Source organism: Pseudomonas sp. YY-1 (assembly GCF_002843095.1).
Lineage (GTDB): Bacteria > Pseudomonadota > Gammaproteobacteria > Pseudomonadales > Pseudomonadaceae > Aquipseudomonas > Aquipseudomonas sediminis_A.
The window spans coordinates 56,170-113,549 of the sequence record NZ_PJLX01000018.1; the positions used below are offsets into that span (position 1 = coordinate 56,170).

45 protein-coding genes and 2 tRNA genes (1 of these 47 running past the window's edge) are annotated in these 57,380 nt (G+C 61.4%); 39 read left to right on the plus strand and 8 right to left on the minus strand.

The window, feature by feature from the left end; translation table 11 throughout:
* On the minus strand, window positions 1-24 hold the start of the coding sequence (locus tag CXP40_RS21080; RefSeq protein WP_106735324.1) for a tetratricopeptide repeat protein. 936 nt of this gene lie to the left of the window's left edge; 24 of the gene's 960 nt are visible here — the first part of the coding sequence; it begins with the start codon at window positions 22-24; the stop codon falls past the left edge of the window.
* A 249-nt stretch (window positions 25-273) separates the two neighbouring features.
* Here CXP40_RS21080 and CXP40_RS21085 point away from each other — a divergent pair, with 249 nt between their 5' ends.
* Genes CXP40_RS21085 through CXP40_RS21095 form a run of 3 tightly spaced genes read left to right on the plus strand, consistent with a single transcriptional unit; the run spans window position 274 to window position 2,637 of the window.
* Complete coding sequence (locus CXP40_RS21085) at window positions 274-711, plus strand: copper-binding protein (RefSeq protein WP_099523017.1); 438 nt, start codon at window positions 274-276, stop codon at window positions 709-711.
* 13 nt (window positions 712-724) lie between these two features.
* Entirely contained in the window at window positions 725-1,990 is a 1,266-nt protein-coding gene (locus tag CXP40_RS21090; protein WP_106735325.1) for a histidine kinase, read from the plus strand.
* The gene (locus CXP40_RS21095; RefSeq protein ID WP_106735326.1) at window positions 1,987-2,637 is read left to right on the plus strand and encodes a response regulator transcription factor; all 651 of its coding nucleotides are present in this window, start codon (window positions 1,987-1,989) and stop codon (window positions 2,635-2,637) included. The genes CXP40_RS21090 and CXP40_RS21095 overlap by 4 nt, the downstream gene beginning before the upstream one ends.
* Before the next feature lie 172 nt (window positions 2,638-2,809).
* Here CXP40_RS21095 and CXP40_RS21100 read toward each other — a convergent pair whose 3' ends face one another.
* The 4 genes from CXP40_RS21100 to exaA form a co-directional block, all read right to left on the minus strand.
* The gene (locus tag CXP40_RS21100; RefSeq protein ID WP_106735327.1) at window positions 2,810-4,111 is read right to left on the minus strand and encodes a sorbosone dehydrogenase family protein; all 1,302 of its coding nucleotides are present in this window, start codon (window positions 4,109-4,111) and stop codon (window positions 2,810-2,812) included.
* Window positions 4,108-4,536: a DUF2231 domain-containing protein gene (locus CXP40_RS21105; protein WP_106735328.1), complete on the minus strand. Its 429-nt coding sequence runs from the start codon at window positions 4,534-4,536 to the stop codon at window positions 4,108-4,110. The genes CXP40_RS21100 and CXP40_RS21105 overlap by 4 nt, the downstream gene beginning before the upstream one ends.
* Window positions 4,537-4,915: 379 nt before the next feature.
* Window positions 4,916-5,575, minus strand: coding sequence for a pentapeptide repeat-containing protein (locus tag CXP40_RS21110; protein ID WP_079783512.1), 660 nt, complete (start codon window positions 5,573-5,575; stop codon window positions 4,916-4,918).
* Between the two features lie 99 nt (window positions 5,576-5,674).
* Window positions 5,675-7,537, minus strand: a complete 1,863-nt coding sequence (gene exaA / locus CXP40_RS21115; RefSeq protein ID WP_106735329.1) for a quinoprotein ethanol dehydrogenase — start codon at window positions 7,535-7,537, stop codon at window positions 5,675-5,677.
* 329 nt (window positions 7,538-7,866) lie between these two features.
* On the opposite strand from exaA, the gene pedF reads away from it, so the two are divergent.
* The 4 genes from pedF (at window position 7,867) to CXP40_RS21135 (ending at window position 11,127) form a co-directional block, all read left to right on the plus strand.
* Window positions 7,867-8,286 (plus strand): cytochrome c-550 PedF, encoded by a 420-nt coding sequence (gene pedF / locus CXP40_RS21120; protein WP_021490544.1) that lies wholly within the window; start codon window positions 7,867-7,869, stop codon window positions 8,284-8,286.
* 148 nt (window positions 8,287-8,434) lie between these two features.
* The gene (locus CXP40_RS21125; RefSeq protein ID WP_106735354.1) at window positions 8,435-9,307 is read left to right on the plus strand and encodes an ABC transporter substrate-binding protein; all 873 of its coding nucleotides are present in this window, start codon (window positions 8,435-8,437) and stop codon (window positions 9,305-9,307) included.
* A 21-nt stretch (window positions 9,308-9,328) separates the two neighbouring features.
* Window positions 9,329-10,078 (plus strand): quinoprotein dehydrogenase-associated SoxYZ-like carrier, encoded by a 750-nt coding sequence (locus CXP40_RS21130; protein WP_106735330.1) that lies wholly within the window; start codon window positions 9,329-9,331, stop codon window positions 10,076-10,078.
* A 119-nt stretch (window positions 10,079-10,197) separates the two neighbouring features.
* Complete coding sequence (locus tag CXP40_RS21135; RefSeq protein WP_106735331.1) at window positions 10,198-11,127, plus strand: quinoprotein relay system zinc metallohydrolase 1; 930 nt, start codon at window positions 10,198-10,200, stop codon at window positions 11,125-11,127.
* A 168-nt stretch (window positions 11,128-11,295) separates the two neighbouring features.
* Here CXP40_RS21135 and CXP40_RS21140 read toward each other — a convergent pair whose 3' ends face one another.
* Together CXP40_RS21140 and CXP40_RS21145 are read right to left on the minus strand one after the other, a co-directional pair.
* Complete coding sequence (locus CXP40_RS21140; RefSeq protein ID WP_106735332.1) at window positions 11,296-11,682, minus strand: hypothetical protein; 387 nt, start codon at window positions 11,680-11,682, stop codon at window positions 11,296-11,298.
* 99 nt (window positions 11,683-11,781) lie between these two features.
* Window positions 11,782-13,014, minus strand: coding sequence for an ABC transporter substrate-binding protein (locus CXP40_RS21145; protein WP_106735333.1), 1,233 nt, complete (start codon window positions 13,012-13,014; stop codon window positions 11,782-11,784).
* Between the two features lie 248 nt (window positions 13,015-13,262).
* On the opposite strand from CXP40_RS21145, the gene CXP40_RS21150 reads away from it, so the two are divergent.
* The 12 genes from CXP40_RS21150 (at window position 13,263) to CXP40_RS21205 (ending at window position 26,860) form a co-directional block, all read left to right on the plus strand.
* Window positions 13,263-15,038 (plus strand): methanol/ethanol family PQQ-dependent dehydrogenase, encoded by a 1,776-nt coding sequence (locus tag CXP40_RS21150; protein WP_099523007.1) that lies wholly within the window; start codon window positions 13,263-13,265, stop codon window positions 15,036-15,038.
* A gap of 322 nt (window positions 15,039-15,360) precedes the next feature.
* A complete protein-coding gene (locus CXP40_RS21155) occupies window positions 15,361-16,881 on the plus strand; it encodes an aldehyde dehydrogenase family protein (RefSeq protein WP_106735334.1) in 1,521 nt (506 codons plus the stop codon).
* Between the two features lie 327 nt (window positions 16,882-17,208).
* On the plus strand, window positions 17,209-17,280 hold the full coding sequence (gene pqqA, locus CXP40_RS21160) for a pyrroloquinoline quinone precursor peptide PqqA (protein ID WP_003243383.1): 72 nt from the start codon (window positions 17,209-17,211) through the stop codon (window positions 17,278-17,280).
* Between the two features lie 47 nt (window positions 17,281-17,327).
* The gene (pqqB, locus tag CXP40_RS21165; protein WP_106735335.1) at window positions 17,328-18,242 is read left to right on the plus strand and encodes a pyrroloquinoline quinone biosynthesis protein PqqB; all 915 of its coding nucleotides are present in this window, start codon (window positions 17,328-17,330) and stop codon (window positions 18,240-18,242) included.
* An 87-nt stretch (window positions 18,243-18,329) separates the two neighbouring features.
* Complete coding sequence (gene pqqC, locus CXP40_RS21170; protein WP_106735336.1) at window positions 18,330-19,082, plus strand: pyrroloquinoline-quinone synthase PqqC; 753 nt, start codon at window positions 18,330-18,332, stop codon at window positions 19,080-19,082.
* Between the two features lie 100 nt (window positions 19,083-19,182).
* Window positions 19,183-19,464, plus strand: coding sequence for a pyrroloquinoline quinone biosynthesis peptide chaperone PqqD (gene pqqD, locus CXP40_RS21175; RefSeq protein WP_017363275.1), 282 nt, complete (start codon window positions 19,183-19,185; stop codon window positions 19,462-19,464).
* Window positions 19,436-20,590 carry a pyrroloquinoline quinone biosynthesis protein PqqE gene (pqqE, locus tag CXP40_RS21180; RefSeq protein WP_106735337.1) on the plus strand — a complete coding sequence of 385 codons (1,155 nt, stop codon included), beginning with the start codon at window positions 19,436-19,438 and terminating at the stop codon, window positions 20,588-20,590. The genes pqqD and pqqE overlap by 29 nt, the downstream gene beginning before the upstream one ends.
* Window positions 20,578-22,485, plus strand: a complete 1,908-nt coding sequence (locus CXP40_RS21185; RefSeq protein ID WP_106735338.1) for a S9 family peptidase — start codon at window positions 20,578-20,580, stop codon at window positions 22,483-22,485. The genes pqqE and CXP40_RS21185 overlap by 13 nt, the downstream gene beginning before the upstream one ends.
* A gap of 77 nt (window positions 22,486-22,562) precedes the next feature.
* Window positions 22,563-23,726 (plus strand): alcohol dehydrogenase-like regulatory protein ErcA, encoded by a 1,164-nt coding sequence (gene ercA, locus CXP40_RS21190; protein WP_099523001.1) that lies wholly within the window; start codon window positions 22,563-22,565, stop codon window positions 23,724-23,726.
* On the plus strand, window positions 23,710-25,434 hold the full coding sequence (locus CXP40_RS21195) for a NahK/ErcS family hybrid sensor histidine kinase/response regulator (RefSeq protein WP_106735339.1): 1,725 nt from the start codon (window positions 23,710-23,712) through the stop codon (window positions 25,432-25,434). The genes ercA and CXP40_RS21195 overlap by 17 nt, the downstream gene beginning before the upstream one ends.
* Window positions 25,435-25,514: 80 nt before the next feature.
* Window positions 25,515-25,922, plus strand: a complete 408-nt coding sequence (locus tag CXP40_RS21200; RefSeq protein ID WP_021490532.1) for a PA2779 family protein — start codon at window positions 25,515-25,517, stop codon at window positions 25,920-25,922.
* The gene (locus tag CXP40_RS21205; RefSeq protein ID WP_186351536.1) at window positions 25,907-26,860 is read left to right on the plus strand and encodes a PA2778 family cysteine peptidase; all 954 of its coding nucleotides are present in this window, start codon (window positions 25,907-25,909) and stop codon (window positions 26,858-26,860) included. Before CXP40_RS21200 ends, CXP40_RS21205 begins: the two co-directional genes overlap by 16 nt.
* A 49-nt stretch (window positions 26,861-26,909) precedes the next feature.
* Here the strand turns inward: CXP40_RS21205 and CXP40_RS21210 are convergent, their stop codons facing one another.
* Window positions 26,910-28,193 (minus strand): FAD-binding oxidoreductase, encoded by a 1,284-nt coding sequence (locus CXP40_RS21210; protein ID WP_106735340.1) that lies wholly within the window; start codon window positions 28,191-28,193, stop codon window positions 26,910-26,912.
* 183 nt (window positions 28,194-28,376) lie between these two features.
* Between CXP40_RS21210 and CXP40_RS21215 the strand changes: the two genes are divergently transcribed.
* The 20 genes from CXP40_RS21215 (at window position 28,377) to recD (ending at window position 57,256) form a co-directional block, all read left to right on the plus strand.
* Window positions 28,377-28,453: transfer RNA gene (locus tag CXP40_RS21215), tRNA-Val, on the plus strand.
* 264 nt (window positions 28,454-28,717) lie between these two features.
* Window positions 28,718-30,640: a threonine--tRNA ligase gene (thrS, locus tag CXP40_RS21220; RefSeq protein ID WP_106735341.1), complete on the plus strand. Its 1,923-nt coding sequence runs from the start codon at window positions 28,718-28,720 to the stop codon at window positions 30,638-30,640.
* Window positions 30,640-31,191 carry a translation initiation factor IF-3 gene (gene infC, locus CXP40_RS21225; protein ID WP_177345355.1) on the plus strand — a complete coding sequence of 184 codons (552 nt, stop codon included), beginning with the start codon at window positions 30,640-30,642 and terminating at the stop codon, window positions 31,189-31,191. The genes thrS and infC overlap by 1 nt, the downstream gene beginning before the upstream one ends.
* 60 nt (window positions 31,192-31,251) lie before the next feature.
* Complete coding sequence (gene rpmI, locus CXP40_RS21230; RefSeq protein WP_003461222.1) at window positions 31,252-31,446, plus strand: 50S ribosomal protein L35; 195 nt, start codon at window positions 31,252-31,254, stop codon at window positions 31,444-31,446.
* 30 nt (window positions 31,447-31,476) lie between these two features.
* Window positions 31,477-31,833, plus strand: coding sequence for a 50S ribosomal protein L20 (gene rplT, locus CXP40_RS21235; RefSeq protein ID WP_003461224.1), 357 nt, complete (start codon window positions 31,477-31,479; stop codon window positions 31,831-31,833).
* A gap of 96 nt (window positions 31,834-31,929) precedes the next feature.
* On the plus strand, window positions 31,930-32,946 hold the full coding sequence (pheS, locus tag CXP40_RS21240; RefSeq protein WP_017676600.1) for a phenylalanine--tRNA ligase subunit alpha: 1,017 nt from the start codon (window positions 31,930-31,932) through the stop codon (window positions 32,944-32,946).
* A gap of 44 nt (window positions 32,947-32,990) precedes the next feature.
* Window positions 32,991-35,369: a phenylalanine--tRNA ligase subunit beta gene (pheT, locus tag CXP40_RS21245; protein ID WP_106735342.1), complete on the plus strand. Its 2,379-nt coding sequence runs from the start codon at window positions 32,991-32,993 to the stop codon at window positions 35,367-35,369.
* A gap of 3 nt (window positions 35,370-35,372) precedes the next feature.
* Window positions 35,373-35,675, plus strand: a complete 303-nt coding sequence (gene ihfA, locus CXP40_RS21250; protein WP_003243414.1) for an integration host factor subunit alpha — start codon at window positions 35,373-35,375, stop codon at window positions 35,673-35,675.
* A complete protein-coding gene (locus tag CXP40_RS21255) occupies window positions 35,656-36,012 on the plus strand; it encodes a MerR family transcriptional regulator (RefSeq protein ID WP_013716019.1) in 357 nt (118 codons plus the stop codon). Before ihfA ends, CXP40_RS21255 begins: the two co-directional genes overlap by 20 nt.
* A gap of 75 nt (window positions 36,013-36,087) precedes the next feature.
* Window positions 36,088-36,164 (plus strand) — tRNA-Pro (locus CXP40_RS21260).
* A 391-nt stretch (window positions 36,165-36,555) separates the two neighbouring features.
* A complete protein-coding gene (locus CXP40_RS21265) occupies window positions 36,556-39,039 on the plus strand; it encodes a class I SAM-dependent DNA methyltransferase (protein WP_106735343.1) in 2,484 nt (827 codons plus the stop codon).
* Entirely contained in the window at window positions 39,030-40,286 is a 1,257-nt protein-coding gene (locus CXP40_RS21270; protein ID WP_106735344.1) for a restriction endonuclease subunit S, read from the plus strand. Before CXP40_RS21265 ends, CXP40_RS21270 begins: the two co-directional genes overlap by 10 nt.
* Complete coding sequence (locus CXP40_RS21275) at window positions 40,283-41,683, plus strand: DUF262 domain-containing protein (protein WP_106735345.1); 1,401 nt, start codon at window positions 40,283-40,285, stop codon at window positions 41,681-41,683. Before CXP40_RS21270 ends, CXP40_RS21275 begins: the two co-directional genes overlap by 4 nt.
* On the plus strand, window positions 41,676-43,649 hold the full coding sequence (locus tag CXP40_RS21280) for a DUF262 domain-containing protein (protein ID WP_106735346.1): 1,974 nt from the start codon (window positions 41,676-41,678) through the stop codon (window positions 43,647-43,649). The genes CXP40_RS21275 and CXP40_RS21280 overlap by 8 nt, the downstream gene beginning before the upstream one ends.
* A gap of 19 nt (window positions 43,650-43,668) precedes the next feature.
* A complete protein-coding gene (locus tag CXP40_RS21285; RefSeq protein ID WP_106735347.1) occupies window positions 43,669-46,821 on the plus strand; it encodes a type I restriction endonuclease subunit R in 3,153 nt (1,050 codons plus the stop codon).
* On the plus strand, window positions 46,821-47,543 hold the full coding sequence (locus CXP40_RS21290; protein ID WP_106735348.1) for a M48 family metallopeptidase: 723 nt from the start codon (window positions 46,821-46,823) through the stop codon (window positions 47,541-47,543). The genes CXP40_RS21285 and CXP40_RS21290 overlap by 1 nt, the downstream gene beginning before the upstream one ends.
* Before the next feature lie 161 nt (window positions 47,544-47,704).
* Window positions 47,705-48,028: a helix-hairpin-helix domain-containing protein gene (locus CXP40_RS21295; protein ID WP_106735349.1), complete on the plus strand. Its 324-nt coding sequence runs from the start codon at window positions 47,705-47,707 to the stop codon at window positions 48,026-48,028.
* 161 nt (window positions 48,029-48,189) lie between these two features.
* The gene (gene recC / locus CXP40_RS21300) at window positions 48,190-51,603 is read left to right on the plus strand and encodes an exodeoxyribonuclease V subunit gamma (RefSeq protein WP_106735350.1); all 3,414 of its coding nucleotides are present in this window, start codon (window positions 48,190-48,192) and stop codon (window positions 51,601-51,603) included.
* Window positions 51,600-55,229 carry an exodeoxyribonuclease V subunit beta gene (gene recB, locus CXP40_RS21305; protein ID WP_106735351.1) on the plus strand — a complete coding sequence of 1,210 codons (3,630 nt, stop codon included), beginning with the start codon at window positions 51,600-51,602 and terminating at the stop codon, window positions 55,227-55,229. The genes recC and recB overlap by 4 nt, the downstream gene beginning before the upstream one ends.
* The gene (gene recD, locus CXP40_RS21310; RefSeq protein WP_106735352.1) at window positions 55,226-57,256 is read left to right on the plus strand and encodes an exodeoxyribonuclease V subunit alpha; all 2,031 of its coding nucleotides are present in this window, start codon (window positions 55,226-55,228) and stop codon (window positions 57,254-57,256) included. The genes recB and recD overlap by 4 nt, the downstream gene beginning before the upstream one ends.
* Window positions 57,257-57,380: the final 124 nt, after the last annotated feature.

Here is a 57,380-nt window from a genome sequence, read left to right on the forward strand (position 1 = left end):
CAACAGGCCGGCAAGTTGACGCATGGTGATACTCCAGTGGTTAGACGCGGGCAATGGAGGCTAACAAGCCCAGTGCGTGGGGTATCTAACTCGATGGTGGCGAATGGATGCACCAATGGTGGCGGGTAGGGCGGTCGTGCTGGGCAGTCAGCCCGCAGCTGCCGGGAAATATGCCCAAAGTACCAGCGCGTCAGTACCAAGGTAGTAATCCGGCGCAAGGCGTTACTTCCTAGCATGGCAGTCAACGTCCAATAACAAGAACAGGTGAACGCCATGCGTATTTTCAAGGCTCTGCTACTGCCGCTGTTGCTGATCATCAGCCTGCTCGGTGTCGATCAATTGCACGCCGCCGGTGATATGACCCGCCGCCCGGTGGCATTGCCTGACCTGGTGCTGGGTAACGACGACAGCGACTACTTCATGTCGCAGACTGAGTACCAACTGGAAACCGGCCAGGCCTACCAGCTCAAGATCATCGCCAGCGGACAGAAGGAATACGCCTTCCAGGCGCCGGAGTTCGCCACTTCCATCTACCTGCGCAAGGTCGAGGCGGGTGGTGTGGAGATCAAGGCGGTCACCCTCACTGAACTGGAGTTCGAAGAGGCTGGCGAGGCGGAGATCTTCTTCCTGCCGGTCAAACCGGGCAAATACCGCTTCTACGCCAAAGGCCTGGAAGGCAAGGGCATGCTCGGTTACTTCGTCGTCAAGTAGCGCGGCCAAGTAGATGACTGCCCTGGGCCGTATCAATTTCGGCGTCAGCCTGCTGTTCGGGCTGGTGACCCTGGCCGGGCTGGCGCTGCTGTTGCGCCAGGCCAGCCACGATGTGCAGCGCGAGCTACAGGCCGCCGAAGCGGTAGTGGAATACCTCGGTGAAGTGGCGCGCAGCAACCCCGGCAGCCTGCGCCCAGAACTGACCGAGAACCTGCGGCATATCCGCGTGAGCTGGCTGCGACCGGGCGAAGAGCCCGAGCAGCAGACCGAAAGCCTCATCGAGCACTGGATCGCCGAGCGCCTGCTGGGCTCGGCTTCACTGGTGGCCGATGCCTGGCCGCTGGAAGATGGCCGCGAGTTGCGTATCGCTCTCGACCCCTATGACGAGATCGAGGAAATCTACGACTCGCTGCTGCAACTGCTGCTGCTTAGCGCCTTCGCCCTGATCCTCAGCCTGCTCACCATCCGCTTCGCCGTAAACCGGGCCAGGCGCGTGCTGGACGAGCTGCTCGCCGGCCTGCGCGAAGTCGGCGCCGGTCACTTCGATACGCGTTTGCACGACCACGGCCTGGCCGAGGCCAAGCACCTGGCGGCGCACTTCAACGAGATGACCATCACCCTGCAACAGGTGCAGGCGGACAACGCCGAGCTGACCCAGGCGCTGCTGGAGTTGCAGGAGCGCGAGCGCACGCGCCTCGGCCAGACCTTGCATGATGACCTTGGCCAATACCTCAGCGGCATTCGCGCCCAGGCTTGCCTGCTCAAGGTGATTGCCGACCGGCCGCAGCAGGTGCAGGACACCGCGCGTCTGCTCGACGACAACTGCGAGCGCCTGCAGCAGGGCTTTCGCAGCCTGATCCGCGACCTCTATCCGGTGGTGCTGGAGCGCCTGGAACTCGGCCCGGCACTGCAACAACTGGCTGCTGACTGGCAGCAGGCGCAAGGCATTCGCTGCCGCCTGCAACTGAGCGAACAACTGCCAAGCCTGCCGCTGGCGAGCAAGGCCCATCTCTATCGCCTGGTGCAGGAGGCGCTGACCAATGTCGCCCGCCATGCCGATGCCAGCGAAGTGCGCATTCGCCTGCAACGCCGCGGCCAGGGCCTGCGCTTGTTGGTACGCGATAACGGCCAGGGCACTGCGCTACCGCTGCGCCCCGGCATCGGCCTGCGCTCGATGCGTGAGCGCAGCCGCAGCCTCGGTGGAGAATTGCGCTTGCACAGTCGACCGCAAGCCGGCTGGGCGTTATGTCTGAATATTCCTCTGGAGGCTACGCGATGAAGGTTCTACTGGTGGACGATCACGCCGTGGTACGCCAGGGCTACGCCAGCCTGCTGCGTGCGCTGTTGCCAGACGTGCAACTGCGCGAAGCCTGCGATGGCGAGCAGGCCCTGCAGCGGGTACAGGAAGAGATTCCCAACCTGGTGATCATGGACATCGGCCTGCCCGGCATCAGCGGCCTGGAAACCACCAGACGCCTGCGTCAGCGCCTGCCACAACTGCGGGTGCTGTTCTTCAGCATGCATGACGAACTGCCGCTGGTACGCCAGGCACTGGACGCCGGCGCCATCGGCTACCTGACCAAGAACTCCTCACCGGAAGTATTGGTGGAAGCGGTCAAACGTACTGCCGCCGGCCACGCCTATATCGAGCAGCAACTGGCCACCCAACTGGCATGCAACCCCGCAAGCAGCGACGGCCTCGACCCACGCCTGCGCGAACTGACCCAGCGCGAGTTCGAAATCTTCGTCATGCTCGCCCGCGGCCTGCCACCGAGGCAGATTGCCGAGAAGCTGTGCATCAGCGCCAAGACCCTGTCCAATTATCAGACCCTGGTAAAGAACAAACTGCAGATCAGCTCGCAGGCGGAGTTGGTGCATTTGGCGATTGATAGTGGAGTGGTAAGGGTGGGGTTGGAGAGTGCCTGAGGCCGCAATGGTTGGCTCACTGGGCTGCTTTTATCGCGTGGTATGCAGCTCTTGACGCTCCGCCTCCACTGGCGAGGCGCAACTGAATTCGCAGGCGACGCAGAGCGTCGCAGGCTGGTTCCCACGCGGTGCGTGGGAGCCATAGGCGATAAGTGTGACCGGTTGCTTAGCCTCACTCGCTACCTTCTCGCACCACCCGCCAAACCGTATTCGCCAGATCATCCGCCACGATCAGTGCGCCGCTCGGGTCGACTGTGACGCCAACCGGGCGGCCTCGGGTCTTGCCGTCTTCAGCGCGAAAGCCGGTGACGAAGTCGATGGGGTCGCCTGAAGGGCGGCCGTTTTCGAAAGGTACGAAGATCACCTTGTAGCCCACCGGGTTCTTGCGGTTCCAGCTGCCGTGCTCGCCGACGAATACGCCGTCGGCATATTGCTCGCCCATCACTTCGCTGGAGAAGTCCAGGCCCAACGCTGCGACGTGGGCGCCGAGCGCATAGTCCGGGGCGATGGCGCTGGCCACCTTGTCCGGATTCTGCGGTTTCACCCGTGGGTCGACGTGCTGGCCGAAGTAGCTGTAGGGCCAGCCGTAGAAGCCGCCTTCCTGCACCGAGGTCAGGTAGTCGGGCACCAGGTCTTCGCCCAGTTCGTCACGCTCGTTGACCACCGCCCACAAGGTGCCGGTGCCCGGTTGGATGGCCAGCGCGGTGGGGTTGCGCAGGCCGGTGGCGTAGGGTTTGTAGGCGCCGGTTTCGGCGTCGACCTGCCAGACCAGGGCGCGGTCGACTTCGGCCTCCATGCCGCGCTCGGTGATGTTGCTGTTGGAGCCGATGCCAACGTACAGGTAGCGGCCGTCTTCGCTGATGGTCAGCGCCTTGGTCCAATGATGGTTGATCGCCGATGGCAGGTCGGCGACCTTGCTCGGAGGGCCGCTGGCCTTGGTCTGGCCTTCTTCATAGTCGAAGCGCACCAGCTCGTCTTGGTTGGCCACGTACAGGTTGCCTTCGTGCAGGGCCAGGCCGTAGGGCGCGTTGAGGTCTTCGGCGAACACCGTCTGCAGCTCGTAGCTGCCGTCGCCATCGGCGTCGCGCAGCAGGGTCAGGCGGTTGCCGCTTTCCACCGAGGTGTTGCCGCGTGCCTTGATCACACCGGCGATTACGTCCTTGGGCTTGAGTTTGGCCGCGTTACCACCACGGCCTTCGGCAACGAGGATGTCGCCGTTGGGTAGCACCAGGGTTTGCCGGGGAATCTTCAGGTCGGTGGCGATGGCAGTGACGCTGAACCCTTCGGGCACGGTCGGTCGTTGATCACCCCAGGGTGTCGGTTCGGCAATGGTCATGCTCGGCAGGATGCCACGTTCGGGGGAGGGCAAGTCCGGCTGGGCGCCGTAGAACTGCTGGTTGCTGCCGGGCTCTTCGCCGCAGGCGGTCAACAGCAGGGCGAGGGGCAGGGCGGTGAGTGCTAGGTGCGTTTTCATCGGGCACCTCCTGTGCTTGGCTGGGCCATGCCGACCCAGGTGGCGGCAATGGCTAGCAAGGTGACGATCACCGACAGGGCCAGGCCCATGGGCATCACGGCCCAGGCGTCCTTGGCGTGCTCCAGCGCGTTGATGAAGCCCAGCACCCAGGTAACCAGAAGCAGCAGGAAGTAGGTGAGTGGGCGCGGATTGCGTCGACGAAATAGCCCGACCAGGGCGAACAGCAGCGCCAGGCCGGCGAATACCAGAGCACCGGCGATCAGCCAGGAGGCGAAGTTGCTCCACTGGATCTGGTAGCTGCGGTAGTAGGCGATGTCGGCCATCAGGGCGCCGAGAAACAGCGGCACCTGGCCGCACAGCAGGGTGGCGTGCAAGGGGCTGAGAACGTTGGGGTAGACGTGTGACGTTGCAGTGGTGGTGGTCATGGCAGATCCCTCTTGGGCAATGACTGATGACGGCCTGGATGCTGCCGCCTCGATCTGGCTGTTCCTAAGAAGGGATTGCCCTGGGTGGGCATGGTTCAGGTTGTTTTGCGGCTGGGCGGGAGAGCGAGGTTTTTGGTGTGAGGTGTTGGATCTGGTGCTCGCCTGGGGAGTAGGAGCGGCTTTAGCCGCGAAGCGCTCTTGAGCATCGCGGCTGAAACGGAATGCCGCCCAGCCGCTCCTACGGGGGAGAGCGTTGAACGGCGTAGGGCGGGTGCAACCCGCCAGAACGCGGATTGGCGTTAGCTGCACTGCCTGTTGGTGGGCTGAAGCGGAGCGCCGCCCGGCCCACCCTACGAATCAGGGCCTTGCGGGATTAGGCTCAGTCCCAACCCTTGGGGCATTGCACGCAGCCGGGCATGTTGGCGTCCTGGAAGTTGCCGAAGCGGGTGCGCGCGCCGGTGAGGTTGGCGTTCTCCAGGTTGGAGCCGCTGAGTTTCACTTCCTGCAGGTTGGCATCTTCCAGATGTGCACCCTTCAGGTCGGCCTTGCTCAGCCAGGTCATTTCCAGGTTGGCCGCCTGCAGCTGGACGTTGTGCAGTTTGGCGCCGGAGAGGCGGGCGAACTCCAGGTTGGCGGCGCGCATGTCGGCGCCTTCGAATTGCGCAGCCTGGGCGAACAGGGCCCAGCCACTGATGGCGACCAGGCTGGCGCCGGACAGGTCAGCCAAGCGCAGGTTGCTTTGTTGCAGGCTGGCGCGGGTGAGGTTGGCGCCGCGTAGCTTGGCTTTCTCCAGATTGGCCAGGTCGAGGTTGACATGGCGCAGGTCGGCGCCGGAAAGGTCGGCACCGGACAGGTCCATGCGACGCATGTCGAGATTGCGCAGGTCAGCGCCACGCAGGTTGGCGTTGGGGCATTTGCTGTCGGGTTCGATGCGGCAGCCGTTGATTTGCGGCACGCCGTCGTTCTGGGTTTCGGCGCCGATGGCGTGGCTGCCGATTACCAGTAGCAGGACCGGGATAAGCAGGGGCAGGTAGTTCATGGCGAGTCCTCGAATGGGATGATGGGTGAGGCAGTCGCGGCTAAAGCCCCTCCCACAGGTAGCGTGCATGGCGCACCAGGTGCGCCATGCGTTCAGCCTCTAGCGCTTGGCGCTGGCGTTATCCCAGCTCGGCAGCTTGAACACCCAGAAGGAACCGCCCTGGGCGACCGGTTTGGTCAGGTCGGCCATGTCGCCGCCCCACAGCGGCACGGCGCCGCCGTAACCGGCAGTCACGCCGATGTACTGCTCACCATCCTGCTCCCAGGTGACGGGTGGGGAGATGATCCCGGTGCCGACCTGGAACTTCCAAAGCTCCTTGCCGTTCTTGGCGTCGAAGGCCTTGAAGTAGCCGTCGCCGGTGCCGGTGAATACCAGGTTGCCCTTGGTGGCGAGTACGCCGGCCCACAGCGGCAGGCGCTCCTTGTGCTCCCAGGCGACCTTGCCGGTGGTGGGGTTCATCGCGCGCAGGATGCCGACGTGGTCGTCGAACAGGCGCTTGATACGGAAGCCCATGCCCAGGTAGGCGGAGCCCTTCTTGTAATGCGCTTCCTCGGCCCAGTAGTCCTCTTTCCAGTGGTTGGCCGGGACGTAGAACAGGCCGGTGTCCTGGCTGTAGGCCATGGGGTTCCAGTTCTTGCCGCCGAGGAATGGCGGGGAGACCTCGACCACTTCACCTTTGCTTTCGCCGGGCTTGGGCTTCGGCGGGCGCTGGCCTTCGTTTTCGACCGGGCGACCGGTTTCCAGATCGATGTGGCTGGCCCAGGTGATCTTGTCGACGAAGGGGAAGGCGTTCTTCAGCTTGCCGTTGGCGCGGTCGACCACGTAGAAGAAGCCGTTGCGGTCGGCGTGGGCGGTGGCCTTGGTGACCTTGCCGTCCTTGTCCTTGTAGTCGAACAGCACCAGCTCGTTGTTGCCGGAGAAGTCCCAGGCATCGTTCGGGGTGTGCTGGTAGAACCACTTCACTTCGCCGGTGGTGGGGTCGACGCCGACCTGGCCGGAGGTGTACAGGCTGTCGTAGTCCTTGGGATTGCCACCGTCGCTGGTGCGCGCCCAGCCGTTCCAAGGGGCCGGGTTGCCGGCGCCGATAATGATGGTGTTGGTTTCGGCATCGAAACTGGCGCTCTGCCACGGCGCGCCGCCGCCCTGGCTCCAGGCTTCCTTCTTGCCGGTCGGGTGGTTGGGATCATCCGGCCAGCTCGGCGCTTTGACGTCGCCGGTCGGGGTGCTGTCCTTGCCATTCAGGCGGCCCATATGGCCCTCGACGAAGGGGCGCATCCACACTTCTTCACCGGTATCCGGGTCGCGGGCGAACAGCTTGCCGACCACACCGAATTCGTCACCGGAGCTGCCGTGGATGACCAGCACCTTGCCGGTCTTGCCGTCTTTGACGATGGTCGGCGCGCCGGTCATGGTGTAGCCGGCGGAGTGATCGCCGAACTTCTTGTTCCACACCACCTTGCCGGTGTCCTTGTTCAGCGCCACGACGCGGGCGTCGAGGGTGCCGAAGTAGATCTTGTCGCCATAGATGGCGGCGCCGCGGTTGACCACGTCGCAGCACGGGCGGATGTCGTCGGGCAGGCGGTGGCTGTAGGTCCACAGGCGTTTGCCGGTTTTCGCATCGAGAGCGAAGACGCGCGAGTAGGAGCCGGTCACGTAGACCACGCCGTCGTGGATGATGGCCTGGGATTCCTGGCCGCGCTGCTTCTCGTCACCGAAGGAGTAGCTCCAGGCCGGGGTCAGCTTGAACACGTTTTCGGCGTTCACCTGAGCCAGCGGGCTCCAGCGTTGGGCGTTGGTGCCCATGCCGTACTGCAGCACGTTGGTGGTGGTGGTGTGGTCGTTGGCGATGTCTTCCCAGGTGACCGGCTTGGCGAGCGCGCCCTGGCTCAGCGCCAGGCCGCCGGCCAACATCAGGGCAAGCGCCAGAGGGCGCGGGGTGCTGGGTAGGTTTCTTGTTGTCATCGTTGTGCTTCCCATTGGAGGTGGTAGGTCGCTGCAGTGACACCGCGAAAACTGGGTTCCGGGGATGTCCAGCAGAGGCAAGCCGATGGTGGTACCCGGCCACCTTCGCGCCTACGGAAAAAATCCCGCCTTTGCCGGGAGGATTTCCCGGCCGGCCCATGACTTGGCCTTGCTGCCAAGGCATCGCCAACACCCCCTCACAAGCCCTACTACCAAGGGACTAGAACGCGACCACCAAAGCAGCATTCGGCGCGTTGCACGGCCTTTCTAAGATGGTCGCCACGAGCTCTGTATGGGCTGTCTTGCGTGCATTAGATGAGGTCCTAGCCATGAACAAGAAGATCCAATCCACCCTGGCGCTGCTGTTGCTCGCCGCATCGACCAACCTTTGGGCGCACGGCGATGTGGTACCGCAGGCGGTGAACACTGATGGCCTGGAACCGCTGGGTGAGGAATGGCTGGACGAGAACCCCTATCGCGACAATCCGCGCGCCATTGAGATTGGCTCCTCTGCCTACAACCAGAACTGCGCAGCCTGCCACGGCCTGGAAGCCAAGTCCGGCGGCATCGCCCCGGACCTGCGGATGCTGGAACTGGGTGCCAGCGGCGATGAATGGTTCAAGGAGCGAGTAATCAACGGCGCGGTGCGCGATGGGCGCGTGTACATGCCGAAGATGGCCGACTTCCTTAGTCAGGAAGCATTGTGGGCAGTGCGTAGCTACCTGGAGAGCGTGCACGTCGAGGAGTAAGCGCTTGATGATAAATCTGCTGCGCTCGGCATCTCGCGTTTCGGCGGTGCTCGCAATGCTCATGTATTTCAATACATTCCGCTTGCTGCGCTCCGGCGAAGCGCGACCTGCCATCGCTCGCGACGATTTCTTCATAAGCGCTCGCGTCATGCGCCGGCTGATCCTCCTGTTTGGCCTGCTGCTAGGCCTGGGCATTGCCCAGGCGCAGGTGCGCGACTTCGACCGTATCACCGAGTCGGGCACCCTGCGCGTGGCGCTGTACCAGAACTTCCCGCCCTACAGCTACGAGCAGGACGGTCAGCCGCGTGGCGTCGACTACGAGCTGGCCAAGGCGCTGGCAGAAGGGCTTGGGCTGAAGCTTCAAGTGATGTGGGCGCCGCCGGGCGAAAAGCTTGACGACGACTTGCGTGACTACATCTGGCGTGGCCGGGTGACAGCGCAGGGCCAACTGGCCGATGTGATGCTGCGTGTGCCATACGACCGCGACTACGCGCAGATGCGCAATGAGCTGGGCGAGCTGGTCAACGAGCTCGTGGTGATGTTCGGCCCCTATCAGCGCGAGCGTTGGCAGTTGGCGTTCGATCGTCGGCGTCTGCCCGAGGTGCCGAGTATCGTTGCGTTGCGCCAGCATCCAGTCGGCGTCGAAGTCGAGAGTGTGCCCTCGTTCTACCTGAGCTCGGTGCAGGGCGGCATGCTCAGCCAGGAAACCCGCCATTACCCAACGCCGAAGCTGGCCTTTGCGGCCATGCAGGGTGGTGAAGTCGATGCGGTGATGGCGCTGCGTGGCGAGGTGGACTGGCTGGTGCACGAGGCCGATGACCCGCAACTGGCGCTGGCCGAGAACGCCTACCCGGACATGGGCCGGCAGATCTGGGAAATCGGCATGGCGGTGCACGAAACCAATCGGCAATTGGCCTATGCCCTGGAAGAACAGCTGGAAAACATGATCCTCGACGGCTCACTCGAGCGCCTGTACGCGCGCTACGGGCTGCGCTACGAGAAGCCGGAACAATACCAATAAGAGTCGAGCCGGAGGTGGGCGATGGATTGGCGTAGCCTGATATTGCTGGCCCTGTTTGCCTGGGCCTGGGAAGCAAGGGGCGCCGCGCCCGATCCGGTCACCTCAGTGATGTGGGACTACTATCACCAGCGCCTGCTCAACGGTGAGGCCTTCGTCTTCGACGACAAGGTTCGTCTCGAGGTGCCGCCATTCGCCGAAGATGCGCGCCAGGTGCCGATCCAGATCGACGCCAGCGCCTACCGCGGCAAGGTCAAGCGCATTCTGGCCTGGGCCGAGCTCAATCCTATCCCGCGTATTCTCGACTTCGCTCCCGGCGAGCATCTGGAGCCGAGTCTGGCCATTCGCATCCGCGTCGAGCAGGCCACGCCGATTCGCGCGGCAGTGCTCACCGACGATGGCGTCTGGCATATCGGCTCGGCCCGCGTCGAAGCAGCGGGTGGCGGCTGTACTGCGCCCAGCGTGGTGCGCGCCGAGGCCGGCTGGGAGGAGCGACTGGGCCAGGTGCTGGGCAAGCGCTTCGTACGTGGCGAGGACAGCCGCCTGCGCCTGCAGGTGTCGCACCCGATGGACAACGGCCTGGTCGGCGGCATCCCCGAGTTCTATATCGAAGAAGCCGAGCTGCGCGATGCCGATGGCCAGGTGTTGGGACGCATCGAGTTGTTCCCCGCGGTCAGCGAGAACCCGACGCTGACCTTCGACCTGCGCGACGACCGGCAGGCCGAGGTCTGGCTGCGCGACAACAACGGCAACGAATTCCAGGCCGCGTTCTGACGGCGGTTCTATTCGCCGCGGGGCGCGGCTCCCACAGTAGGCAGCGGCGCTCGCCCTGTCTGTAGGAGCCCCGCCTCGGGGCGAAGCTTGCGGCTCAAGCGGATTTCGAGGAGAAAAGCATGCGCTGGATACTGTTTTTGCTGGCTCTCGGTACCGGGCTTGCCCAAGCACTCGACTACCACCTGCAACCCCGGCAGATCGCCGAGGGCGTCTGGCTGCTGGAGGGCAGTACCGATAATTTCGCGGCGGAAAACGGCGGCAATATCGTCAACCTCGGCTTTATCGAAACCTCGGAAGGTGTGGTGGTGATCGACAGCGGCCCGTCGCGGCGTTATGGCGAGGCACTGCGCCAGAGTATCGAGAAAACCACCGGCAAACCGGTGCTGCGCGTGTTGCTGACTCACCATCACCCCGATCATGTGCTGGGCAACCAGGCTTTCGCCGGGGTGCCCATCGCGGCATTGCCCGAGACCACCCGGTTGCTGGCCGAACAGGGCGATGCCATGGCGGAGAACATGTACCGCCTGGTCGGCGACTGGATGCGCGGTACCGAAGTGGTGTTGCCCACCGAGGAGGTGCAGGAAGGCACGCTGGAAATTGGCGGCAGGCGCCTGCAACTGCTGGCGCTACGGGGGCATACCGGCGCCGACCTGGCGATTCTGGATGAGCGCACGGGCGTGCTGTTCGCTGGCGATATCCTGTTTTACCAGCGCGCGCTGACCACGCCGAACAGCCCTGGCCTGGACGTGTGGCTGGCCGATATGGACCGGCTCGAGGCAATGCCATGGAAGCAGATCGTGCCCGGCCATGGCCCGGTGACCACTGATGCGGCGCCGTTCGTGCAGATGCGTGATTACCTGGGCTGGCTCGATGGCTTGCTGCGCCAGGGGGCGGAGCAGGGCGCGGAGATGAACGAACTGATTCGTGCACCGATCCCCGAGCGCTTCGCTCAGGTCAACCTGTCGCGCTATGAGCTGATCCGCAGCGTCAGCCACCTTTACCCGCACTACGAGCGCAATGCCATGGGGCGGGTTGATCGTCAGGATTAGAAGCGTGGGGTGTCATCGGTGCGCGCGGCGCACCCTACGCGAACGTCGCCACGGCTTGGTAGGGTGCGCCGCGCGCACCAGCATGTGCTGGAATACCCTGTGGAAGGGGCTTTAGCCGCGACTTGCGTATAAAAGCGTCGCCGCTGAAGCGCCTCCCACTCTCAGCGATCAGAGCTCTTCATCGTCACGAATCAGCACGTAATGGCGGCCGTGCTCGGTCTCTTCGTGGTCGTAGACGTAATACATCACCACTTCGCCCTGGCTCGACTGCACGGCCACATAGTCACCGCTCTCGGGCATGAAGAAATCCCGAGTCGCCGGCTTGGCCAGGCATTCGATATGGGCGCTGACGAAGTGGGTGGGGTCTTCTTCGCCGTAGTAGTCCTCGCGCTGGTGCGCATCCCAATCCTGCGGCGGCTCGAAGGCGCCGGTGATCAGCACCTTGCCGTCGCCCAGATCCTGCTCTTCGGCATCCGGGTCCTGCTCGTCCGGGCGATAGACAGTGCAGTCCAGTGCATCGGGATGGTTGAGAATTTCCTGGCGAGGGTGGGGCACGGGCGTCTCCGATCTGAATGTGCGGGCGGCCAAGTGTCGGGCAAAGCCGGGGCCGCCGCAATCTTCGCGGAACCTGTACAGCCTGCTTGGTGACGGAGGTCACTGCAGGCTGAGCACTTCGCCGCGCTCCTGGATCCATTCGTCATGGCTGGGCGCGGCCTGTTCGCCGCTCATGCGGTGGATGATCTCGAAGTAATGTTGCTTGAGGGTGTCACGCATGATCTGGTCACGCTTGCGCACGCGCACGGCGTAGATGCTCTGCAGATTCTGATGGTCGAAGTCGCGCCATTGCTGCTCGTCCTTGAGCAACTGGTAGCGGTGGCCTTCGAGTGCGGCGATCAGGGTTTCGGCGTCGGTGCTGGCGCTACGCCTGACTGCATCGGCCCATTGCTGGACGACGGTGTAGGCAGAGGCCGCGGTACCGCCCGGATACTCCTGATGCTCGCGCAGATAGCGTTCGACGAAGCGTTGGCCGGCCTCGCTGTTTTCCAGTTTCGGGGTGTCCCAGGTCCAGGTTTCGGTACCTATCACGTCTTCCATCACCTGCGGGCCAACCTGCTGGACCAGGCTCTTGGTCAGGTTCGGCACGATGATCTGCATGCGCTGCTTCAGGCCCATGTTGTGAGCCATGCGCATACTGCGTTGCAGGTTGTCGCCGAGTAGCGCCAGGACCAGCACGTCGGCACCGCTCGCCGCAGCCTTGTCCATGGCGGCGCGGTATTGCTCGCGGCGCAACGGGCCGGGGGGCAGGGCGCTGCGGCCATGACGGGCACGGTCAGCGCTGCCGGTGGCCAGGCGCAGGGTCTGCTCGATGCTGCGACCCCAGGCATCGTCGATGACGATGTAGTGATAACGCTGGCGCGGCAGATGCCAGGACAGGTACTCGCCGAGCACCCGCGCACTCATCCAGGCGCTGCCGGATTCGCGAAACAGGTAGCGCTGGCCTGCCTGGCCGGTGACTTCGTTGGCGTAACCAAGGGTGGCGAAATACAGCAGACCCAACTCGCGGGCCCGTTGCCCGGCGGCGATGGCCTCTTCGCTGGTGGCGCTGCCGAAGACCATACGTGCACCCTGGCTGGCGAAGTGATCGACGTTGCGTGTGGCCTGGGCTGCATTGGAATCGGTGTTCTCGCTGAGCAGTTCCAGCGACTGGCCGAGCAGGCCCCCTTGCCGGTTGATCGCCTCGACGGCGAGCAGGGCGCCGCGGCGCAGCTCCAGGCCTTCATCCTTGTAGTTGCCGGTTCGCGGATAGTTGAGGCCAATCTTCAGGCTTTCGGCCTGCGCCTGGCCAAGCAACGCGGCCAGTAGCAGTGCGAGCAGTACGCGTCCCATGGGCATTCTCCTTATGGTTGGGAGGTGCCTTTCTACGGGCCGCGTCATCCCTGCACCATGGGCTTTTGGTGGCGCCTGGTTGCTACTTGCGGCGATCTGTCCGGGGGCGGGTACGGCAGGTATTGCTACCAAGGAACGAGGAAAATCGGCTGGGGGTGCAATTGTTGGGTGACCCGGGTGAGCCAAGAATTTGCGGCAGACCGGGAAAATTTCCCGGCAATAACAATGAACCCGCAGAGGTAGCCGCAATGAAACACGCCGGTCTTCGCCAGCCTTTCCTCCTCACCGCACTCTGTGCCGCCATGCTGTTGCCGTCCGCCGCCGCGCTGGCGGTCACCGACGCCGAGATTCTCAAGGACGCCACCACCACCGACGAGATCGTCACCAACGGCCTCGGCTTGCAGGGCCAGCGTTACAGCCCGCTGAACATCCTCAACGAGCAGAACGTCAAGGAACTGCGCCCGGTCTGGACCATGTCCTTCGGTGGTGAGAAGCAGCGTGGTCAGCAGGCGCAGCCGCTGATCAAGGACGGTGTGATGTACGTCACCGCTTCCTACTCGCGGGTGTTCGCCGTCGATGCGCGCACCGGGCGTGAGCTGTGGCAGTACGAAGCGCGCCTGCCAGACGATATCCGTCCCTGCTGCGACGTGATCAACCGGGGCGTCGCCCTGTACGACGACCTGGTGATCTTCGGCACCCTCGACGCCAAGCTGGTGGCGCTGAACAAGGACACCGGCAAGGTGGTGTGGCGCAAGAACGTCGCCGATCACAAGGCGGGTTACTCCATCACCGCGGCGCCGCTGGTGGTCAACGGCAAGCTGATCACTGGCGTCTCCGGTGGTGAGTTCGGCGTGGTCGGCAAGATCGAAGCCTACGATCCGAAGAACGGTGAGCTGCTGTGGAGTCGCCCGACCGTCGAAGGTCACATGGGCTACGTCTACAAGGACGGCAAGGCCGTCGAGAATGGCATCAGTGGTGGCGAGGCCGGCAAGACCTGGCCGGGCGACCTGTGGAAGACCGGCGGCGCCGCGCCCTGGCTCGGCGGCTACTACGATGCCGACACCAACCTGCTGTTCTTCGGTACCGGCAACCCGGCACCGTGGAACTCGCACCTGCGTCCTGGCGACAATCTCTATTCCTCCTCGCGCCTGGCACTGAACCCGGACGACGGCAGCATCAAATGGCACTTCCAGACCACGCCGCACGACGGCTGGGACTTTGACGGCGTCAACGAGCTGATCTCCTTCGACTACCAGGAAGGCGGCAAGACCATCAAGGCGGCAGCCACTGCCGACCGTAACGGCTTCTTCTACGTGCTCGACCGCACCAACGGCAAGTTCATCCGTGGCTTCCCCTTCGTCGACAAGATCACCTGGGCCAAGGGCCTGGACAAGAATGGCCGGCCGATCTACGACGACAGCAACCGTCCTGGCTCGCCGAGTGCGAAGGAGAAGGGCACGAGCGTGTTCTCCGCACCGGCTTTCCTCGGCGCCAAGAATTGGATGCCCATGGCCTACAGCCAGGACACCGGTCTGTTCTACGTGCCGTCCAACGAGTGGGGCATGGACATCTGGAACGAGGACATCGCCTACAAGAAGGGCGCCGCCTACCTGGGTGCCGGCTTCACCATCAAGCCGCTCAACGAGGAGTACATCGGCGTGCTGCGCGCCATCGACCCGAAGACCGGCAAGGAAGTCTGGCGCCACAAGAACTACGCGCCGCTGTGGGGCGGGGTGCTGACCACCAAGGGCAACCTGGTGTTCACCGGCAATCCGGAAGGCTACCTGCAGGCGTTCAATGCCAAGACCGGTGAGAAAGTCTGGGAATTCCAGACCGGCTCGGGCGTGATCGGCTCGCCGGTAACCTGGGAAATGGACGGCGAGCAGTATGTCTCCGTCTTGTCCGGCTGGGGCGGTGCGGTACCGCTGTGGGGCGGCGAGGTGGCCAAGCGCGTCAAGCACCTGAACCAGGGCGGCATGCTGTGGACCTTCAAGCTGCCGAAGGAGCTGGTGGCCAAGCGCTGATCGCTTGAAGTGTCAGACGATGGCCGGACTCTGTCCGGCCATCGTCGTTTCCGGCGTCTGGCTGCCAGCGCCGAGCCGCTGCGAAATGCCACGGGCGAAATTTCCTGGTTTGGAACGCAAGACCAGGCCAACGGGTCTAGCCTTTAGCTTCCATAGCCCCGTACCTCGCTGCCAAAGGCCCGTGCCAGACCGCTCTACTACCAAATGACTAGGCGATCTGTGCCATGGGTGCATACCGAGGTTTTCGGGGGCTTTCTAAGATCGAACCATGACTCGCTTCCCCGATTGGTAGCGGGCTCCGACAACAAGAGAGGTCAGCATCATGATTTACGCGAATCCGGGTTCTGCAGGCGCCGTCGTCACCCTCAAACCGCGCTACGGCAACTATATCGGTGGTGAGTTCGTCGCCCCGCTAAGTGGCCAGTACTTCAGCAACACTAGCCCGGTCGACGGCTCGGTGATCGGTGAATTCCCCCGTTCCAATGCTGCCGACATCGACAAGGCGCTGGATGCCGCACATGCCGCCGCCGATGCCTGGGGCAAGACCTCGGTGCAGGAGCGTTCGCACATCCTGCTGAAGATCGCCGACCGTATCGAAGCCAACCTCGAACTGCTGGCCGTGGCCGAAACCTGGGACAACGGCAAGGCCGTGCGTGAGACTCTGAATGCCGACGTGCCGCTGGCTGCCGACCACTTCCGCTACTTCGCCGGTTGCATCCGCGCCCAGGAAGGCAGCACCGCCGAGATCAATGAAGGCACCGTGGCCTATCACTTCCACGAACCGCTGGGCGTGGTCGGGCAGATCATTCCGTGGAACTTCCCGCTGCTGATGGCCGCGTGGAAACTGGCGCCGGCACTGGCTGCTGGCAACGCAATCGTACTCAAACCAGCCGAGCAGACGCCGCTGTCCATCACCCTTTTCGTTGAGCTGATCGGCGACCTGCTGCCACCGGGCGTGCTCAACATCGTCCAGGGCTACGGTCGCGAGGCCGGTGAAGCGCTGGCCACCAGCAAGCGCATCGCCAAGATCGCTTTCACCGGCTCCACCCCGGTCGGCTCGCACATCATGAAATGTGCCGCCGAGAACATCATCCCGAGCACCGTCGAACTGGGGGGCAAATCGCCGAACATCTTCTTCGCCGACATAATGAACGCCGAGCCGGCCTTCATCGAGAAGGCTGCCGAAGGTCTGGTGCTGGGCTTCTTCAACCAGGGCGAGGTGTGCACCTGCCCGTCGCGCGCACTGGTGCAGGAGTCGATCTACGACGCCTTCATGGTCGAAGTGCTGAAGAAGGTCAAACAGATCAAACGTGGCAACCCGCTGGACACCGACACCATGGTTGGCGCCCAAGCTTCGCAGCAGCAGTACGACAAGATCCTCAGCTACCTCGAAATCGCTCAGCAGGAGGGCGCCCAAGTGCTCACCGGCGGTGCGGCCGAGCGCCTGGACGGCGACTTGGCCAGCGGTTACTACATCCAGCCGACGCTACTCAAGGGCACCAACAAGATGCGCGTGTTCCAGGAAGAAATCTTCGGCCCGGTGATCGGTGTGACCACCTTCAAGGACGAAGCCGAAGCCCTGGCCATCGCCAACGACACCGAGTTCGGCCTGGGTGCCGGCGTGTGGAGTCGCGACATGAACGTCGCCTACCGCATGGGCCGTGCGATCAAGGCTGGCCGCGTATGGACCAACTGCTACCACCTGTACCCGGCGCATGCCGCCTTCGGTGGTTACAAGAAGTCCGGCGTCGGCCGTGAAACCCACAAGATGATGCTCGACCACTATCAGCAGACCAAGAACCTGCTGGTGAGCTATGACATCAATCCTCTCGGTTTCTTCTGAGTTGTGATGCATCCCAACGGTGGCGCGCTCGCTCCGGTGCGCCGCCTCTTGCCAGGCGAACAACCCTACCCGGGTGGATCTGCAGGCAGCCATGGGCCTGAACGGCAGCAGATCCTTATCGCGACGCGGCTTCGGCCGCGTTTTTTATTGGCGCATGTTTCAGCTCAGGCGATGACTGGAACCTTCCTGGCGCGAGGCATGCCTACTGATAGCGTCACCTACCAATGCCAGTGCCGATTCATCCCAAAGTACCATTTGGCCTCTTGCCTGGCGGGGGCTTAATGGGGTTGCCGGAATGCCCCGGCTTCATAAAAAGAGGACCGCACCATGTGGACTAAACCCGCCTACACCGATCTGCGCATTGGCTTCGAAGTGACCATGTATTTCGCCAACCGCTGATCGCTCCTGGCCCCGGCTCGTCCGGGGCATCCCCGCTGGTGACTTCCATGCATATCCAGATTCTCGGTTCCGCCGCCGGTGGCGGCTTTCCCCAATGGAACTGCAACTGCCGCAATTGCCGCGGCGTGCGTGCCGGTACCCTGCGGGCGCAGCCGCGCACGCAATCGTCCATCGCCATTTCCGATGACGGTGAGCAGTGGATCCTGTGCAATGCCTCGCCGGACATCCGTGCGCAGATAGAGGCCTTTCCGGCGCTGCAACCGGCGCGCAAGCTGCGTGACACCGCCATCGCCGGCATCGTCCTGCTCGATAGCCAGATCGACCATTGCACCGGTCTGCTTACCCTGCGCGAAGGCTGCCCGCATAAGGTCTGGTGTACCGAGATGGTGCATCAGGACCTGACCACCGGTTTTCCGCTATTCAACATGCTCAGCCACTGGAATGGCGGCCTGCAGCACCAGTTGATCGAGCTGGATGCAAAACCCTTCAGCATTCCCGCCTGTCCTGCGCTGAGCATCACCGCCATCGCCCTGCGCAGCAGTGCGCCGCCGTATTCGCCGCATCGGGGCAATCCGCACCCGGGGGACAACATCGGTCTGTTCATCGAGGATCGTCGCAGCGGCCGCAGCCTGTTCTATGCGCCGGGCCTGGGCCAGGTAGACGGGCACCTGCTGGGCTGGATGCGCCGCGCGGACTGCCTGCTGGTCGATGGCACGCTGTGGCGTGACGATGAGATGCGCGTGTGTGAGGTGGGCGACAAGCTCGGCAGTGAGATGGGCCACCTGTGCCAGAGCGGCCCTGGCGGCATGATCGAGGTGCTCGACGGACTGCCCTCCGCGCGCAAGATCCTTATCCATATCAACAACACCAACCCGATTCTCGACCTGGACTCGCCCGAGCGCACCGAACTGGACGCCCACGGCATCGAGGTCGCGTTCGATGGCATGAGCATCGTTTTGTAGGGTGTGCGGGGCCGCTCAGGCCGTGCGTACCTTGAAGAATGCTGGTGTGCACGGCGCACCCTACGGCAACGCGTATCGGAGATACTGATGAGCCAACCTGCCATGACCCCTGCCGAGTTTGAGCAGACGCTGCGCGCCAAGGGCGCGCTGTATCACATCCATCACCCGTTCCACCGCGCCATGTACGAAGGGCGCGCCACCCGTGAGCAGATCCAGGGCTGGGTGGCCAATCGTTTCTACTACCAGGTCAATATCCCGCTGAAGGATGCGGCGATCCTCGCCAACTGCCCGGATCGCGAAACCCGGCGCGAGTGGATTCAGCGCATCCTCGACCATGACGGTGCGCCCGGAGAAGAGGGCGGTATCGAGGCCTGGCTGCGCCTGGCCGAGTCCGTCGGTCTCGACCGTGATCAGGTGCTGTCGCAGGAGCTGGTGCTGCCTGGCGTGCGCTTCGCCGTCGATGCCTACGTCAACTTCGCTCGTCGCGCCAACTGGCAGGAAGCGGCCAGCAGTTCGCTGACCGAGCTGTTCGCTCCACAGATCCACCAGTCGCGCCTGGATGCCTGGCCGCAGCATTACCCGTGGATCGACGCCACCGGCTACGACTACTTCCGCAAGCGTCTGAAAGAGGCGCGCCGCGATGTCGAACACGGCCTGCGCATTACCCTCGAGCACTACCGAACCCGCGAAGCGCAGGATCGCATGCTGCAGATCCTGCAATTCAAGCTGGACGTGCTGTGGAGCATGCTCGACGCCATGAGCATGGCCTACGAGCTGCAGCGTCCGCCGTATCACACCGTGACCAACGAGCGCGCTTGGCATCGGGGTATAGCCCTATGAGTATCGAGCGAGCGGTGCGCACGGCGCACCCTACGGCCGCATTTCCGTTCGACGCGCCCTTTGTAGGGTGCGCCGCGCGCACCAGTCAGGAGCCCGAACAATGACTGCTGTCATCCTCCCACCCAGCGTACCCGCCATTCGCCGCGGCTTTCGCCTGCAGTTCGAACCGGCGCAAGGCTGCCACGTGCTGCTCTATCCGGAAGGCATGATCAAGCTCAACGACAGCGCCAGCGAAATTCTCCAGCAGGTCGACGGTAAGCGCTCGGTGGCCGAGATCATCGGCAACCTGCACCAGCGCTTCCCCGATGTGCCCGGTATCGACGAAGACATTCTTGCCTTCATGGAGGTGGCCCATGCTCAGTTCTGGATCGAGCTTCGCTAAGGCAGGTCATGAACCAGGGCCACCGCTGTGGCTGCTGGCTGAGCTGACCTACCGCTGCCCGCTGCAGTGCCCGTACTGCTCCAACCCGCTGGATTTCTCCCAGCAGGGCACAGAGTTGTCGACCGCCGAATGGATCGAGGTATTCCGCCAGGCGCGTGAACTGGGGGCGGCGCAGTTAGGCTTCTCCGGTGGCGAGCCGCTGGTGCGTCAGGATCTGGCCGAGCTGATCGCAGCGGCGCGCGGCCTGGGCTACTACACCAACCTGATCACCTCCGGCATCGGCCTGACCGAAGCGCGTATTGCCGAGTTCGCCGAGGCCGGGCTCGATCATATCCAGATCAGCTTTCAGGCCGCCGACGAGGAGGTGAACAACCTACTGGCCGGCTCGAAGAAGGCCTTCGCGCAGAAACTGGCGATGGCCCGCGCGGTCAAGGCGCACGGCTACCCGATGGTGCTCAACTTCGTCACCCATCGGCATAACATCGACAACATCGAGCGCATCATCGAGCTGTGTCTGGAGCTGGAGGCGGATTTCGTCGAGCTCGCCACCTGCCAGTTCTACGGCTGGGCCGAGTTGAACCGGGCCGGGCTGCTACCGACCCGCGCGCAACTGGAGCGCGCCGAGCGCATTACCAATCAGTGGCGCGACAAACTGGCGGCCGAGAACCACCCGTGCAAGCTGATCTTCGTTACCCCGGATTACTACGAGGAGCGCCCCAAGGCCTGTATGAACGGTTGGGGCAACCTGTTCCTCGATATCACCCCGGACGGCACGGCGCTGCCTTGCCACAGCGCGCGGCAGTTGCCGGTGCAGTTTCCCAACGTGCGCGAGCACAGTCTCGAACATATCTGGCGGCATTCCTTCGGTTTCAACCGCTTCCGCGGTGACGACTGGATGCCCGAGCCTTGCCGTTCGTGCGACGAGAAGGACAAGGATTTCGGCGGCTGTCGCTGCCAGGCCTTCATGCTCACCGGCGATGCCAGTAACGCCGACCCGGTATGCAGCAAGTCGGCGCACCATGGCGTGATTCTCGCTGCACGCCAGCAGGCCGATGAAGCGCCGCTCGGGCTGGAGGCCCTGCAGTACCGCAACGAGAAGGCCTCACGAATCATATGCAAAGCGTAGGGTGCGCCTTGCGCACCGATCCTGACGCGATCTGGAGTGCCGAGCAGGCTGCAGCTGCCAGTGCCGACTTCGCCGAACTGCACGCAGCCCACGGTGGCGTGTTGTGGGTGGCATTCGACCCACAGCTGGCGCGTTGCGGGCTGTTCTTCTATCGCGATGGTGTGGTGCGTGAGCTCACGCCAGCAGGGTTTTCCGTGCGCAGCCGCGTCTACGAGTACGGTGGCGGCGCCTGCTGCGCCACGGAGCAGGGCGTGGCGTTCGTCAACGAGCGTGATCAGCAGGTCTATCGTATCGATATCGGCTTGGACGGCGGTGCGCACGGCGCCCCCTACCTGATCACCAGTCAGTCCCACTGCCGTTATGGCGACCTGTCCTTTGTGCCCGCCTGGCAGGCGTTGCTGGCTGTGGAGGAAAGCCGTGAAGTCGGCACGGTGCTGCATCGCCTAGTGCGTATCGGTCTGAACGGCAAGCGTGAGGTACTGGTCGAGGGTGCCGATTTCTATGCGGCGCCGGTGGCTGACCCCACTGGCCAGCGTCTTGCCTGGATCGAATGGGATCGACCACATCAGCCCTGGATCGCCACGCGTCTGTGCCAGCGTGAGTCCGGCGAGCGCACTCGGGTGCTGGCCGGGCAGGGCAGCGATCAGGCCCTGCAGCAGCCGCGCTTCGATGCCCGGGGCCGGTTGTGGGTGTTGAGCGACAAGGCAGGATGGTGGCAACCCTGGTGCGTCGATAGCGGCACCACACTACACGCTGCGCCTTATGATCACGCGCCGGCGCCCTGGCAACTGGGCGGTCGAACCTATCTGCCGCTGGAAAACGATGAGTTTCTGCTGACCCGTTTCGAGCAGGGTGTCGGCGCGCTGGTAGGGTGCGCCGTGCGCACCAGCGATCTCGACCGCAAAACAATCGGTGCGCACAGCCTGGGCGGCCCCGCGATACCCTACCCAAAGGCAGAGCGGCTGTTGGCCGAAGGTTTTACGCGTTTCCGTAGCCTGGCTGCCGACAACGAACATTTCTACTGCATCGCTGCCGCTCCTGATCGTTTGCCAGCGGTGCTTGCCATTCGCCGCAGCGATGGCGCATTGCAGATGCTGGCTGGCGGTGAGCAGCCGCTGTCCGAAGCACAGCTATCACGACCCCAGCCATTCAGCTGTGGGGTCGGTGAGGGCGAACGCAGCCATGGTTTTTTCTACTCGCCTGCATCAACCGGGGAGCGCCCGCCGCTTGTGATCTTCCTGCACGGCGGGCCAACCTCGGCCTGCTACCCGGTGTTCGATCCGCGTATCGCCTTCTGGACGCTACGCGGCTTCGCCGTGCTCGACCTCAACTACCGTGGCAGCAGTGGCTACGGTCGCGACTACCGCTTGCGTCTGGCTGACGAGTGGGGCGACTTGGAAGTCGAGGATATTCGCGCCGCCATCGACGCACTGGCCGGTGATGGCCGTATCGATGCGCAACGTGTGTATGTGCGCGGTGGTAGCGCTGGCGGCTTCAGCGCGTTGCGTGCTCTGGTCGAGTTACCGCAGTTACGTGGCGGCGCCAGTCTCTACGGCGTCAGCGACCCGCTGGCGCTGCGCCGGCTGACCCACAAGTTCGAGGCGGATTATCTCGACTGGCTGATCGGCGACCCCGAGCCGGATGCCGAGCGCTATCGCAATCGCACACCTCTGTTACAGGCCGAACGTATCAAGGCACCAGTGATTTTCTTCCAGGGCGCGCTGGATGCGGTGGTGGTGCCGAGCCAGACCGAAAGCATGGTCGAGGCGCTGCGTCAGCGCGGTTTGCCGGTTGAATATCACCTGTTCGCAGAAGAACGCCACGGTTTCCGTCAGGCCGCCAACCTGGCCGAGGCTCTGCGCGCCGAGCATGCCTTCTATCAGCGGCTGAGCTGATCGCAGGTCGCATTGCATTAACCCGGCAATGCAGTAGGCTGATCGCCATTCCATAACAATAAATTTCAGGCCGTTGTATGAGCCACGAATTGAATCAGCTGCGAAAGTTCGTTTCCCCCGAGATCATCTTTGGCGCCGGCTCCCGGCATAACGTCGGCAATTACGCCAAGACCTTCGGTGCACGCAAGGTGCTGGTCGTCTCCGATCCCGGTGTAGTCGCCGCGGGCTGGGCTGGCGATGTCGAGGCGAGCCTGCAGGCCCAGGGCATCGCCTACTGCCTGTACACCAAGGTGTCGCCCAACCCGCGCGTGGAAGAGGTGATGGAGGGCGCCGAGCTGTATCGCAGCGAGGGTTGCAACGTCATCGTCGCGGTCGGTGGCGGCAGCCCGATGGACTGCGCCAAGGGCATCGGTATCGTCGTCGCCCACGGTCGCAGCATTCTCGAATTCGAAGGCGTGGACACCATTCGCGTGCCCAGCCCTCCGCTGATCCTGATCCCGACCACCGCCGGCACCTCGGCCGACGTGTCGCAGTTCGTGATCATCTCCAACCAGCAGGAGCGGATGAAGTTCTCCATCGTCAGCAAGGCAGTGGTGCCGGACGTGTCGCTGATTGATCCGGAAACCACCCTGAGCATGGATCCGTTCTTGTCGGCCTGCACCGGCATCGACGCCATGGTGCACGCCATCGAAGCGTTCGTTTCCACTGGCCACGGCCCGCTGACCGACCCGCACGCGCTGGAAGCCATGCGCCTGATCAACGGCAACCTGGTGCAGATGATCGCCAACCCGGGCGATATCGCCCTGCGCGAGAAGATCATGCTCGGCAGCATGCAGGCTGGTCTGGCGTTCTCCAACGCGATTCTTGGCGCGGTGCATGCCATGAGTCACAGCCTCGGTGGCTACCTCGACTTGCCGCACGGCCTGTGCAATGCGGTGCTGGTCGAGCACGTGGTGGCGTTCAATTACAGCGCGGCGCCGGAGCGTTTCAAGGTCATCGCCGAAACCCTCGGCATCGACTGCCGTGGGCTCAACCATGCGCAGATTCGCCAGCGCCTGGTCGAGCACCTGATCGCCTTCAAGCACGCCATGGGCTTCCGTGAGACGCTCAGTCTGCACGGCGTCAGTACCTCTGACATTCCGTTCTTGTCCAGCCATGCGATGGACGACCCGTGCATCCTCACCAATCCGCGTGAATCGACCCAGCGTGATGTCGAGGTGGTGTATGGCGAGGCGCTCTGACGAAGCGCTTGCCGGGCTGCTGGGGCTCGGCAGCCAGTCGGCGCGCAAGAGTCATTACCCCGAGCTGCTGGCGCGCCTGGAAGAGCTGGAAGTTGAGCGCAATCGCTATAAATGGCTGTTCGAACACGCCGTGCACGGGATCATCCAGGCCAGCCTGCAGGACGGTGTACTGGCGGCCAATCCGGCGATGGCGCGCATGCTCGGTTATGACGACCCGCAGCAGGTGCTGTGGTCGCCGGGCGATCTGGCTCGGCACCTGTTCGTGGGCGGCTTCGACGAGCTGGAGGTGATTCGCCAGGGGCTGAGCCAGGGCCAGGCTCTGCTCGGCTACGAGACGCGCCTGCGCAGGCGCGATGGCAGCACCATCGACGTGCTGATGAACCTGCTGCTCAAGCCTGAAGGCGAGGGCATCTTCGAAGGCTTCGTCGCTGATATCACCGAGCGCAAGCAGGCGCAGCAGCGCCTGCAACAACTCAATGACGAACTGGAGCGCCGCGTCGCGGCGCGTACCTTCGAGCTGCTCGAATCCAACCGCAATCTGCAGCGGCAGATCGAGGAGCGCGAGCGCATCGAACTGGCCCTGCGCGAGGCGCGTGACGCGGCCGAAGCGGCCAACCATAGCAAGGACAAGTACCTGGCCGCAGCCAGCCACGATCTGTTGCAACCGCTGAATGCCGCGCGTTTGCTGATCTCCACATTGCGTGAGCGCGAGTTGCCGAGCGCCGAGCAGAATCTGGTGGAGCGCAGTCACCTGGCCCTGGAAGGCGCCGAGGATCTGCTGGCGGATCTGCTGGATATTTCCAAGCTGGATCAGGCGGCGATCAAGCCGGATCTCGATGTCTATCGCCTTGAGGAGTTGCTCGCTCCGCTGGCGTCTGAGTTCGACAGCGTGGCGTCGGCCAGTGGTTTGCGCCTGCGCGCGCGAATTGCCAGTTATGCGGTGCATACCGATTTCCGCTTGCTGACGCGCATCCTGCGCAATTTCCTCAGCAACGCCTGCCGTTACACCGAGCGTGGCGGCGTGCTGCTTGGTGCGCGGCGCCGTGGCGAGTTTGTCGAGTTGCAGGTGTGGGATAGCGGGCGCGGCATCGCGGCCGATCAACTGGACAACATCTTTCTCGAGTTCAGCCAGCTTGAGGTCGGGCGTGCGGCCGAGCGCAAGGGTGTCGGCCTGGGCCTGGCCATTGTCGAGCGCATCGCGCGCATGCTGGGCTACCCGGTGCAGGTGCGCTCGCAACCGGGGCGTGGTTCGGTCTTCAGCATCCGCGTGCCGCTGGCGCATGCCAAGCCGCGGCGCCAGGTGCAATCCGTGGCGCTGCCGATGCTGGGTAATCCCTTGCCGGGCCGGCGCCTGCTGGTGATCGATAACGAAGTCGACATCCTGCACAGCATGCAGGCGCTGCTCAGGCAGTGGGGCTGCGAGGTGGTCACGGCGGTCGATCTGAACGAGGCCCTGCAGCGTCTGCAGGGCAGGGCGCCAGAGGTGATTCTGGCGGATTTCCATCTCGATCACGGCGTGCTCGGTTGTCAGGTGATTCAGCAGCTGCGTGATGAGTTTTCCAGGCCGATTCCGGCGCTGATCATCAGCGCCGATCGCAGCGATGACTGTCGTCGCGAATTGCAGGCGCTGGGTGCGCCTTTGCTGAACAAACCGGTCAAGCCGGGCAAGCTGCGTGCGGTGCTCAGCCAGCTTTTGATGGAAACGTGAACGCGCGCAGACTGGTGGAGTGAACCTGGGCGATTTGGATGCTGTCTATTGGCTACCTCGTCCCTCAGGAGATAACCACAATGACAATTTCCATGAACCCCGTTATGCGCCGTCTGGCGGCTATTACCGCGCTGTTTCACCTGCTGCTGGTGGTGCAGATTCCTGCCGCGAATGCGGCGATGGTCGGCACTCACGAGGTGATCGCCGAGCAGCAGCACAAGGTGGATCAGGAGCAGTTGATGGCCATGCTCGATGACGAGCAGGTGAAGGAGAAACTGGTGTCCATGGGCGTCGACCGTGATCAGGTCGAGTCGCGTATCGCCAGCCTGACCCCTGCCGAACTGGCGCAGTTCAACCAGCAGTTGGATCAGGCACCCGCCGGTGCAGGTGTGGTCGGCATCATCGTGTTGTTTCTGGTGATCTTCATCATCACTGATATGCTGTGCGCCACCAACATCTTCAATTTCGTCAAATGCATAAATCGCTGATTCGCCTCTGCTGTATCGCATCGATCGTTCTACTCACAGCCTGCGCTCGCTCCCCGGTGTTATCACCGGTGGGCGAGCGTTTGCCTGAGCGGGTGGAACTCACCGACGTTCCCTTCTTCCCCCAGGACGCCTATCAGTGCGGCCCGGCCGCCTTAGCCACCATGCTCAACCAGCGTGGCGTGCTGACCACGCCCGGTGCGCTCAAGGACAAGGTCTACATCCCCAGCCGTGAAGGCAGCTTGCAGGTGGAGATGGTCGCCGCCGCACGCAATCACGAAATGTTGGTGTATCCGTTGCAGCCACGCCTGGAGGCGGTGCTCGCCGAGGTGGCCGCCGGCAACCCGGTGCTGGTGCTGCAGAACCTGGCATTCGACTGGTATCCGCAATGGCACTTCGCGGTGGTGGTGGGTTACGACCGCCGCGAGCGCACGCTGATTTTGCGCTCGGCCACTACGCGCAGGCTCGAAGACAGCTTCAACAGCTTCGACAGAACCTGGGCGCGCGGTGGGCGCTGGGCTGTCGTGACCCTGCCTCCGGAACGCTTGCCGGCACAGGCCGACATGCATGTCTGGATGAAGGCTGCCAACGACCTCGAGCAAACCGGCAATGCTCAGCCGGCTCGGCGCGCCTATCGCCGCGCCGCCGAGGCCTGGCCGGAGCAGTCATTGCCCTGGTTCGCCCTGAGCAACAGTCGCTACGCCGATGGCGATCGCAAGGGCGCCGAGCAGGCGTTGCGTGAGAGCCTCAAGCGCGAGCCGGGTTTTGCTGCGGGATGGTTCAACCTGTCGCAAGTACTGGGTGAGCAGGGCTGTGCTGCTGAGGCGCAGCAGGCCCAGGCCTGCGCACAGCGTCTGGCGCCGGAGGATGGGCGCTTCGCCGCACCGCCGAAAGCCAGTGGTTCTGGTGGGCAGTGTCAGGCCTTGCCGGCCTGTCCGTGATGCAAAAGAAAGCGGCGCCCGAGGGCGCCGTTTTCTTTGATGGGCGGGATTACACGCCGAGCTTGTCACGCAGCGTGTAGTACCAGGCGCCGAGGGCGCTGAAGGGGACCTGGAACAGGCGACCGCCCGGGAAGGGGTAGTGCGGCAACCCGGCGAAGGCATCGAAACGTTCGGCCTGGCCGCGCAGTGCTTCTGCCAGAACCTTGCCCGCCAGGTGCGTATAGGTCACGCCATGGCCGCTGCAACCTTGCGAGTAGTAGATGTTGTCGCCGATACGACCGACCTGCGGCAGGCGCGACAGCGTCAGCAGGAAGTTGCCGGTCCAGGCGAAGTCGATCTTCACGTCCTTCAGTTGCGGGAAGGTCTTGAGCATCTTCGGCCGGATGATCGCTTCGATGTTGGCCGGGTCGCGCGCGCCGTAGACCACGCCACCGCCGTAGATCAGGCGCTTGTCGCCGGTGAGGCGGTAGTAGTCGAGCAGGTAGTTGCAGTCTTCCACGCAATAGTCCTGCGGCAACAGGCTGGCAGCGACTTCATCGGACAGCGGCTCAGTGGTGATCACCTGGGTGCCACACGGCATCGACTTTGACGCCAGCTCCGGTACCAGATTGCCGAGATAAGCGTTGCCGGCAACCACGACGAACTTGGCCTTGATGCGGCCTTCAGGGGTGTGCACCACCGGGTTGGCACCGCGCTCGATGCGCGTAGCTGGGGACTGTTCATAGATCACCCCGCCCAGCGATTCCACTGCAGCGGCTTCACCCAGGGCCAGGTTTAGCGGATGGATATGCCCACCGCTCATGTCCAGCATGCCGCCGACATAATTCTCGGTAGCAACCACTTCGCGAATACGCTTGGCGTCCATCAGCTCCAGCTGGGTATGGCCGTAGCGCTCCCACAGCCTCTTCTGCGATTCCAGGTGGCCCATCTGCTTGCTGGTCAGCGCGGCGAATACGCCGCCATCCTTCAGGTCGCACTGGATGTCGTACTTGGCGATGCGTTCACGAATGATGCGGCCGCCCTCGAACGCCATCTGCCCAAGCAGTTGCGCCTGCTTGGGGCCGACCGTGCGTTCGATCACGTCGATGTCGCGGCTGTAGCTGTTGACGATCTGTCCGCCGTTGCGGCCGGAAGCGCCAAAGCCAACCTTGGCCGCCTCGACGATGCTCACCTTGAAACCGTTCTCCAGCAGAAACAGTGCAGTGGACAGGCCGGTGTAACCCGCGCCGATGATGCACACATCGGTGTCCACCTCGCCTTGCAGGGCAGGGCGTTGCGGGACGGGGTTGGCTGAAGCGGCGTAATAGGATTGTGGGTAGGCCGTGTGCGCCATCTTGAACCTCTGTTCTTTATTTTTTACGAATGAATCGATGCTACCTGAGTTGAAAATGGCCGGCTAGTGTCCGTGCAAAATATTCAACGATCCGATTTTGATAAAAAATTGGCCTATTTCAGTGAGTTAGCGAAAAAATCTGTTGACGGCCAAAAAGATCTGCGTAGAATGCGCACCCATCGAAGGCACATAGCTCAGTTGGTTAGAGCACCACCTTGACATGGTGGGGGTCGTTGGTTCGAGTCCAATTGTGCCTACCAAATCGATAAAAAGGGGTCGCTAAGCGACCCCTTTTTTATTGCTCGAATTTTTCGAGCAGGCTTTGCGTGTTTGTTGCAGGCGGCTGCTTGTCACGGCTCAGGCTTTCTGAAAGCATCCGCACTCTTTACTTCCAGTGACTTGGTTCGGTCTGGTTGGCCTTTGGGCTCCTGCCATTGTTAGGCGGGTATACCGCCGAATCGCTTCCTGGCTCATCCCAACCCACGTGACCTTTGGTAGGGGTCACCACTAGGAGAGGAGGCGCCATGCCCATCATTACTCTTCCCGACGGCAGTCAACGTTCGTTCGATCATCCGGTATCCGTGCTGGAGGTCGCTCAATCCATTGGTGCGGGTCTGGCCAAGGCCACCCTGGCTGGCAAGGTAAACGGCAAGCAGGTCGATGCCTGTGACGTGATTGATACCGATGCCACCTTGCAGATCATCACGCCGAAGGACGAAGAGGGGCTGGAAATCATCCGCCACTCCTGCGCTCACCTGGTTGGGCATGCGGTCAAGCAGCTGTATCCGAACGCCAAGATGGTGATCGGCCCGGTTATCGATGAAGGCTTCTATTACGACATCGCCATCGATCGTCCTTTCACGCCGGAAGACATGGCGGCCATCGAAAAGCGCATGGCCGAGTTGATCGAGAAAGACTACGACGTCATCAAGAAGATTACCCCGCGCGCCGAGGTCATTGAGCTGTTCAAAGCTCGTGGCGAGGAATACAAGCTGCGCCTGATCGACGATATGCCGGACGAAACGGCCATGGGTCTGTACTTCCATGAAGAGTACGTCGACATGTGCCGCGGCCCGCACGTGCCGAACACGCGCTTCCTCAAGGCGTTCAAGCTAACCCGTATTTCCGGTGCCTACTGGCGCGGTGACTCGAAGAACGAGCAACTGCAGCGTGTTTACGGCACGGCCTGGGCGGACAAGAAGCAGCTGGCTGCCTATATCCAGCGCATCGAAGAGGCTGAAAAACGCGATCACCGTCGCATCGGCAAGCAGCTCGATCTGTTCCACCTGCAGGAAGAAGCGCCGGGCATGGTGTTCTGGCACCCCAATGGCTGGACTGTCTACCAGGTGCTGGAGCAGTACATGCGCCAGGTGCAGCGTGAGAACGGCTATGTGGAGGTGCGCACGCCGCAGGTGGTCGATCGCATCCTGTGGGAGCGTTCCGGTCACTGGTCCAACTACGCCGAAAACATGTTCACCACGGCTTCGGAAAACCGCGACTACGCGGTGAAGCCGATGAACTGCCCGTGCCACGTGCAGATCTTCAACCAGGGCCTGAAGTCCTACCGCGACCTGCCGCTGCGCCTGGCCGAGTTCGGTGCTTGCCACCGCAACGAGCCGTCCGGCGCGCTGCACGGCATCATGCGTGTGCGTGGCTTCGTGCAGGACGATGCGCATATCTTCTGCACCGAAGATCAGGTGAAGAAGGAAGCGGCCGATTTCATCAAGCTGACCCTGCAGGTCTACTCGGACTTCGGTTTCACCGATATCGCCATGAAGCTCTCGACTCGCCCGGCCAAGCGCGTGGGCTCCGATGAACTGTGGGATCGCGCCGAGGGCGCGCTGGCCGAAGCGCTGAATGAGTCCGGCCTGGCCTGGGAATATCAGCCGGGTGAGGGCGCCTTCTACGGGCCGAAGATCGAGTTCACCCTACGTGACTGCCTGGGTCGTAACTGGCAGTGCGGTACGCTGCAGTACGATCCGAACCTGCCTGAGCGTCTGGATGCCAGCTACATCGCCGAAGACAACAACCGCAAACGCCCGGTCATGTTGCACCGCGCGATCCTCGGTTCGTTCGAGCGCTTCATCGGTATGCTGATCGAGCACTACGCCGGTTCCTTCCCGGCTTGGCTCGCGCCGACCCAGGCGGTGATCATGAATATCACCGACAAGCAGGCCGATTTTGCCCGTGAAGTCGAGAAAACTCTCAATCAAAGCGGTTTTCGTGCCAAGGTTGACTTGAGAAACGAAAAGATCGGCTTTAAAATCCGCGAGCATACCTTGCTCAAGGTTCCCTATCTCTTGGTTATTGGAGATCGGGAGGTCGAGACTCGATCCGTTGCTGTCCGTACCCGTGAAGGCGTCGATCTGGGCTCTCTGCCCATCGAGCAGTTCGCCGCACAGTTGCAGCAAGCGGTTTCCCGGCGTGGTCGCCAAGATTTGGAGTAATAACTATTAAGCGTGAAATGAGACAGGACAAGCGGGCCGCCCCTAAGGCGCCGATCAACGAAAACATCACCGCTCGTGAAGTGCGCCTGATTGGCGCTGACGGCGAGCAGGTCGGTATTGTTTCGATCGATGAGGCATTGCGCGTGGCTGAAGAAGCCAAGCTGGATCTGGTAGAGATCTCAGCTGATGCAGTGCCACCCGTTTGCCGCATCATGGACTACGGCAAGCACCTGTTCGAGAAGAAGAAGCAGGCTGCTATCGCCAAGAAGAATCAGCACCAGCAGCAGATCAAAGAAATCAAGTTTCGTCCAGGGACGGAAGAGGGGGATTACCAGGTAAAACTACGCAACCTGGTACGTTTCCTTGAAGATGGGGACAAGGCCAAGGTATCTCTGAGATTCCGCGGTCGTGAGATGGCTCACCAGGAGCTGGGTATGGAGCTGCTCAAGCGGGTCGAACAAGACCTGATCGAGCTTGGCACCGTAGAACAGCATCCTAAGCTGGAAGGACGCCAGCTGATGATGGTTATCGCACCCAAGAAGCGTAAATAATCTACCGGGCACTGGCAGGCCTGATGGTTATCAGTAGTTAATGAATGCGGAGTACAAAACATGCCAAAAATGAAAACCAAGAGCGGTGCTGCAAAGCGCTTCCTGAAGACTGCTACAGGCTTCAAGCACAAGCACGCTTTCAAGAGCCACATCCTGACCAAGATGTCCACGAAACGTAAGCGCCAGCTGCGTGGCAGTTCGCTGATCGGTCCGTCGGACAAAGCTAAAGTCGAGCGCATGCTGCGCGTTCGTTAATTCGGTCAAGATACTTAGAGGTAATTACTCATGGCTCGTGTTAAGCGTGGCGTTATCGCTCGTGCTCGTCACAAAAAGATTCTGAAACTGGCTAAAGGCTACTACGGCGCTCGTTCGCGCGTGTTCCGTGTTGCCAAGCAGGCTGTCATCAAGGCTGGTCAATATGCCTACCGTGACCGTCGTCAGAAAAAACGTCAGTTCCGCGCACTGTGGATCGCTCGTATCAACGCTGGTGCTCGCGTCAACGGCCTGTCCTACAGCCGTCTGATCGCTGGCCTGAAGAAAGCGTCGATCGAAATCGACCGTAAGGTTCTGGCTGATCTGGCAGTGAACGAAAAAGCGGCGTTTGCTGCGATTGTCGAGAAAGCTAAGGCCGTTCTGGCTTAAGTCCCCCGACAATCACCGGGTTCGCCCGGTGGCAACGTCAAAGATAGGGGAAGAGCCTTAACAGCTCTTCCCCTATTTCGTATCTGGAGTCTGTAAATGGAAAATCTGGATGCATTGGTCTCGCAAGCGCTTGAGGCCGTGCAACGAAGTGAAGATGTCAATGCCCTGGAACAGCTCCGGGTTCAGTACCTTGGCAAGAAAGGCGAACTGACCGCCCTGATGCAGACTCTGGGCAAGCTGTCGGCCGAAGAGCGCCCACAGGCTGGCGCCCTGATCAACACTGCCAAGAATCAAGTGCAAGACGCCCTGAATGCCCGCAAATCCGTGCTTGAGCAGGCCCTGCTCGCCGAGAAGCTGGCGTCCGAGCGGATTGACGTGACCCTGCCTGGTCGTGGCCAGGCATCCGGTGGTCTGCACCCGGTCACTCGCACGCTCGAGCGTGTCGAGCAGTTCTTCACCCATATCGGCTACAACGTGGCCGAGGGTCCGGAAGTCGAAGACGACTACCACAACTTCGAGGCGCTCAACATCCCTGGCCACCACCCGGCGCGGGCGATGCACGACACCTTCTATTTCAACGCGAACATGCTGCTGCGTACCCACACCTCGCCGGTGCAGGTACGCACCATGGAGTCGCAGCAGCCGCCGATCCGTATCGTTTGCCCTGGTCGTGTGTATCGCTGCGACTCCGATATCACCCACTCGCCGATGTTCCATCAGGTCGAAGGCCTGCTGGTCGACGAGGACATCAGCTTCGCTGATCTCAAGGGCACCATCGAGGAATTCCTCCGTGTGTTCTTCGAAAAACCACTGGGTGTGCGTTTCCGTCCTTCCTTTTTCCCCTTCACCGAGCCATCGGCCGAAGTCGACATGCAGTGCGTGATGTGCTCCGGCAAAGGTTGCCGCGTTTGCAAGCAGACCGGCTGGCTGGAAGTGATGGGTTGCGGCATGGTCCACCCGAACGTGCTGCGCATGAGCGGCATCGACCCGGAGAAATACTCCGGTTTCGCCTTCGGTATGGGTGTCGAGCGCCTGGCCATGTTGCGTTACGGCGTCAATGACTTGCGCCTGTTCTTCGATAACGACCTGCGGTTCCTGGCGCAATTTCGCTAGCAGCCGCCCCTCGTGATCGAATTCGTTTAAGGAGAACAGACAACATGAAATTCAGTGAACAATGGCTGCGCAGTTGGGTGAATCCCGACGTATCCCGCGAGGATCTGGTCGCACGCCTGTCCATGGTCGGCCTCGAAGTCGACGCGGTACAACCGGTGGCCGGCGCCTTCAGTGGCATCGTGGTCGGTGAGATCCTCAGCGCCGAACAACACCCGGACGCTGACAAGCTGCGCGTATGCCAGGTGAGCAATGGTGCCGAGACCTTCCAGGTCGTCTGCGGCGCGCCCAATGCCCGTACCGGCATCAAGATTCCGTTCGCCATGATCGGTGCCGAACTGCCGGGCGACTTCAAGATCAAGAAGGCCAAACTGCGCGGCGTGGAGTCGCAAGGCATGCTGTGCTCGGCTTCCGAACTGCAGATCAGCGAAGACAACAGCGGCCTGATGGAACTGGCGGCTGATGCGCCGGTAGGTAGTGACATTCGCTCCTACCTGCAACTGGACGACGCCAGCATCGAGATCGGCCTGACCCCTAACCGTGGTGACTGCCTGTCGCTCGCCGGCCTGGCTCGGGAAGTCGGCGCCATGTACAGCGCTTCCGTTTCGCCAGTCGCTATCGACGCCGTTGCGCCTGCGCATGACGAAGTGCGCCCTGTCGAGGTGCTCGCGCCCAAGGCATGCCCGCGTTACCTCGGTCGCGTGGTGCGTAACGTCGATCTGTCTCGCCCGACCCCGCTGTGGATGGTCGAGCGCCTGCGTCGTTCCGATATTCGCAGCATCGATGCGGCGGTGGACATCACCAACTACGTGATGCTCGAGCTGGGCCAGCCGATGCACGCCTTCGACCTCGCCGAAATCAATGGCGGCATTCGCGTGCGCATGGCTGAAGAGGGCGAAAAGCTGGTGTTGCTCGACGGCCAGGAAGTCAGCCTGCGTGCCGATACTCTGGTCATCGCTGATCATGGCCGCGCGCTGGCCATCGCCGGCGTGATGGGCGGTGAGCACAGCGGTGTGAGCGACAATACCCGGGATCTGTTCCTGGAAAGCGCCTTCTTCGACAACATCGCTGTCGCTGGTAAGGCTCGTTCCTACGGCTTGCATACCGACGCCTCGCACCGCTTCGAACGTGGTGTGGACTCGCAGCTGGCACGTCAGGCAATGGAGCGTGCTACTGCGCTGCTGCTGGAAATCGTCGGCGGCGAAGCAGGCCCGATCATCGAAGCGAGTAGCGAGGCGGACCTGCCTAGCGTGGCGCCGATCACCCTGCGTGCCGAGCGTATCAGCCAGATGTTGGGCATGGACATGGATGGCGTCGAGGTCGAGCGTCTGCTCACTGCACTGGGGCTGGGCGTCAGCGCTCAGGGGGCCGGCCAGTGGCTGGTCAGCGTGCCGAGTCATCGCTTCGACATCAGCCTGGAAGTGGACCTGATCGAAGAGCTGGGTCGCCTGTATGGCTACAACCGTCTGCCGGTACGCTACCCGCAAGCTCGCCTGGCGCCGCAGACCAAAGCCGAAGCGCGTGCCGAACTGCCGGCACTGCGTCGTCTGCTGGTCGCCCGCGGTTATCAGGAAGCGATCACCTACAGCTTCATCGACCCGAAGCTCTTCGAGCTCTTTACGCCTGGCGTAGAGCCGCTGCAGCTGGCCAATCCGATCTCTGCCGATATGGCCGCCATGCGTTCCTCGCTGTGGCCGGGCCTGGTCAAGGCGTTGCAGCACAACCTCAATCGTCAACAGTCACGCGTGCGCCTGTTCGAGAGCGGCCTGCGTTTTGTTGGTCAGCTGGAAGGTCTGCAGCAAGAAGCCATGCTCGCTGGCGTGATCACCGGCAGCCGCCTACCCGAAGGTTGGGCCAACAGTCGTGATAGCGTCGACTTCTATGATCTGAAGGCCGATGTCGAAGCGCTGCTGGGTTATGCCGGTGCAGCTGATGCTTTCAGCTTCGTGCCGGGCGAGCATCCTGCTCTGCATCCGGGCCAGACCGCTCGTATCGAGCGGGAAGGGCGCCTGGTCGGTTTCATGGGGGCTCTGCATCCTGAGTTGGCCAAGACATTGGGCCTGGATCAGCCGGTGTTCCTCTTCGAGCTGGTGCTGGCTGAAGTGGCTGCTGGCCGCATGCCGGCGTTCAGCGAGTTGTCGCGCTTCCCTGAAGTGCGTCGCGACCTGGCGCTGCTGGTCGATCGCGAGCAGCCGGCCGAGGCTGTGCTGGGCGCAATCCGTGAAACGGCGGGAGAATGGCTGACAGACCTCAAGCTATTTGACGTCTATCACGGTAAAGGCATTGATCCGCTTAGAAAAAGCCTTGCCGTCGGCTTGACCTGGCAACATCCATCGCGCACTCTTAATGACGATGAGGTGAGTACTACTACGCAAAATATCCTCACCTGCCTCGAACAAAGGTTCAACGCCACGTTAAGGAAGTAGCGTATGGGGGCTCTGACGAAAGCTGAGATGGCGGAACGTCTGTATGAAGAGCTCGGCCTGAACAAACGAGAAGCCAAGGAACTGGTGGAGCTGTTTTTTGAAGAGATCCGCCAGGCTCTTGAGCTGAACGAACAGGTCAAGCTGTCCGGGTTCGGCAACTTCGACTTGCGCGATAAGCGCCAGCGACCCGGCCGTAACCCGAAAACAGGGGAAGAGATTCCAATCACGGCTCGCCGTGTGGTCACTTTTCGTCCAGGGCAAAAATTGAAAGCCAGGGTCGAGGCCTATGCTGGAACCAAGTCATAACGACGAACTACCGGCAATTCCCGGCAAACGCTACTTCACCATTGGTGAGGTCAGTGAACTCTGCGCGGTCAAGCCCCACGTTCTACGTTACTGGGAGCAGGAATTCCCACAGCTGAATCCGGTAAAACGGCGGGGCAACCGTCGCTATTACCAGCGTCAGGATGTGCTGATGATTCGGCAGATTCGTGCGCTTCTGTACGATCAAGGCTTCACCATCGGTGGCGCACGTCAGCGCCTTTCTGGCGACGAAGCCAAAGACGACACCACTCAGTATCGTCAGCTGATCAAACAGATGATCGCCGAGCTCGAGGACGTTTTGCACGTGCTGAAGAAGTAGGGCCAAGAAAAAGTTGCCTTATTTCAAAAGCTTAATGTATAGTTCTTCCCGCTTTCGGTCATCCGGAAGCATTGTCGGGGCGTAGCGCAGCCCGGTAGCGCACTTGCATGGGGTGCAAGGGGTCGAGTGTTCGAATCACTCCGTCCCGACCAAAAAACCCTAGAAAATCCAGTCACTTAACGGTGTCTGGATTTTTTTATGCCTGCGAGTTTTTGAGTTAATGTCACAAACCTATTTCTGGTGCCCGTTTGGTGCCCGTTTGTGCTTAACACGGTAACGGGCTCACTTTTTCGCAGCCGTTGTTGGCTCGCTTAAGTGAAGGTGCCTCTCCTGGGTTGTCCTGTCGAACTGCTGCGTATCGGAAGGTTGCGCCAAGCTGGCTCGGCTCAGCCGAAGTGGATAATGTTTGCAGGCTAATCGCAGGCAAAAAAAGATCTTTCATTCAAATGCGTTACGCGGCAACAACCCCATGCAGAGGCTAAGCGCCGAGGCCGTTCAAGGGTGTGCCTGTGCATTCGTTTTCTAGACCAGCAAGGATTGTTCGTGGCTATCAAGAAATCCGACCTTTACTCCTCCCTCTGGGCGTCGTGCGACGAGTTGCGCGGTGGGATGGATGCCAGCCAGTACAAGGACTACGTCCTGTTCATGCTGTTCATCAAGTACATCTCCGACAAGTACGGCAACTCGGATGATTTCGCGCCACCGGTGACCATCCCCTTTGGTGCCAGCTTCAAGGACATGGTCGCCCTCAAGGGCAAGCCCAATATCGGCGACAAGATCAATACTCAGATCATCCAGCCGCTGATCGATGCCAACGCCCGGCTGGCTCGCAGTGACTTCCCCGACTTCAACGACCCGAGCAAGCTCGGCGAAGGGAAGGACATGGTGGAGCGGCTTAGTAACCTGATCGCTATTTTCGAAAAGCCCGAACTGGATTTCTCGAAGAACCGCGCCGACAACGACGACATCCTCGGCGACGCCTACGAATACCTGATGCGCCACTTCGCCAGTGAAAGCGGCAAGAGCAAAGGGCAGTTCTACACCCCGTCCGAGGTCAGCCGCGTTATCGCCAAGATCATTGGCATCACGCCGGCCAATTCGGTCGGCGCCACCACGGTATATGACCCGACCTGTGGCTCCGGTTCGCTGCTGTTGAAAGTGGCCGATCAGGCTGGCAAGCCGATCACCCTGGAAGGCCAGGAAATGGACGTGACCACGGCCGGTCTCGCCCGCATGAACATGATTTTGCACGGCTTCCCGACCGCCAACATCCTGCAGGGCAACACGCTGTCCTCACCCAAGTTCAAGGACGGTGAGCAGCTACGCACATACGACTACGTGGTGGCCAACCCGCCGTTCTCGGTCAAGACCTGGAGCGTCGGCGTAACGCCCGCCAACGATCCCTACCAGCGCTTTGCCTGGGGTGAGCCGCCGGCCAAGCAAGGCGACTATGCCTTCTTGCTGCACATCATCCGTTCCATGAAAAATACCGGCAAAGCCGCCTGCATCCTGCCTCACGGCGTGCTGTTCCGTGGCAATGCCGAGGCGGTGATCCGCGAGAAGCTAGTGCGCTCCGGCTACCTCAAGGCCATCATCGGCCTGCCGGTCAATCTGTTCTACGGCACCGGCATTCCCGCCTGCATCCTGGTGCTGGACAAAGAGAACGCCGCCGCGCGCAAAGGCATTTTCATGATCGATGCCGCCAAAGGCTTTATCAAAGACGGCCCGAAAAACCGTCTGCGCGATCAGGACGTCCACAAGATCGTCGATACCTATACGCGCATGGTCGATGTGCCGCGTTACGCACGCATGGTCGGCTTCGACGAGATCAGCGACCCGAAGAACGACTTCAACCTCAACCTGCCGCGCTATATCGACAGCACCGAGCCGGAGGATATTCAGGACATCCTTGGCCACCTGCGCGGCGGCATTCCCGAGCGGGATATCGATGCTCTGGATCGCTACTGGCAGGTGATGCCTGAGCTGCGTGCAGCACTGTTCAAGTCCGCCGGCCACGCCGGTTACTTCGAGCTGGTCAACCGCGATGTAAAGCCGGTTATCTTCGGCCACCCGCAATTCACGGCGTTCAGGGCCGAGGTGGACGCACTGTTCAAGCAGTGGCTGGCCAGCGGCACGCCGCTGCTCAAAGGCTTTGCGGCCGATGCCGCCAGCAGCCACCCCAAGGAGCTGATTTTCAAACTCTCCGAAGACCTGCTCAGCGCCTTTGCCAAGGCGCCCTTGCTCGACCATTACGACATCTACCAGCACCTGATGGACTACTGGGCCGAGGCCATGCAGGACGACTGCTACCTGATCAGCGCCGACGGCTGGAAGGCGGGTGCGGCGGTGCGTGAGCTGCACAAGGTGAAGGACAAGAATGGCAAGCTGGTCTGGGCCGAGAAACACGACTACAGCCAGGGCAAACGCCGCTTCAAGTCCGATCTGATTCCGGTGGAGCTGCTGGTTGCCCGCTACTTCAGCACCGAGCATGAGGCCATTGCTGAGCTGGAAGCGCAACTGGCCAACATCGAGCAAAGCCTGGGCGAACTGCTCGAAGAGCACAGTGGCGAAGATGGCTCGCTCAGCGAAGTGGTCGAAGGTGAGGGCGACAAGCAGAAGGTCACCGCCAAAGCCATCAAGGCCCGCCAGCGCGAGATCGATAACGACCCGGACTATGAGGATGAACTCAAGGTACTGGCCGACTATGCCAAGCTGCTCGACCAGCAAGGCGCCCTCAAGGCCAAGCTGAAAAAGGCCGAGGAAGACCTCGATAACAAAATCCACGGCAAATACCCGCAACTGAGCGAAGCCGAAATCAAAACCCTTGTGGTGGACGACAAGTGGCTGGCCACCCTGGCCGTCGCCGTACAGGGCGAGCTGGATCGTGTGTCGCAAACCCTGACCGGACGTATTCGTGAGCTCAGCGAGCGCTATGCAGCCCCGTTGCCACAGCTTGTTGATGAAGTCGCTGTGCTGGCTAGCCGTGTGGACGAACATCTGAAAAAGATGGGGGCGGTATGGAAGTGAGGCTGGGCTATAAGCAGACGGAGGTTGGGATAATTCCGGATGAGTGGAATGCACTACCTCTCGGCGAAGTCCTGATCAAGGGACGACTAGGTGGGAACTATGCAAATCAAGACATGGAGACTGAGCTACCGCTGATGAAGATGGGCAATCTTGCCCGTGGATGCTTCGACCTTTCTAAGGTTCAGTTCATTGAGCCGGGAGTGGCGCCGGAGCCGATCCACCAACTCGTTTGCGGCGACGTGCTGTTCAATACGAGAAACACTTTGGATTTAGTTGGCAAGGTTGCCATTTGGCGTGATGAGCTTCCGGTTGCCTACTACAACTCCAATCTCATGCGACTTGAGTTCGATCTGGAAAAAATTTGCTCGAACGAGTATGCAAACTACGCGCTGAATACCGAAAGCACGATGTCTCGTCTCCGCGGGCTTGCCACCGGCACTACTAGTGTTGCTGCCATTTACACTCGGGATCTATTGAAGTTAAAAATACCTGTTCCGCCACTATCCGAGCAGCATGCTATTGCGACGGCGTTGAGTGATATCGATGCGCTGCTGGTTGCGCTAGGGCAGCTTATCGCCAAGAAGCGCGACCTCAAACAGGCCGCTATGCTGAAACTCCTCACCGGCCAGACTCGGCTTCCTGGCTTCCGGGATGAGTGGGCGATTATTCGACTGGGAAGTTTAGGCACCCTTATAAAAGGCGCTGGCGTTAAGAAGGATGAGTCATTCAGTGGTGATTTGCCATGTATACGCTATGGGGAAATTTATACTCATCACCATGATATTGTTCGTGCTTTTTATTCGCAAATTTCTACGTCAGTCGCAGCTCTGGCAACCTCTCTGAAAACGGGTGATATTCTTTTTGCTGGGTCTGGAGAGACAAAGAAAGAGATTGGAAAGGCTGTGGCATTTATCCATGAGTGTGAAGCCTTCGCGGGTGGCGATATTGTGATTCTTCGCCCTGTTGCCTCTGATGCCAAGTTTCTTGGCTATTACCTGAATAGCGCGGAAGTCCAGAGGCAGAAGGCAAGCCTTGGCCAAGGCGATGCTGTAGTCCACATCAGCGCTAATGCGCTTGCTTCAATTGAACTGGCAATGCCATCTCTTCCTGAGCAAACCGCCATCGCCACCGTGCTGTCCGATATGGACGCCGAGCTGGCCGCGCTGGAGCAACGCTTGGCCAAAACCCGCACCCTCAAGCAAGGCATGATGCAAGAACTGCTCACCGGAAGGACGCGCCTGGTATGACCAACCTGAGCATGGACGCGACTCAACTAGCAAAGCTCCCCAGCACCATCATCAGCGTATATGACCTGCTCGCGGACACGGCGCTGGAGATTCCCCAATACCAGCGCCCGTACAAGTGGACGGGCAAGCATATCAACCAACTGTTCGCCGACATCGCCATCCATAAGGACAAGTCCGCTTACCGCCTGGGCACCATCGTGTTTCACCGCGAGGGCGAGAAGAAGAACATCGTCGACGGCCAGCAGCGCACCATCAGTCTGTTGCTGGCGGCCCGCGCGCTGATCCAGCGGTGCAAGGCGCAAGCGCTCGAGAGTGATGACCTGCAGGAACGCTTGATTGCGCTTGAGCCGTTAATGGTCGACCCCTGTTTTACCAGCGAGATTTCGCAGAAGAACATCCACAGCAATTACCTCGAAGTGGCGCGCATCGTCAGCCGTGCGGACTTTACCGAGGCGCATATCGACTTCTTCCTGCACAAGTGCCAGGTGGTGGCGGTGGAGCTGGCGGATGTGTCGGAGGCCTTCCAGTTCTTCGACTCGCAGAACGCACGGGGCCGCGATCTGGAGCCGCATGATCTGCTCAAGGCCTACCACCTGCGCGAGTTCAGCCCGCGCGACGAGCATTTGAAGGTCGCCACGGTGGCGCGCTGGGAACGCACCAAGACCCAGGAGTTGGCCAAGCTGTTTGCGCAGTACCTGTACCGCATCCGCAGTTGGTCGAAAGGGGCGTCGGCGCGTTACTTCAGCAAGGACGACAGCGACCTGTTCAAGGGCGTGAATCTCGATACGGTGGCCAGTTATCCCTATGTGGAGCAGTTGCGCATCGCCCACCATTTTGTCGACCACTACAACGGCCAATACGAGCGCAAGATCGACACGCGGGAGATGGCTTTTCCCTTCCATCTGGATCAAATCATCATCAACGGTCGGCGCTTCTTCGAGCTGATCAGCCACTACCAGAACGAGGTGGCGCGCATCAGCGCCAAGTCCTGGAATGAGCATGAGCGGGGCGGGGAGTCAGCGCTCGATGGCTTCGCACCAAGGATCATGAAGGTGCTCGACAACTACCCGGCGAAAACCCGCACCGGTGATCGCTACGTGAGGGCGATGTTCGATTGTCTGTTGATCTACTACATCGACAAGTTCGGCCACGCCGAGTTGTCGCGGGCCATCGAGAAAATCTTTATCTGGGCCTACAGCCTGCGCTTGCAGATGCAGGTGGTGCAGCTTGCGAGCATGGATAACTACGTGCTGGCAAATAATCTGTTCCGGCTGATCAAGGACGCCACTCGCCCGGCGGACGTTATCAATCAACCGCTGAAATCACTCACCAGCAGCAATTCGACCAAGACCGAGGCAATCGAGGCGCTATTCAGGGAGATGAAATACCGTGAGTGAGGACATCACCCAGCTTTCCATCCAGCAGCTACTCGGCGGCCGTGATGATTACGTTATCCCGATGTATCAGCGCAATTACGCCTGGGAAGAGGGTGAGATCACCCAATTGATTCAGGACGTAATCGACTACCTGCCTAAGCCAGATAAGCCTGCGCGCAATTACTACATCGGTAGCCTGGTGGTGTATGAGCGCGCGGACGGCAAAACGCCCGTCTTCGAGACCATCGATGGTCAGCAGCGGCTGACAACGCTGTCGTTGCTGACCTCCTACCTGAAGAATAGCAAGGCTGTTGGCCTCGATTGGTATGCAAATCTGAGCATCCACTTTGATAGCCGCGAGCATTCGCGGGCGACCTTTGCGGCCATCTTCGAGGGGCGATTCAAGGATGACCCTGCCGAGGTGCTGGCTGAACAGCAGATCAATACCGGCATCCTCAATGGCTATCGGCTGATTCATAAGGTGTTGCCGCACAAGCTCAAAGAGAACGGGGTTTCACCTCAGGAGTTCGCGGATTTCCTGTTTCGTTATGTGCAGATCATGCGCGTGAAGGTGCCGGCGGATACGGACCTGAACCACTACTTCGAGATCATGAACAACCGTGGCGAGCAGCTAGAGAAGCACGAGGTGCTCAAGGCGCGGATGATGGAGACGTTGCAGGAGTGCCCGCACAGCCAGAACTGCCTGCACACCCTCTGGGAAGCCTGCGCGAACATGGAGCGCTACGTGCAGATGGGCTTTACGCCTGGCCAGCGCAGCAGCGTTTTTGGTGAGAAGGATTGGGGCCGGTTGGTGCCCGACAACTTCGCTGAGCTGACTGCTGCATTGCAGCGTACGCATGAGGTGGGCTTCAAGGCGGGGGCTGAGTTGTCCCTCACGGACATCATCAGCAGGCCGCCGGTCATTGCGGAAAAAACCGATAACGGTGAAGAAGCGCCCGAGCGCTTCAATACGGTGATCAACTTCCCCAACTTTTTGCTGCATGTGCTGCGGGTCGATACGCAGGCGGATATTCCTCTGGATGACAAACGCCTGCTCGATCTCTTTGAAACCCATGTTCTGAAACAGCCAGACCCGGCTGCGGCCGTGAAGCGCTTCACCTTCAATCTGCTGCGTTGCAAGTACCTGTATGACCAGTACGTGATCAAGCGCGAGTTCATCCAGGGCGAGGATGGTTGGAGCCTTAAACGCTTCAAGTGGAACGACGGTGGCAAAGCCGGTGGCGCGGGGCGTGGCAGTTATGTGAATACCTTTGGCGAGGAGGAGGGCAGCGAGGGCATCAATCGGCGTATCTTGATGCTGCTCTCGGCGTTGCATGTGTCCACGCCCACGCTGGTTTACAAGCATTGGCTCAATGCCGCGCTGCATTACTTGTTTCACGCCGAGCAGATCGAGGCTCAGGCCTATCTGCAGCAGATGGAGTCAGTCGCCAAGGCCTTTGTGTTTGACCGCTTTCTGGCTGCCGAGGCGGGCTTGGAATACTTCGCGATGATTTACGGGAACCAAGGCGTTTGTCAGTCCCGTCGCGAAGACGTCACCGCCGCGACGCTGATGCCGCGCCTGCGCTTCGGCAATATCGAAAACAACCTGGTGTTCAACTTTCTGGATTACCTGCTGTGGCTTGAGCACGGCAAGAGTGAGCCGGTGAAGTTTTACGAATTTACCTTCCGCAGTTCGGTGGAGCATTACTATCCGCAGAAGCCGCTGCCAGGCATCGATCCACTGGCCGAGGATGACCTTCACTCGTTCGGTAATCTTTGCCTGATCAGCCACGAGAAGAACTCACGCTTGAGCAATTTCACGCCCGAGCAAAAAAAGGCGTTCTACCTGAAGAACACCCTCGACAGCGTGAAGCAGCATTTGATGATGCAGCCCGAGACTTGGGATGTTCCGGCGATACGTGAGCATCACCAGCAAATGATCGACGTACTGCTCAATAGCCTCGCCAGCCAATACGAGACCGAGTGAAGACCGCAGGATGCCCCAGATGACTCAACAACCTCGCTCCGAACGCCATACCCAGAACCGAGTGGTGGCGCTGTTTACCGACAAAACGCGGGCTGATTGCCTCGGTTACGACTACCTGGGCGAGTGGAGCAAGCGCGGGCACAACCGCAACATTGAAGCTGAACTGTTGCAGGCCAATCTGAAGCAGCGTGGTTACAGCGATGTGCAGATATCGGCGGCGCTGCAAAAACTGATGGCTGCGGCGGATGCCACGGGCATCACGCTGTATCAGGCCAACCTGCGCACCTATCAGTTGCTGCGTTACGGCGTGCCGGTGCAGGTGGCGGTTGGCCAGGCCCATGAGACGGTGCATCTGGTCGATTGGGAAAATCCTGACGCTAACCACTTCGCCATCGCCGAAGAAGTGACCTTGCGCGGCGGCCATGAGCGCCGCCCGGATCTGGTGATTTACCTCAATGGCATCGCCATCGGCGTGCTTGAACTGAAGCGCAGTTCGGTGGATGTGGCCGATGGCATCCATCAACTGATCAGCAACCAGGAGGCAATCTTCAACCTGGGGTTCTTCAGTACGGTGCAGATGGTGTTTGCCGGCAGCGATTCCCAGGGCTTGCGCTATGGTACTGCCACCACGCGCGCGGAGTTCTTTGTGGAGTGGAAGGCGGACGGGGTAAAAGCCGAGCCGGTTGAGTTGAATAAGCAGCGTGAGATCCCGGCGCACTATCACCTTTTGCCTGGGGCAGAACTGGGTCAATCGGGTTATTTGCTGGATAACCCGTTGGCGCAGATGTGCGAGAAGTCGCGCCTGCTGGATTTGATCCGCAATTTCATCATCTTCGATGCGGGTATCAAGAAGGTGCCGCGTGCTCATCAATATGCCGCTGTGAAGGCCGCGCAGGAGCGGGTACGGCGTAAAGAGGGCGGGGTGATTTGGCACACCCAGGGCAGCGGCAAGAGCATCCTGATGGTGTTGATCGCCAAGTGGCTGCTGGAGCATGACCCGGACGCGCGTATTCTGGTGATTACCGATCGCGATGAGCTGGACAAGCAAATTTCCGGGGTGATGCGCAATGCCGGGGTTATTGGCCCTGATTCACCTTCGCCGCGTATCACCTCTCGCGCTGATTTCGTGCAGAAGCTGTCTGCCACTACGCCGCGTTTGCTGTGCGCGTTGTTGCACAAGTTCGAGCCGGATTTGAGCGTGCCGCCGCCTGCCATGCATGGGCGTTTTTATGTCTTTGTAGACGAGTGCCACCGGACTCAGGGTGGCGATATGAACCGGCAGATGAAGCAGTGGTTGGCAGGGGCGTTGTTCATTGGCTTTACTGGCACGCCGCTTCTGCGCAAGGACAAAAAGACCACGCGCGATGTGTTCGGCACCTATATCCACACCTATAAATTCCACGAGGCGGTCGCGGACAAGGTGGTGCTGGATCTGAAGTATGAGGCGCGTGATGTGCCGCAGCGTTTGACCTCGCGCAAGGCCATCGATGCCTGGTTCGAGCAGCGAACCAAGGGGCTGAACAATTACCAGAAGTCGATCCTGCGTAAGCGCTGGGCCACGATGGAGGCATTGATGAGTGCAGGTGAGCGCAAGCAGCGCATCATCGCCAGCATCATCGAGGACTTCAGTTTGAAGCCACGGCTGAACAATGATCGGGGCACGGCCATTCTGGTGGCGGCGAGCATCTACGATGCCTGTCATTACTTTCGCTTGTTTCAAACCACCTTGTTCGGCCCTTATTGCGGTATCGTCACGTCGTATGAGCCGAACCATAACGCCATCTCCCGTGAACCGGCGCAGAGTGATGAGCGCTACAAGTTCGATACCTACACGAAGTACGTGCTCAAGCAAGGCCAGAGCACGACGGCTTACGAGGAAGAGACCAAGCGTCGCTTTATCGAGGAGCCTGCCAACCTCAAGCTGCTCATCGTTGTCAGCAAACTGCTAACCGGTTTCGACGCGCCAAGTTGCTCGTATATCTATCTGGATAACGAGCTGCATGACCACAACCTGTTCCAGGCGATTTGCCGCACCAACCGACTCGACGGTGATGACAAGGACTTTGGCTATATCGTCGATTTCAAGGAATTGTTTGGTGATGTGCAGGATGCCATCTCGGTCTATACCTCCGACGAGCTGGATATCGATACGGGCAACGGTGGCAGCAATAACGTCGAGTTGAAGAACTGGCTGGTTGAGGGCAAGAAACAACTGGATGCAGCCTGTGAAGCATTGAGTTATCTGTGTGCCCCCGTGGCTCCACCGCGTGAGGTCGAGCAGTTCATCCATTACTTCTGCGGCATGGCTGCCGATGCCAATGGCCTTGATGAGAGCGAACCGCTGCGGATCGCCTTCTACAAGGCCGTGGCCTCATTCGTGCGGGCGTTTGCCGACGTTGCGCAGCATCTGACCGAGGCTGGGTACTCGGAGGCTGAGGCGGGTAGGCTGCAGGCTGAAGTGCAGTTTTATGCCGACGTGCGTGAGGCAATCAAAAGGCATGCGGGTGAGGAGCTGGATATCAAGCCGTTCGAGGCGGATATGCGGCACCTGCTCAACACCTATATCCAGGCGGACCCCGCGGATCCTTTAAGCACCGTCGACAACTTCTCGTTGGTTGAGTTGATCGTTCAGACGGGCGTTCACGATGCCATCGCCAGGAAGCTCAATGCCAAGGGCAAGCTCTCCAAGGATGCGATTGCCGAAGGCATCATCAATAACGTGCGTAAGACCATCATCCGTGAACAATTAACTGACCCAAGGTTCTACGAGGGTATGTCGCGTTTGCTGGAGGATCTGATCAAGCAGAGCCGTGATGATGCGGCTGCTTACGAGGAGTTTCTGCGTAAGGCTGAGGCGTTGGTGCGGCAGATGGCTCAGAAGGGCTCGGGTGGTTCTCCTGCGGGCCTTAACGGTCGTCGCGAGGCGACTGTACTATTCAACAACCTCGATAGCATTGCCGTGACGACTTTTCAGTGCCCGCACGATGAGGCAGAAAAGGTGCAGTTGGCTTTAGCGATTGATACTGCCATGCGCGGCTCATCCCCGGCCGCCTGGCGCGGTGATCCCGCGCGTGAGGCGCAGGTGTTGAATGCGCTGTTCCCGCTGATGGGGCGCGACCGTGAGGCAACTTTGGCCATTTTTGAAATCATCAAGAACCAACCGGGCTATTGATGCACGAGATTATTGAGCTGGGCGATATTTCCATTTCGGTGACCCGCAAGGACATCAAGAATGTGCACCTGACGGTGCACCCGCCGCAGGGCCGGGTTACGCTAGTTGCCCCAACCAGTACGCGGCTTGAGGTGGCACGGGCTTACGCGATTTCAAAACTCGGCTGGATTCGTGATCAGCAAAGTAAATTGGACGCACAGGCTCGCGAGGAGCCGCGCCAGTTCGTGGAGAGAGAAAGCCACTACATCTGGGGGCGACGCTACCTAATGGTGGTGAACTACCAAGATGCCAAGCCAGCGGTGAAGCTCGACCACAAACGCATCACCTTAACAGTGCGCCCCGGTAGCGACACGCTTAAACGCGCAGAGGTGATGCATGCATGGCACAAGCAACAGTTGCATGCCGTGGTGCCTACGCTGATCAGCAAGTGGGAGCGCAAGCTGAAGGTCAAGGTGACGGGGTATTACCTGCAACGCATGAAGACCAAGTGGGGGAGCTGTAACCATCGCGCCGGCAATATTCGCTTGAACACTGAGCTGATCAAGAAGCCGAAAGATCTTCTTGAATACGTGATCGTTCACGAGATGGTGCATCTGCTGGAGCCTACCCATAGCGAGCGTTTCATCTCCATCCTCACCGAGCATTACCCAACCTGGCGCGAGGCGCGTGCTGAGCTAAATGAGCTGCCACTGGCTGCGGAGGTTTGGAGGGAGAGTAGATAAGGCATTGGTATAATCCTGTTGGCTTCATCGATCAGTTCGCCCTTCTCGTCAACCGAGTGGTGACGGATCTCGCCCATTCCAGTTTGACAGTGAGGAAATAGCGTCTAGGTTCAAGAACGAGCCTAACTTGCTCGTCTTACTCACTTACAAGGAACGTTAAGATGATGAAAGCCTACCTTGCCTCCGTTCTATTCGCCGTTCTCACCTCACTCTCTCTTGCTGCTTCGGCAGTAGAAACTTCGAAGACTGAACCAGCCGCCACGGCCTCTGCGCAGGTTGCCCAGGCGGTTACCGTCAATCTAAATACTGCTGATGCCGACACTCTCCAGCGCGAGTTGGCAGGTATCGGAGCAACCAAGGCGCAGGCAATCGTGGCTTATCGTGAGGCTCACGGTAACTTCGCTTCGGTTGACGAGTTGCTTGAAGTCAAAGGTATCGGTGAGGCGACTCTGGATAAGAATCGCGACAAGCTCATGGTTGATTGACGCCTGCAGCTGTCGTTACCACCAAGGCCGGTCGTTGACCGGCCTTTTCGTTTTGGGTCGGCCTCAAATGCTTCAGGTCGTTTGTGACATAGCCGTTGATGACGCACCTTGTCGCCAAATGCTGGCAAACTTGCGCTTCGATTTTCGACAGGAGTCAGTCGATGCCCGCCAGCCCGGAGCTGTCCCCCGGCCTTATCGTCATTCATGGTAATCACCTCGAAGAGCTGCGTGCGCTAGCGGTGCAGTGGATGCGGCGCTATCCGCTACGGCCGCTGGAGAACGAGGTGCTGCTGGTGCAGAGCAATGGCATCTCCCAGTGGCTCAAGCTGGCGTTGGCCGAGCGCGATGGTTGCGGTATCGCGGCGGCGCTGGATGTCGATCTACCTGCACGCTTTCTTTGGCAGGCGTACCGCAACGTGTTGGGCAAGGATGCGATTCCGCAGCAGTCGCCGCTGGACAAGGCACCGCTGACATGGCGTCTGATGCGGCTGTTGCCGGGCCTGCTGGCCGAGGAGGCGTTCGCTCCGCTGCGCCGCTTCCTTGCTGATGATCAGGACCTGCGCAAGCGCCACCAACTGGCCGAGCGCCTGGCCGATCTGCTCGATCAATACCAGGTCTATCGCGCCGACTGGCTGGCGGATTGGGCGGCAGGACATGATCGTCTGCGTACCTCGCGCAGTGGCGAAAGGGTGCTGGAGGGCGATTCCCGTTGGCAACCCGCACTGTGGCGTGCCTTGCTGGCGGACGTTGGCGAGCAGCACCTGGCTGGAAGTCGCGCTGGCGTGCATCCGCGCTTCGTCGCGCGAATGGGCGAGCTGGATGCAGTGCCCCCTGGGCTGCCTCGGCGCATCACCGTTTTCGGTATTTCCTCATTGCCGGCCCAGGTGCTGGAGGCGCTGGCGGCCATGGCGCGTTTCAGCCAGGTCATGCTCTACGTGCACAACCCTTGTCAGCACCACTGGGGCGATATCGTCGAAGACAAGGATCTGCTGCGCCACGAATACCGCCGTCAGCAGCGCAAGGGAAAACCAAGTGCCCAGATCGGCCTGTTCGAGCAGGAAGACATGCACCAGCACGGGCAGCCGCTGCTCGCGGCGTGGGGCAAGCAGGGGCGCGACTACATCAACTTGCTGGATCAGTACGACGAGCCGCAGCGTTACCGCGAGCAGTTCGACCGTATCGACCTGTTCAGCCCGGCCAACGAGAACAGCCTGCTTGGCCAACTACAGAACGATATCCTCGACCTGCGTCCGCTGGCGGAAACGCGCAGCACCTGGCTGCCGGTCGACCCCGCGCGTGATCATTCGCTGCGCTTTCATATCGCCCACAGCGCTCAGCGCGAGGTGGAGGTGTTGCACGATCAACTGCTGGCCAGTTTCAGCGAGGATGCCACGCTGCGGCCGCGCGACGTGATCGTCATGGTGCCGGACGTCAATGCCTACGCACCGCATATTCAGGCCGTATTCGGCCAGTTCGCCAGCGACGACCCGCGGTTCATTCCCTTCACCTTGGCCGACCAGGGGCTGCGCGGTAAGGAGCCAATGATCATCGCGCTGGAGCATTTGCTGCGTCTGCCGGACAGCCGCTTCAGCGTCAGTGAGATTCTCGATCTGCTGGATGTCGCCGCGTTGCGTCAACGCTTCGCCATTGCCGAGGATCAGCTGCCCACGTTGCGCCGCTGGCTGGAGGGTGCCGGTGTGCGCTGGGGGCTGGACGCGACTCAGCGGCAGTCGCTGGGCCTCGGCGAGAATCTGGAGCAGAACACCTGGCGCTTCGGCTTGCGGCGCATGCTGCTGGGCTATGCAGTGGGCACGGCCGACGCCTTTGCCGGTATCGAACCTTACGACGAGATCGGCGGGCTCGATGCTGCATTGATCGGCCCGGTAACGCGCCTGCTGGAAACCCTCGACCGCCACCTGCAACAAATGCGTGAGCCGGCCACACCGGTGCAGTGGGGCTTACGCTTGCGCAGCGTGCTCGACGATTTCTTCCTGTCACAAAACGACCGCGAAGACGTGCTCACGACTCAGTTGCTCGATGCGCTGGATGCCTGGCTGGAGCTGTGCGAGGCTGCGACGCTGGGCGAAGCGCTGACTCTGCCAGTGGTGCGCGAAGCCTGGCTCGGCGGGCTCGATCAGGGGCGGCTGAGTCAGCGCTTTCTCGCCGGTGCGGTTAATTTTTGCACGCTGATGCCGATGCGCGCGATTCCGTTCCGTCAGGTCTGCCTGCTGGGCATGAACGATGGCGACTATCCGCGCAGTCAGGCGCCGCTGGATTTCGATCTGATGGCCGGTGATTACCGCCCCGGTGACCGCTCACGCCGCGAGGATGATCGCTATCTGCTGCTCGAAGCACTGCTGGCAGCACGTGATCGTCTCTATATCAGCTGGGTAGGGCGCAGCATTCGCGACAACAGCGAGCGCCCGCCGTCCGTGTTGGTCGGCCAGTTGCGCGACCACCTTGGCAGTGCCTGGACGCTGGCCGATGGCGGCGACGTTCTGCATGGCCTGACCACCGAGCATCCCTTGCAGCCTTTCAGTCGCCGGTACTTCAATGGCGAGGCGCAACTGTTCAGTTATGCCCACGAGTGGGCCGCCCTGCATGGCCAGGCCTTGGCGGGTGAGAGCGCTGCGCCCTTATCGGCCTGGGAGGTGGGGCAACAGATCACGCCCGAACTGTTGCAGTCGTTTCTGCGTGACCCGGTGAAGTGTTTTTTCACCCGCCGCCTCAAGGTGTTTCTCGATGAACAAGAGCAGGCGCAGCTCGACAGTGAACCGTTCGCCCTCGACGGCCTGCAGCGTTACCAGTTGCAGGAAACCTTGCTCAAGGCGGCGGTAGCAGGCGACGGGGACCACGACGATGCACTGAGGGCGGCAGCTGATCGCCTGCAGCGCAGTGGTGTCCTGCCGCTGGCTGGTTTTGGCGAACAGTATCGCAACGCCTTGCTGGAGCCGCTGCCGGCGCAGTTGCGGCGTTATCAGGGGCTTTGCCTGTGCTGGCCGACTCCGGTCGAGTCGCCACAGCGTCTGCTCTTCAGTGCAGCCGGTGTTGAACTCGATGGCTGGCTCGCCGGGTTGAGGCAGAAGGCCGATGGCAGCCTGGCGCGCCTGGAGCTGCTACCGGGTGCACTGCACAAAGACAAGAGCTGGAAATGGCATCGTCTGCTGCGGCCCTATGCGTTGCACGTCATCGCCGCGGCCTGTGGTGTGCCGCTGACCACCTTGCTGGTCGGCGAGGATCGCAGCTTGGCGTTCGAGCCACTACCTGCGGAGCACGCAGCCCGTGTACTGACCACTTGGCTGCAAGCTTGGAGCGCCGGCATGCAGGCACCCCTGCCGGTCGCCCTGAAAACCTCGCTGGCTTGGTTGCAGGACAACAACGAGGACAAGGCCCGTGGTGTCTACGAGGGCAGCTACAACCTCACAGGTGAAGTTCAGGGCAGCGCCAGTCTGGCCAGGCAGTTCCCGAATTACGCCGCGCTTACCACCGATGGTGAGTTTCCGGCATGGAGCGAGCGGCTCTACCAGTCGCTACTCGACAGTCATCCCCAGGCGCTCGAGGAGGACGCAGCATGAGCCAGCAGCGCCCATTGGCCCTGACGTTTCCCCTGCACGGCAGCCGCTTGATCGAGGCCAGTGCTGGTACGGGCAAGACCTTCACCATTTCCGCGCTCTACCTGCGGCTGATTCTCGGCCATGGCCGCGACGCCGCGTTCCGCGAGGCGTTGCTACCGCCGCAGATTCTGGTGGTGACCTTCACCGATGCGGCCACGCGCGAACTGCGCGATCGAATTCGCGCGCGCCTGGTCGAGGCGGCGACTGTGTTTCGTGGCGACGCGCAAGGTGATGATTTGCTGCGTGAGTTGCGCGCGGATTTCGCCCAGACGCAGTGGGACGAGTGCGCCCGCCGCCTGGAGTTGGCAGCGCAGTGGATGGACGAGGCCGCCGTGTCCACCATTCACGGCTGGTGCCAGCGCATGCTGCGTGAGCATGCCTTCGACAGCGGCAGCCTGTTCAGCCAGACCCTGGAGACCGACCACAGCGAACTGTTGGCCGAGGTGGTGCGCGACTATTGGAGGCAGAACTGCTATCCGTTGCAGGGGCCTGCGTTGCAATGGGTCGCGAGCGTTTGGGGAACTCCCGACGGTCTTGGCGCCAGATTGCGTCCCTTGCTTGGGGAGGAGAGTGAGGGGGCGACGCAGTCGCTGAGCGAGTTGCTCGATCACGCGCTGCAGCAGCGCGATCAGGCGCTGGTCGAGCTCAAGTCGCCTTGGCTAGCCTGGGCCGATGAGCTGCAGTTGTTGCTGGACGCTGCAGTATCGGCCAAGCAGGTGGACGGCAAGAAAATCCAGGCGCGCTTCTACAACCCCTGGCTGGCCAAGTTGCGCGAGTGGGCTGGCGGCGAAGAGCCGCGTCTCGATCTGGGCACAGGCTTCACTCGCCTGACCCCCGACGGCCTGGCCGAAGCCTGGAAGGGCGAGGCGCCTGATCATCCCGCGCTGCATGCCATGGCTGTACTCAAGGCGCAACTCGATGCGCTGCCTGATCCCGCTGACGCGGCTTTGCGCCACGCGGCGGGTTGGGTTCGCCAGCGCTTCGACTGGGAGAAACGCCAGCGCGCGGAGATGGGCTTCGACGACATGCTCGTGCGTTTGGACGCTGCCCTGCAGGGCAGCAACGGCCCGCGCCTGGCCGAGGTGATCCGCCGCCAGTTCCCGGTGGCGATGATCGATGAATTCCAGGACACCGACCCGCTGCAGTACCGCATCTTCGATACGCTCTACGAGGTCGAAGCCAATCGCGACGACTGCGGCCTGTTCATGATCGGTGACCCCAAGCAGGCCATCTATTCCTTCCGTGGTGCCGACATTCACACCTACCTGCGCGCGCGTCGTGCAACCGTCGGCCGCCACTACAACCTGGAAAAGAACTTCCGCTCCAGCCAGTCCATGGTCGATGCCGTTAATGGCGTTTTCCTAAGGGCTGAGCAGCGCGAGGGCGGTGAGGGTGCGTTTCTGCTGCGCGATGATCTGCCTTTTATCGAGGTGGGCGCGCAAGGTCGACGCGAAGTCTGGAGTGTCGACGGCCAGGCGCTACCAGCCCTGACGGTGTGGCAATTGGAGAGCGACGAGCCGGTTGCCAAAGGCGCCTATCTGGATGCCATGGCGGCGGGTGCCGCCAGTGAGATCGTTCGTCTGCTGGATCTGGGCCAGCGCAGGCAGGCCGGCTTTAGCAAGGAGGGTGCGCTCAGTGCTCTGCGGCCCAGCGACATCGCGGTGCTGGTGCGCGACTTCAATGAGGCACAGGCCATTCGCGGCGAGCTGTCGGCGCGCGGAGTGCGTAGCGTCTACCTCTCCGACAAGGACTCGGTGTTCGCCGGCCAGGAAGCACGCGATCTGCTGTTGTGGCTGCGTGCCTGCGCCGAGCCTGATCAGGATCGCCCGCTACGCGCAGCGCTGGCCAGCGCGACGCTGGGGCTGGAGTTGGTCGAGCTGGAGCAGCTTAACCTCGACGAGCGCACCTGGGAGCGCCGCGTCATGCAGTTCCGCGACTACCGTCAGCGTTGGCAGCGCCAGGGTGTGCTGCCGATGCTGCGTCAGTTGCTACAGGACTTCGAGCTGCCGCAACGGCTGATGGGGCGTGACGATGGCGAGCGAGTACTGACCAATCTGTTGCATCTGGCTGAATTGCTGCAGCAGGCCGCCGCTGAACTTGATGGCGAGCTGGCGCTGATTCGGCACTTGAGCGAACTGCTGGCGGGTGAGGGGCAGGCTGCCGACGAGCAGGTGTTGCGCCTGGAGAGTGACGAAGCGCTGGTGCGCGTGGTGACCATCCACAAATCCAAGGGCCTGGAGTATCCCCTGGTGTTCCTGCCGTTCATCTGCGCTTTCCGCCCGGTGGATGACAAGAAACCGTTGCAGATCCATGACGGCGAACGCCGCCGACTGGTGCTCAAGGCCGATGAGGACAGTCTGGAGCGCGCCGAGGGTGAGCGTCTGGGTGAAGACTTGCGCCTGCTCTATGTGGCGCTGACCCGTGCCCGCCATGCCTGCTGGCTGGGCGTGGCGGATCTGAAGATCGGTAACGGCAAGAAGTCGCGTCTGCATGAGTCGGCTATCGGCTACCTGCTTGGTGGTGGCGAGCCTCTGGTGGCAAGTGCCGCACTCGTTGATTGGCTCGCGCCATTTGCCTGTGGGCATGAGAGCACCGTCGCGCCAGTGCCGCCCGCCAGCGAGCAGCGCTATCGCGTGATCGACGATGAGCGATTCGAGCCGTATTGGCGTACGCCAGCACGACGCGCCGCCGAGCATTGGTGGATCGCCTCCTACAGTGCGCTGCGCCTGGACGAGGATGCGCCTAGCCAGGTCAGTCGCCATGAAGACGCCGCGCCCGACAGCCCGGCGATGCAGAATGCCATCGACGACGAGAACCCGTTGCTGGCCCTGGCGCCGCTGCCGGCATCCGCCCAGGGGCTGCATCGCTTTCCGCGCGGGCCGAACCCCGGCACCTTCCTCCACGGCCTGCTGGAAATGGCGGCGCAGGAAGGCTTCGCCGCGCTGGCGCAGGAACCTTCTAGATTGCGCGAGGCTCTAGCCAGGCGCTGCCAGCGTCGCGGCCTGGAAAACTGGATCGATCCGCTGCTGGACTGGTTGCTGGCGCTTCTGACTCAACCGCTCCCGCTGACCGGCACGGATGCCGTGGTGCTGGCGCAACTGACGCAATATCAGCCCGAGCTGGAGTTCTGGTTCCAAGCGCGTGGGGTCGATGTCAGGCTGCTGGATCAGTGGGTGCAGCAGTGCGAGTTGCCGGGTATCGCCAGGCAGCCGCTGCGGGCTGACACCCTCAACGGCATGTTCAAAGGTTTCATCGATCTGGTATTCGAACATCAGGGGCGTTACTACGTGGCGGATTACAAGTCCAACTGGCTCGGTAGCGACGACAGCGCCTATACCCACGAGGCGATGGAAACGGCCATCGCCAGCCACCGTTATGATCTGCAATACGTGCTCTATGTGCTGGCGCTGCACCGGCAACTGCGTCTGCGCCTTCCGGATTATGACTATGACCAGCATGTGGGGGGCGCGCTCTTCCTGTTCCTGCGCGCGCCGCAGCAGGGCGCTTATCTGGCACGGCCGCCGCGTGAGCTGATCGAGCGACTGGACGCGCTGTTCAGGGGCGAAGCCGGGGAGGGCGCAGCATGAGTACGACCCTTGCGCCGGCGCTGCGTGATCGCGCCGAACTCTTTGCCTTGCTTTCTATATGGAGCGAGCGCGGCTGGCTGCGTGAACTGGATCGCGCGCTGGCGCAGCTGTTCGCCGAGCTGGATCCGGACGCTTCGCCCCTGTTGCTGCTCGGCGCCGCACTTGCCAGTCACCAATTGGGCCAGGGGCATGTCTGTCTGGATATAGCGGCGACCTTGGTCAACCCGGACTTCACCCTGTCCCTGCCGCCGGAGGGGGATGACGCGGAAGAGTCGATGATTCTGCCGTCCCATGTGCTGGCCGGGCTAAGCCTGGAGTCCTGGCTGGCGGCCTGTGCCGGCAGTGCGCTGCTTGAGGCCGAAGGTGCGCCGCTGGTGCTCAGCGGCGCCTGCTTATATATGCGGCGTTACTGGAGCTATGAACGACAGGTAGCCGGCAACATCGCTCGGCGTCTGCAGGCGAGTGCCGCAGCGCCGTCCGAACTGGCCATGCGCCTGGCCTCACTCTTTCCTGATGCGCTGGTGGTTGACGGCAAGCGCCAGAGCGACTGGCAGAAGCTGGCTTGTGCGATGGCCGCGCAGGGGCGCTTCACGCTGATCACCGGGGGGCCTGGAACCGGCAAAACGACCACGGTGGTGCGCCTGCTGGCATTGTTGCAGGAAGCTGCCATGGCCACTGGTGAACCGCTGCGCCTGAGCCTGGCGGCGCCTACCGGCAAGGCTGCCGCGCGCCTGACCGAATCCATCGGTGCGCAAGTGCAATCCCTGGCGCTGGACGAGCGCGTGCGTGAGCAGATTCCGACGTTGGTGACGACACTGCATCGCTTGCTGGGCAGCCGTCCTGGCAGCCGCCATTTTCGTCACGATGCCGCCAACCCCTTGCCGCTGGACGTATTGGTGGTCGACGAAGCATCGATGATCGACCTGGAGATGATGTCCAGCCTGCTGGACGCACTACCGGCACATGCGCGTCTGATCCTATTGGGCGACAAGGATCAGCTCGCGTCGGTAGAGGCCGGTGCGGTACTGGGTGATCTCTGTCGAGAGGCGGAAAGCGGCGGCTACAGCGAGGCGACGCGCCTGTGGCTGGAAACCCAGACGGGCGAGCGGCTGGACGATCCGGCGCTGGTATCCGGTAACAAGGCACTTGCACAGCACATCGTCATGCTGCGTCACTCGCGTCGTTTCGGTAGCGGCTCGGGCATCGGTCGTCTGGCGCGAGCAGTGAACCTGGGCGATGCACAGTCGGCGCGAGCGACCCTGGTAGCCGGTTCGGACGATCTGCACGTATTGCGTTTGTCTGGCGAGCAGGATCGTGCGCTGGAGCGACTCTTGACAGACGGGCAGGGCAGCGGTGAACCTCGTCCTCAGGGGTATGCGCATTATTTGCAGACGATGCAGATGGAGCGTCCCGCTCCCGAGGCTGATTCACAAGCCTGGGATCGTTGGGCCGGCAAGGTGCTGGCGGCATTCGATCAGTTCCAGCTGCTTTGTGCGGTTCGCAAAGGTACATGGGGTGTGGAGGCGCTCAACGAGCGTATCGCTGACGCATTGGTACTGCGTGGTCTGCTGGAGCAGGCACATGGCTGGTATGAAGGTCGGCCGGTGCTGGTGACGCGCAACGACTACAGCCTCGGGCTGATGAATGGCGACATTGGTATCGCGCTGCGTTTGCCGGAACCGCCAGAGTTTCCCGGCGCGCCTGTACGCCAGGTGCTGAGGGTAGTCTTTCCACGAAATGACGGCAGTGGCACGTTGCGGCATATCCTGCCCAGTCGCCTGAGCGCTGTGGAAACAGTGTTCGCCATGACCGTGCATAAATCGCAGGGCTCCGAGTTCAGCCATTGCGCGTTAATCCTGCCCGATAGCCTCAACCCGGTACTGACCAAGGAGCTGATCTACACCGGTATCACGCGGGCCCGCCACTGGTTCAGCCTCATTGAAAGCCGTGCGGGTATCTTCGAGCAGGCCGTACAGCGTCGAGTGGAGCGGCGGAGTGGCCTGCGTGAGGCGCTTGAAGCGCTTTGAGCAATAAAACTGAAATATAAGCTTGACGCACGTTCTGCTGACGGTAGAATGCGCGCCACTTCAGCGATGAAGCGCTTCAAAAACTTCTTGTTAATCAATGAGTTAAGTTAAATGAAGGGCTTGC

Bases quoted from the DNA above. Each gene is read 5' to 3' on its own strand.
- CXP40_RS21275 (WP_106735345.1), top strand. From the start codon at position 40,283: ATGACCAACCTGAGCATGGACGCGACTCAACTAGCAAAGCTCCCCAGC.
- CXP40_RS21185 (WP_106735338.1), top strand. From the start codon at position 20,578: ATGCAAAGCGTAGGGTGCGCCTTGCGCACCGATCCTGACGCGATCTGG.
- ercA (WP_099523001.1), top strand. From the start codon at position 22,563: ATGAGCCACGAATTGAATCAGCTGCGAAAGTTCGTTTCCCCCGAGATC.
- pqqC (WP_106735336.1), top strand. From the start codon at position 18,330: ATGAGCCAACCTGCCATGACCCCTGCCGAGTTTGAGCAGACGCTGCGC.
- CXP40_RS21150 (WP_099523007.1), top strand. From the start codon at position 13,263: ATGAAACACGCCGGTCTTCGCCAGCCTTTCCTCCTCACCGCACTCTGT.
- rpmI (WP_003461222.1), top strand. From the start codon at position 31,252: ATGCCAAAAATGAAAACCAAGAGCGGTGCTGCAAAGCGCTTCCTGAAG.
- ihfA (WP_003243414.1), top strand. From the start codon at position 35,373: ATGGGGGCTCTGACGAAAGCTGAGATGGCGGAACGTCTGTATGAAGAG.
- CXP40_RS21200 (WP_021490532.1), top strand. From the start codon at position 25,515: ATGACAATTTCCATGAACCCCGTTATGCGCCGTCTGGCGGCTATTACC.
- CXP40_RS21100 (WP_106735327.1), bottom strand. From the start codon at position 4,111: ATGAAAACGCACCTAGCACTCACCGCCCTGCCCCTCGCCCTGCTGTTG.
- CXP40_RS21085 (WP_099523017.1), top strand. From the start codon at position 274: ATGCGTATTTTCAAGGCTCTGCTACTGCCGCTGTTGCTGATCATCAGC.
- pqqD (WP_017363275.1), top strand. From the start codon at position 19,183: ATGACTGCTGTCATCCTCCCACCCAGCGTACCCGCCATTCGCCGCGGC.
- CXP40_RS21270 (WP_106735344.1), top strand. From the start codon at position 39,030: ATGGAAGTGAGGCTGGGCTATAAGCAGACGGAGGTTGGGATAATTCCG.
- CXP40_RS21095 (WP_106735326.1), top strand. From the start codon at position 1,987: ATGAAGGTTCTACTGGTGGACGATCACGCCGTGGTACGCCAGGGCTAC.
- thrS (WP_106735341.1), top strand. From the start codon at position 28,718: ATGCCCATCATTACTCTTCCCGACGGCAGTCAACGTTCGTTCGATCAT.
- CXP40_RS21285 (WP_106735347.1), top strand. From the start codon at position 43,669: ATGACTCAACAACCTCGCTCCGAACGCCATACCCAGAACCGAGTGGTG.
- CXP40_RS21135 (WP_106735331.1), top strand. From the start codon at position 10,198: ATGCGCTGGATACTGTTTTTGCTGGCTCTCGGTACCGGGCTTGCCCAA.
- CXP40_RS21205 (WP_186351536.1), top strand. From the start codon at position 25,907: ATGCATAAATCGCTGATTCGCCTCTGCTGTATCGCATCGATCGTTCTA.
- recC (WP_106735350.1), top strand. From the start codon at position 48,190: ATGCCCGCCAGCCCGGAGCTGTCCCCCGGCCTTATCGTCATTCATGGT.
- CXP40_RS21295 (WP_106735349.1), top strand. From the start codon at position 47,705: ATGATGAAAGCCTACCTTGCCTCCGTTCTATTCGCCGTTCTCACCTCA.
- CXP40_RS21110 (WP_079783512.1), bottom strand. From the start codon at position 5,575: ATGAACTACCTGCCCCTGCTTATCCCGGTCCTGCTACTGGTAATCGGC.
- recB (WP_106735351.1), top strand. From the start codon at position 51,600: ATGAGCCAGCAGCGCCCATTGGCCCTGACGTTTCCCCTGCACGGCAGC.
- CXP40_RS21125 (WP_106735354.1), top strand. From the start codon at position 8,435: ATGCGCCGGCTGATCCTCCTGTTTGGCCTGCTGCTAGGCCTGGGCATT.
- CXP40_RS21130 (WP_106735330.1), top strand. From the start codon at position 9,329: ATGGATTGGCGTAGCCTGATATTGCTGGCCCTGTTTGCCTGGGCCTGG.
- pqqB (WP_106735335.1), top strand. From the start codon at position 17,328: ATGCATATCCAGATTCTCGGTTCCGCCGCCGGTGGCGGCTTTCCCCAA.
- recD (WP_106735352.1), top strand. From the start codon at position 55,226: ATGAGTACGACCCTTGCGCCGGCGCTGCGTGATCGCGCCGAACTCTTT.
- CXP40_RS21145 (WP_106735333.1), bottom strand. From the start codon at position 13,014: ATGGGACGCGTACTGCTCGCACTGCTACTGGCCGCGTTGCTTGGCCAG.
- CXP40_RS21210 (WP_106735340.1), bottom strand. From the start codon at position 28,193: ATGGCGCACACGGCCTACCCACAATCCTATTACGCCGCTTCAGCCAAC.
- exaA (WP_106735329.1), bottom strand. From the start codon at position 7,537: ATGACAACAAGAAACCTACCCAGCACCCCGCGCCCTCTGGCGCTTGCC.
- rplT (WP_003461224.1), top strand. From the start codon at position 31,477: ATGGCTCGTGTTAAGCGTGGCGTTATCGCTCGTGCTCGTCACAAAAAG.
- CXP40_RS21290 (WP_106735348.1), top strand. From the start codon at position 46,821: ATGCACGAGATTATTGAGCTGGGCGATATTTCCATTTCGGTGACCCGC.
- CXP40_RS21155 (WP_106735334.1), top strand. From the start codon at position 15,361: ATGATTTACGCGAATCCGGGTTCTGCAGGCGCCGTCGTCACCCTCAAA.
- pheS (WP_017676600.1), top strand. From the start codon at position 31,930: ATGGAAAATCTGGATGCATTGGTCTCGCAAGCGCTTGAGGCCGTGCAA.
- CXP40_RS21255 (WP_013716019.1), top strand. From the start codon at position 35,656: ATGCTGGAACCAAGTCATAACGACGAACTACCGGCAATTCCCGGCAAA.
- CXP40_RS21195 (WP_106735339.1), top strand. From the start codon at position 23,710: ATGGCGAGGCGCTCTGACGAAGCGCTTGCCGGGCTGCTGGGGCTCGGC.
- pqqE (WP_106735337.1), top strand. From the start codon at position 19,436: ATGCTCAGTTCTGGATCGAGCTTCGCTAAGGCAGGTCATGAACCAGGG.
- pheT (WP_106735342.1), top strand. From the start codon at position 32,991: ATGAAATTCAGTGAACAATGGCTGCGCAGTTGGGTGAATCCCGACGTA.
- CXP40_RS21090 (WP_106735325.1), top strand. From the start codon at position 725: ATGACTGCCCTGGGCCGTATCAATTTCGGCGTCAGCCTGCTGTTCGGG.
- pedF (WP_021490544.1), top strand. From the start codon at position 7,867: ATGAACAAGAAGATCCAATCCACCCTGGCGCTGCTGTTGCTCGCCGCA.
- CXP40_RS21105 (WP_106735328.1), bottom strand. From the start codon at position 4,536: ATGACCACCACCACTGCAACGTCACACGTCTACCCCAACGTTCTCAGC.